Raw genomic sequence first — 57,222 nt, 5'->3', positions numbered from 1 at the left:
ACCGTCGACAATTCTTGTACGCGACCGGCGCGGGCGTGCTGCTTGCGGCCTCCAGACCTGCATGGGCACTCACCCCGGCGATGACGGTGGACGATGTACTGCGGGCACAGTGGGCAGAGATCGAACGCCGCACTGGCGGCCGCCTGGGCATCAGCCTGCTCGACAGCGCCACCGGCAGGCGCCTCGGTCAGCGCGAGGACGAGCGCTTTCCAATGTGCAGCACCTTCAAATTTGTATTGGCTGCGGCAGTATTGCAGCGGGTGGACCAGGGCAAGCTGACGCTGGCGCAACAGGTCAAGATCCGCGCCTCCGATATGCTCGAGCATGCCCCGGTCACCGAGCGCCATGTCGGCGGGTCGCTGAGCGTGGCCGAGCTCTGCCGGGCCACGATGATCTACAGCGACAACCCGGCCGCCAACCTGCTGTTTCCGCTGGTCGGCGATCCGCCGGGCCTGACCGCCTTCCTGCGCGGCATCGGCGATGCGCACACTCGCAGCGACCGCCGCGAGCCGGAGATGAACCGCTATGCCGAAGGCGACCCGCGCGACACCACCACGCCAGCGGCAATGGCCGCCACCTTGCGCACCCTGCTGCTCGGCAATGCGCTGCAACCGGCCTCGCGCAAGCAGCTGACCGACTGGATGATCGACAACCGCACCGGCGAGACCTGCCTGCGCGCCGGCCTGCCGCGCGGCTGGAAGATCGGCGACAAGACCGGCAGCAACGGCAGCGACACCCGCAACGACATCGCCATCATCTGGCCACCGGCAGGCGAGGCGCCATTGCTGCTCACCGCGTACCTGAATGGCGCCAGCGTCGACAGCGATGCGCGCGACGCGGCGCTGAAGGCAGTGGCGGCCGCGGTGCGCGACAGCATCGTGGGGTGAGCGCAACGACCCGCTGCCTTCCGCGATCCATTTCGCGTGTGAGTCCGCAAGCTGCTTGCTGTTTCCTTCCAGCTGTTCGAGGTACGACAGTGCGCATCAGGGTGTGTCATTGCCATCGCCGTCTATCCGGGCCATCTGTGGGCACGAGGACGAAGACAGCGCCACACGCGATCCAACCCATCTGTCGCTGCGGCCAGGTATCACCGTCACTGCACGGATGCCGCCGACCTTTTTGCTGCAGACCGAGGACGATGCGGTGCATGGCGTGAGTCAATCGCTGGCCTACTACGTGGAACTCAAGCAGGCCGGCGTACCCGTGGAAATGCATCTCTATGCCGAGGGCGGGCATGCGTTCGGTCTGCGCGGCGGCGCATTGCCGATCGCGCAATGGCCGCATCTGGGGGAAACCTGGTTGGGGACGATCGGCATGCTGGATGCGGCCGACCCGCATTGAGCGCGATCGTGCGCAAGCATGCTGATCACGCAGCCGCCTGCGTTCTCACCGCATGCCCGGCTGCAAGGCTCAGCCGGGTGCGCCGATCGGCAAAGGCAGGTCTTGCTGTAGCCGCGCCGGCCCGCCCATGGCTGGATCGCTGACGCTGTCTGCGCCAGTTTCGATACGTCCGGCCAGACGCTGGGCTGCGCCGTCGTGGTGTACCCACAGGTCGTACCAGCCGCCAGTTGCCGCCGCTGTCCAATGGCGCTGCTCGGTGGTGCCGGGTGCAACGCTCAGGCGTTCATGCGGCTGCGCGGCTGAATATGCGGCCGGTTGCAGCTCTACCTGCACGGTAGTGCTGCCGGCGTTGCGCAGCGATAACAACACAGCCGCGGGATCGTTCGCGTCCTGGGTGATTTCGGTCACCAGCAACGGTGCGCTCAGGTCGCCACAGTAGTGGCGATGGAATCCGTTGGGGCCGAGCAACCACAGATCGTAACGGCCATCGGCGGTGGTCCACGTGGCATCCACTGCTGCGCCGCTCCCTACGGTGTAACGGCGCGGAATCGCCGCAAGATCGAAGCGGTCGTAGACATGCAGGACCACCGCAGCACCCGCGTTGGACATGCGCAGCCTCACCTGGCCATGCTCGGGCAACAGGGCCAGTTCCACGCCTGGGCGATACGGCAGCGCCCGCGAACGGCGTGTACCGAAGGGCTGCTGCGGCGGTTGCAACGCGGCAGGCAATGGCGGCAGTGCGTGTTCGCGCAGGGCTGCTGCACGCGCTGCGGTCGCGCTGACATCGGGCAGCGCCGCGACGAACGGGCGCGCATCGGCCTTGCGGAAGTCGAACGCATTGACCAGGTCGCCACAGACCGCGCGCCGCCACGGCGTGATCTCCGGTGCGGGCACGCCGAAGCGGCGCTCCAGCAGCCGCAATACCGACGTGTGGTCGTACACCTGCGAATCCACCCAGCCGCCGCGGCTCCACGGCGAGATCACGTACAGCGGCACGCGCGGGCCCAGGCCATAGGGGCGGCCGCGCAGCTCGGGCAGATCCACTTTCTGTTCGCCCGGTGCCGGGTGGCGATGGTAGTCATCGTCGGTGGCGATGCTGGATGCGCCCGCAAAGCCGCCGGCCGCGTGCGGGTCCGGCGACGGGGGCGCCGGCGGTGGCATGTGATCGAAAAAGCCGTCGTTCTCGTCGAACATCAACAGCAATGCGGTGCGGCTCCATACCTGTGGGTTGGCGGTGAGCGCATCCAGCACGCGTGCGGTGTAGGCCGCGCCTTGCGCTGGACTGGAGGGATCAGGATGTTCGCTGCCGGCCGCATCGGCAATGATGAAACTCACTGATGGCAGGCGCCCGCCCAGCACATCGGCGCGCAGCTGCTCGACACCGCGCGTGCTGACGCCACGCGCGCGCAGTTGCGCATCGTGCCCGGGCGCAGCAGTGAAGGCCTGGCGGAACGGCGCAAAGCCCGCCAGCGGGTTATCGGTGAAGTTGTCGCGCATGTCCTGATAGATCTGCCAGGACACGCCGGCGTTCTGTAGCTGCTCGACGTAGGTCGTCCAGCGGTAGGGTTCGGCGAAACCGCCCAGCTCCGCAAAGTTGTCGTGCGAGTTGCCGATCACCGGGCCACCGGCGCGCGCCTGCGGGTCGTTGCCGCCGCTCCACAGAAACACGCGATTGGAATTGGTGCCGGTCTGGATCGAGGCGTGGTATGCATCGCAGATGGTGAAGGCGTCGGCGAGCGCGTACTGGAACGGAATATCCGCGCGCCGGTAATAACCCAGCGCATGGTTGTGCTTGACGGCGGCCCAGTGCCCGAGCCGGCCGTGATCCCAGGCGCGTTGCGCATCCACCCAACTATGCGGCGTGCCTTGCACGCGCATGAAGCCGAATTGCGCTGCCGTATCCAGCGCAAACGGCGTCAGCCATTGGCGGCCGTCCTCGCTGGGCTGCAGCCACACCGTACGCGCGGGCGCGCCCGGTAACGGCGGTGCGGGGATCGGAAAACGATCGCCGAACCCGCGCACGCCGGGCAGGCTGCCGAAGTAATGATCGAAGGCGCGGTTTTCCTGCATCAGGATCACCACATGCTGCAGATCCTCCAGCGTGCCGGTGTGGCGGTCCGGCGCGATGGCGGCGGCCCGCGCGATGCTGGGAGGAAGCAGCGCGGCGGCGGCACCGGCAAGCCCGGTCTGCAGAACGCGGCGGCGGGGAAGGTCGATCATCGTGTCACCTGGTTGGCGCTCCCATCCTGTCTGCGCTGGAGCGGGTCGAGCGTACCCGACGCGTCAGCGCGTATGTTCTCTGCGTGCTTGCAACATCGCCGACCCTTTTCGTTTGCACCTGCGTGGCAGCCGATGCAGGGAGCGGATCGGGTGGCGTGTCTTCAGCCCGATCCGCTCGCGCACGTTGCAGGCCCATCCTGCGCAGATCGGCCATGCGCCGCCGACGTTAGAGATCCAGCGTCAACGTCAGCCCGACCGTGCGTGGCGCGGCGATAAAGGCGCTGTCGCTGCCGTCCACGCCGTCCAGGTAGCGTTTGTCGGTGAGGTTGCTGACGTTGAGCGCCAGCTGCAGGCCCTTGAGCTGCGACGACAGCTGCGACAGTTCCACCCCGAGGTTGGCATCGAAGGTGGTCACGCCATCCAGTGCGGCGCGGTTGGAGGCATCCAGGTAGCGCTTGCCCAGATAACGTCCGGACACACCGAAGCGCCACGCCTGGCCGCGCCAGTCCGCCGACATCACCAGGGTGTTGCGCGGTTGGCCGATCACCTGCGCACCGGGGGTGATCTCCAGCGCGGTGTCGCGTGCGGCGTCGCCGCTGCCCAGGTAATCGGCCTTGTTGTAGGTGTAGGCACCGTTGATGCGCCAGCCGTTGTCCCAGCCATAGCCCAGTGCCGCTTCCACGCCGCGCGCATGCACGCCGCCGAAATTCTCGTACACGCCGTCGGTTTCGCCCAGGTAGTCGATGCCGGTGACGAAGTTGGCCGGCACATAGACGATGCGGTTGTCGAAGCGGATGTCGTACAGGGTCACGCTGCCGGTCAACGGCCAGCGACTGAGGCGCAGGCCGAGTTCGACGTTGTCGGCGGTCTCCGGTTGCACGCGGCTCAGTGCGACCGGGTCGGTCTCGCCGAGCACGCCGGAGGGAATCGCAGCGAAGTTCTGCGAGTAACCGGCAAAGGCTTCCAGGCCCTGCACCGGGGTGGTCCAGGTCAGGCCGGCCGACAGCAACGGGTCCGAATGCGAATCCGATTCCACATGCTGCGCATCGCCGATGCGGCGGCCGCGGGTCTGGTCGACGAAGAACTGCTTGACGCCCACGCGCCAGGCGAAGGCGCCGTAGCGCATCACGTCCTCGACGTAATACATCTGCTCGTCGGTCTGGTAGTTGTCCTTGAACTGCACCCAGTACGGCTGATGATCGAAGCTGATGTTGGTGCCGACGTTGAGCAGGCGATGCCAGTCGCGGGTGACACTGCGGTCGTAGCGCTCCAGCCAGGCGCCGGCGCGCACGGTGTTGTCGATGGCGCCGAGTTCGGCGCGCCATTCCACATCGGCCATCGCGCCGGCGCGGTGGTTGTCGTAGTGGCTGTGCCGATACGACTGCACCGGCACCGAGCCGGCCGGATAGCAGGCCGGGTTGGATTCGGCCGGCACCGCATCGCTGCCGGCGCAACCGGCCAGCATGGTCGCGGCCGCGCCGTTGGGCGTGAGGTAGTACAGCTTGCCCAGGTCGCTGCCGGCGTACACGGTGTTGCCGCCACGCGCTTCGGATTCCGGCGCGCCGGCGCCATCGTTGGTGACATCCACCAGATACGGCGGAATCCAGTCGCCGCGGCCCTGCATGCGATGCGCATAGCCGGTCAGCGTGGTCTTGAAACCATTGCCGCCATCGAAGGCGCCGCGCAGGTAGCCAAAGGTGTTCTTGCGCAGCGCACGCGAGCCGGAGCGGTAGTTCTGGTCCAGGTACGGAATGCCGGTGAGCGTGCCGGTCAACAGGTCGTGCTCGGGGTCGCGCGCGAACTGCTCGGGCGTCGCGCTGGTGTATTCGGATTCGTCGGCATCGTCGTAGGACGCATAGCCGCTGAGCGTCCACTTGTCCAGGATGCTGACGAACTTGCCGGCCAGGTGATCGCGGCTGGTGTGGCCGCTGCCGTCGATCCAGTCGTCATTGCGTGCCGACGAGCCGCTGACCCAGGCGCGCGTGTTGCCGCCGAGCAAGCCGGTGTCGTAGCGCGCGTAATACTTGCGCGCCTGGTTGTCGCCGATGCCGCCGATCACGCGCACGCGCTGCTCTTCCAGCGGCTCGCCGGTGAGATAGTTCAAGGTGCCGCCCAGCGCTTCGTTGGAGCGCGAGGCGATATCGGCGGTGCCCTGGCTCACTTCCACCGTTTCCAGGTCCGGCATGTCGATGAAACGGTTGGCCTTGGAGCCGCCGCCATACGCCGAGCCGCCATTGGGCACGCCATCGATGGTGGTGCCGATCTGCTGGGTATCGCGGTTGCTGACAAAGCCGCGCATGCTGATCTGGGTGCCCCAATCCGACGAGCCGAAGGCATCGGCCTCGGTGACCACCACGCCGGGCAGTTCGTTGAGCGCATCGTTGACGCTGCCGAGCACGAACTGGCGGTCCAGCATTTCCTTGCTGACATTGGTCTTGGAATACGTCATCGCCTGGCCGACCACCTGCACCTGGTCCAGCGTGGACACCTGTTCGCCAGCGCTGCCCGGTTCGGCCGCGGCCGGGCCAGACGCTGCGCCATCCGGGACTTGTTGTGCGTAAGCGGGCAGGGTGAGCGGAACCAGCAACAAGGCGAGCGTGGCCGGATGGCGCACGCGCGAGGAGGACGTCGAATCCATTGCAATCCAACAAGCGGGGAGGGTCTGCAAAGACTGCCGCGCTTGCATTGCGTGATGATGACCGCGCTAAAGGTGTGGCCGGGATCACCAGATGGACTTGGGAAGTCCTAATGTCGGGACGATGGCGATTTAGCGCTGTCTGGATGTTTTCCGGGCCGCGCTGTTGCAAGACACCTGGAGTTTCGTGTTGCAGCGTTGTCTCTACTTCAAGACAAGCGATTTCGAGTCGTCGCGTTGTTGTAGATGCACTCAAGTGCTCAGGTCAAAAGTCTGGTGAGTCGAGTGCGCGGTGCCCTCACCACTTGCGGGGCACGCCGTGAATCCGTCCATGGAGGCTCCTTGGCGGCATCCATGCCGCCAAGGTTCCCGCAACCGGTAAGGGCACCGCACCAGCAAGTTGGTCGATGCCCGCGCGAAAAGCCGCTTGTCGAAACGTGTGTCGGACATCGAGCCGGCGCATCAGGATCAAACGACGCGCACCACGCACCGCTCTGACTGCTCTTAACCATGCACACCGATCACCTCGACTTGATCCTTGCCCCCTCACCGTCGCGGGACCTTACGCGGCATGGATGCCGCGTAAGAGCCTACAAGGATGTACTTGCGGCGTGTCCTGCGATGGTGGGCGGGCAAGGGCCCTCCCATAAGGCCGCAGATCACCCGCTCTACAACTGATTCATCACAAAGAGTCGTTCACCGCCTGCTCCGCCTTACGGCGCCCCCCGCAATGGTGAGCGGGCAAGGGCCCCATTGCAGCAACGCCGCAGATCGCCTGATCAGCAGCGCAGCGACTGACGACGGCGAAACAGGTGTGTCAGCCGCCCTTGGCGTGCGGCGGTGCTTCGGTCTGCTGTGTTTCCGGCATCAACTCCAGCGCCGACGGCGTGGTGCGCAGCATCGGGCGGAACGAGATCGGATGGGTGCGGCGGCGCGTGAAGCGCAGCAAGCGTGTCAGGGTAAATCCGGACAGCGCCAACAGCATCACCGCGAAATACACCGGCAGTGCCGCTGGTCCGAATTTCTGCATTGCGCCACCGGCCAGGGCCGGGCCGATCGCTGCGCCCACGCCATGCACCAGCAGCAGGCTGCTGCAGCCGGAGAGCAGATCTTCGCGCGGCAGGTAATCGAGCATGTGCGCCACCGCAAACGGGTACAGCGAGAACGCCAACCCGCCGTAGACGAAGAACAGCACGAACAACAGGTTGGTTTGTGCCTGCACCATCGGCACCGCGGCGGCGATCGCAATGCCGGCTGCCAGCACGCTGATCGTGACCAGGCCGATGCGCCGGTCATGGCCATCGCTGATGCGCCCGATCGGCCACTGCAACACCGCGCCGCCGATGATGGCGGTGAGCATGAACATCGCCACGCCATCGGCATCCAGCCCGATACGGTTGGCATACACCGGCAGCAATCCCCAGAACGCCCCCATCGCCAGGCCCGACAGTCCCGCGCCGATGGTCGCCACCGGCGCCAATGCGTACAGCGTTTTCAGTCGCAGGCGCGAGACGTGCGGCACTTCGGGCGGAATCAGGCGCGTGGTCATCACCGGCATCACTGCCGCACAGATCAGGATTGCCGTCAGCGTGAACATCGCCGGTGCGCCCGCATCGCCTGCGGTAAGCAGGATCTGGCCCAGCGCCAACGCCGACAGGTTGATCGCCATGTACACCGAGAACACCCGGCTGCGCCGACGCGCGTCCGGCTCGGCGTTGAGCCAGCTTTCGATCACCGTGTACAGGCCGACCAGTGCCGCACCGGTGACCAGGCGCAGCAGGCCCCAGCCCCAGGTGTTCAACCAGATCGGATGCAGCAACACGGCAATCGCCGCCAGCGCCGCGTAAAAGGCGAATGCGCGGATATGCCCGATGCGCCGAATCAGCGGCGGTGCGAAAAAGGTGCCGAGGAAGAAGCCGGCGAAATACCCGGACATGATCAGGCCCAGCGCACGCGCATCGAAACCGGCCTGGCCGCCGCGCACGGCAAGCAAGGTGCCGAGCAGCCCGCTGCCGGTCAGCAGCAGGGCAACGCCAAGCAATAAGGCAGTCAGCCGCAACATGGATGCGGTCCTCGTGGGGGGAGAGGCGCGTCAATCACGTGTTCGAGTGTAGCAGCCCAGGTCGTGCGGCTTGATCGGAGCGACCTGGCTCTGTAGCTCTCGATACCCGCTGATGCGATGTCAGGCCGATGCGAAGCGTGGGCTTTTGGCGTGCGGGATGACTGCCTCATCTACCGGCGCAGTTCGGGCAGTCGCGCCGATCTGATGACCATCCATTACGTAGGTTCGCGTTCTTCGGCATACGCGCGAACACTCCGACCGTCCTGCTATCTGCCAATGAGGGCTGCGGTGGTCAGCGAGGGCGCGTAGCGCAAGCGCGACGTAACCACCATCGATCGATGTCTCTCCCCCGCAACACGCCGCGCGTGGCCAACATCGCAGACGGCCCACTGCACCTGCCCGCCCGCATCCGTCTAGAATCTGCGCCCCGCATCGTCTTCAGCTGATCCTGCCATGCCCATCTACGGTTTCCAGTGCACCACCTGCGGTCACGCCTTCGACCGCCTGCAGAAGATGGCCGACCCCGATCCGCAGACCTGTCCGGCCTGCGCGGCGGCCACGATCAAGCGCCAGATCACCGCGCCCTCGTTCCGTCTGTCCGGTAGCGGCTGGTATGAGACCGACTTCAAGTCGGCGGGCGAGAAGAAGAAGAACCTCACCGAAAGCAGCAGCGCCGGTGGCGATGCCAAGCCGGCAGCCGCCGCCGAGAGCAAGCCCGCTGCCAAGCCCGCGGCCGACCCCGCCTGAGCCGGACCAGCGCGCCGCAGCCGCTGGCAGGGCGGAAGGCCTAACCCCTGGACCCAGCCGCGCGCGGCGCGCCCATCCGCGGCCTCAACGCGCCTCGAAGCGTGCCCGGCAACCATCGTTGACCCACACCGTCGCGCGGCGCTCGTCGTACCCCCAACTGCGGCCTTCCTCGCAACGGGTGTCGGACAGCTGGCGGGTCAGCACTGGGCGGCCATAGCGGCCATCCCAGCCGCAGGTACGCAGGCGGCGGTCGTCACTGGCGCAGGTGATGGCGTAATCGTTGCGCGGGCGGTCGTCGCGGCCACCGTAGCCGCCGTCACCCCGGTCCCAGCCGCCGCGTGCCTGCGCAAACTCGCCGCGGCAGCCGTCGTCCACCCAGATCCGGCCCCCATCCTGGCGCCAGTTGCGGCCTTCCACGCAGGGCGTGTTGGACAGCTGGCGCACCAGCGTGGCGCGGCGCCAGCCGGTGTCGCAGATCTTCTGGCGCTGGTCGTTGCTCTCGCAGCGCACCGTGCCGGCCACCCCGCCGCCGCCGGGACCACCGTTGCCGCCCCAGCCGCCGCCGTTGCGGCCATCGACAAAGCGCGCGCGGCAACCGTTGTCGACCCAGACGCGGCCGCGCTCGCTGCCCCAGTTGCGGCCTTCGATGCAGCGCGTGCCGGAGATGTTCTCGACCAGCACCGCGCGGCCGCGGAACGGCGTATCGCACTCGCGGCGACGGTTGTCGTTGCTGGAGCAGGTGATGCTGGGGCCGTTCCAGCCGCGGTCCTGCGCGGCGGCAGGCGCACTGGTCAGCAGGCCGGTCAGGGTGATCAGGCCGAAGCCGGAGAGCAGCAGGGCGGTGCGCAGCATCGTGGCGTCCTTGGTGCGGAAGGGTCTGGCGCCTATTCAGCCGGGCACTGACTTAAGCGGCCATGAGCGCCCGCAGATTTGCTCCTGCCGCCCGCCGGCCCCAGAATATCCGGCTCTCCGGCGCTGTCCTGTGCCGGGTTTTTCAGCGGAGCTTTCGATGCGTACCCACTTCTGCGGCCTGGTCGACGAGACCTTGATCGGCCAAACCGTCACTCTCGCCGGCTGGACCGACGTGGCCCGCAACCTGGGCGGGGTGTGCTTCATCGACCTGCGCGACCACGAAGGCATCGTGCAGGTGACGGTCGAACCGGTGGCCGGCGACGACGCCAGCGCCGAGCTGTTCAAGGTGGCCGCCAGCCTCGGCTACGAGGACGTGCTGCAGGTCGAAGGCGTGGTGCGTGCGCGGCACGCGGTCAACGACAAGCTGCGCACCGGCAAGGTGGAAGTGATCGCCACCCGCATCAGCATCCTCAACAAGGCCGCGCCGCTGCCGTTCCATGCGCACGAGAACCCGGGCGAGGAGACGCGCCTGAAGTACCGCTATCTGGACCTGCGCCGTCCGGAAATGCAGCGCATGCAGCGCACCCGCATCAAGCTGGTACAGGCGCTGCGCCGACACCTGGACGCACGCGATTTCCAGGACATCGAAACCCCGATCCTGACCAAGGCCACCCCGGAAGGCGCGCGCGACTTCCTGGTGCCGGCGCGCATGCATCCGGGCGAGTTCTACGCCTTGCCGCAGAGCCCGCAGCTGTTCAAGCAGATCCTGATGGTGGCCGGCTTCGACCGTTACTACCAGATCGCACGCTGCTTCCGCGACGAAGCGCTGCGCGCCGACCGCCAGCTGGAATTCACCCAGCTCGACATGGAATTCGCCTTTGTTCGCGAGCGCGACGTGCAGGATTTCGTCGAAGACATGATCCGCGCCATCTTCAAGGAAGTGGTGGACGTCGAACTGGCCGCGCAGTTCCCGCGCATGACCTGGGCCGAGGCGATGCGTCGCTATGGCTCGGACAAGCCGGACCTGCGCATCGCGCTGGAACTGGTCGACGTGGCCGAACTGGTCAAGACCAGCGAATTTCCGGTGTTCACCGCCGCCGCCAACGATGCCGATGGCCGCGTGGCCGCGCTACGCATTCCCGGTGGCGCCACGCTGAGCCGTAAGCAGATCGACGAGTACGCCGCCCACGCCGCCAAGTACGGCGCCAAGGGCCTGGCCTACGTCAAGCTGTCGGAGAGCGGCGAAGTCAGCTCGCCGATCGCCAAGTTCTTCGGCGAAGACGCCTTCGCTGCGCTGCTCAAGCACGTCGGGGCCGGCAACGGCGACATCGTGTTCTTCGGTGCCGGCGGCTACAACAAGGTGTCCGACTTCATGGGCGCGCTGCGTTTGAAGGCCGGCAAGGATTTCAGCCTGATCGCCGATGGCTGGGCGCCGCTGTGGGTCACCGATTTCCCGATGTTCGAGTGGGACGAGGAGGCGCAGCGCTACGTGGCCCTGCATCACCCCTTCACCGCGCCGGCGGTGGACGACATCGCCGACCTGCGCGCCAATGCCCGCACCGCGGTGTCGCGCGGCTATGACATGGTGCTCAACGGCAACGAAATCGGCGGCGGCTCGATCCGTATCCACCGCCCGGACATGCAGAGCGCGGTGTTCGAACTGCTGGGCATCGGCGCTGAGGAAGCGCGCGCCAAGTTCGGCTTCTTGCTGGATGCGCTCAACTACGGCGCACCGCCGCACGGCGGCATCGCCTTCGGCATCGACCGCATCGCGGCGCTGATGGCAGGCACCGACTCCATCCGCGACGTCATCCCGTTCCCCAAGACCACCGGCGCACAGGACCTGATGACCGACGCCCCGTCGCCGATCGCCGCCGATCAGCTGGCCGAAGTGCACGTGCAGGTACGCCCCAAGCAGGTCTGACCTGCCACCCCCACGGCCACCCCAGCGTGGCCGTGCAGCCGACACGCTGCACCGCGCAGCGCGTCGCATACATGGATGGCGCGGGCGCATCGCGCCCCCGCCCAACGATCGATGCCCGCATCTGCGGCCGCGCCTGCCGCAGAGCCCCGGCAGAGGGCCGCGCCCCTCGCTCGCCCTTATCAACGCACTGCGCGTAATCCAAACCCGCGCCGGCCCGCAAACGCGGGTCGGATCTCGGATGCTCTTCCGATTCCCGATTCCCGATTCCCGATTCCCGATTCCCGAATCCCGAATCCCGAATCCCGAATCCCGAATCCCCGCTTGCGACCCCACCACCGCATGCGCGAAGCTGCCACGTCCACCCGGCACGAGACGCCCGTATGACCCGCATCCGCCGCGCTACACCGGACGATGCCGAAGCCTTGTCGCTGCTGGCTGCGCAGACCTTTACCGAAACCTTCGGGCATCTGTATCCAGAAGAAGACCTCCGCGGTTTTCTCGAAGAGACCTATGCAGTCGAGCGCGCGCGCATCGTGCTGGCGCATCCGGACTATGCGATCTGGCTGCTAGAGATGGACAACCTGCTGGTCGGCCACGCTGCCGCCGGCCCCTGCGGGCTGCCGCACCAGGACGTGCGTCCCGGCGACGGTGAGCTCAAGCGGCTGTATCTGTTGAAGGACTACCAGAACAGCGGCTGGGGCAGCCGCCTGTTCGAGACCACGCTGGAATGGCTGGAGCGCGACGGCCCGCGCACGTTGTGGATTGGCGTGTGGTCGGAGAATTTCGGCGCGCAGCGCTTCTACGCCCGCTACGGGTTCGAGAAGGTCGGCGAATACGATTTCCCGGTCGGCAAGATCCTCGACCGCGAATTCATCCTGCGCCGCACCCCGCGCATTGCGGCCGATTGAACGGCGCGCCGATGCCCGGCTTGCGTGGCGTGCGACCACGATTGCCGGCGCCCGGCCACGCTGAGTGCCACCGGCACCATCCCCACCTCGGTCGCCTGCAGGCCGGCACGCGCAATGGTTGTCGGTCTGCCGGCCCGGCGCGGGTGGCGTTGATTCGCGCGCAAGCGACCTGCGGCAGATTCGTCGCACATCCGCGCTCACCTGAGGCTTGCGCCATGGCGCGGTCATGACCTCCGTGTCCGGCGCATCCTCGTTCATCCCGGGTCACTCCCAACGCATCCTGCGTGAGCGGGCGAGCGCCGCGACCGCCGACGTGCTGCTGGTGCACGGCATCTGGAACACCGCGCACTGGCTATTGCCGCTCGCGCGCCGGCTGCGTGCCGAGGGCCTGGCGCCAGCGCTGTTCGGCTACGCCAGTGTGCTCGGCGGACCCGAACGGGCCGTGCCACGGCTGATCGAACGCCTGCCGGCGACCGGCGCGCAATTGCTGGTCTGCCACAGCCTGGGCGGGCTGGTCGCGCTGCAGGCCCTGCGCGCCGCGCCCGAATTGCCGGTGCGCCGCGTGGTCTGTCTGGGCTCGCCGTTGTGCGGCAGCGCCGCCGCGCGCGGCCTGGCCCGCCGCGGCGGGCGCTGGGCGCTGGGGCGCAGCGCGGCCTTGCTGCAGCACGGTGTCGTGCAATGGGAGGGCGAGGCGGAGATCGGCCAGATCGCCGGCACTGTCGCGCGCGGGGTGGGGCAATGGCTGGCGCCGCTGGACGGCGGCTCGGACGGCACCGTGGCGCTGGCCGAAACCCGCCTGCCCGGGCTGCGCGACCATTGCGTGGTGCAGGCCAGCCACAGCGGCCTGTTGCGCTCGCCCGAGGCCGCGCAGCAGGTGCTGCGCTTCCTGCGCCAGGGCCGGTTCCGCCACTGAACGCCGCCGCCCCGGTGCGGGCGAGCAATCAGGTAAAATCCGCGCCCTGTCATCCAAGCCAGTCTGGAACCACCCATGGGTAGAGGCCCCTCCATCGAAGGCCGCAAGAACGCCTCCGACGCCAAGCGCGGCAAGATGTTCACCAAGATCATTCGCGAGATCAGCGTCGCCGCGCGCGGCGGCGGTGGCGATCCGTCCAACAACCCGCGCCTGCGCGTGGCGGTGGACAAGGGTCTGTCGGCGAACATGTCCAAGGACGTGATCGAGCGCGCCATCAAGAAAGCCACCGGCGAGCTGGAAGGCGTGGAGTACGAGGAAGTGCGCTACGAGGGCTACGCCCCCGGCGGCGTGGCGGTGATCGTGGACTGCCTGACCGACAACCGCGTACGCGCGGTGGCCGATGTGCGCCATGCCTTCAGCAAGTGCGGCGGCAACATGGGCACCGACGGCTCGGTGGCCTTCATGTTCAAGCGCCTGGGCGTGCTGAGCTTTGCCGCCGGCACCGACGAAGACACCCTCACCGACGCGGCGATCGAAGCCGGCGCCGACGATGTGGTGGTCTACCCGGAAGACGGCGCCATCGACGTGCTGACCGCCCCGGACGCCTTCACCCAGGTCAAGCAGGCGCTGACCGCCGCCGGCCTGGAGCCGGCGCACGCCGAAATCACCTTCCGCGCCGAAAACGACATCGCCGTCGACGGCGACACCGCCGTGCAGGTCCGCAAGCTGCTCGACATGCTCGAAGACCTGGACGATGTCCAGGACGTCTATTCGAACGTCGATCAAGCGGCGCTTGGCGCGTAAGCGCCGGGAATTGGGAATGGAGAATCGGGAATCGAAACAGCCGCATCCTGCATTGCTCGGCAGCGTCGAGCACGCCAGGAGGCCGCGTTACCCATTCCCGATTCCCGACTCCCAATTCCCGGCCGCTCGATGACCCGCATCCTGGGCATCGATCCCGGCTCCCAGCGCACCGGGCTCGGCATCATCGACGTCGACGAGAGCGGTCGCAGCCGGCATGTCTATCATGCGCCGCTGGTGCTGCTGGGCGAGGGCGACTTCGCGCAGCGGCTCAAGCGCCTGCTGCACGGGCTGGGCGAGGTGATCGAGACCTACCGGCCGCAGGAAGTGGCGATCGAGAAGGTGTTCATGGGCAAGAGCGCCGATTCCGCGCTCAAGCTCGGCCACGCGCGCGGCGCGGCGATCTGCGCGGTGGTGCTGCGCGATCTGCCGGTGCACGAGTACGCTGCCACCGAGATCAAGCTGGCACTGGTCGGCAAGGGCGGGGCGGACAAGGTGCAGGTCCAGCACATGGTCGGCATCATGCTCAACCTGAAAGGCAAGCTGCAGGCCGACGCCGCCGACGCACTGGCGGTCGCCATCACTCACGCCCACGTGCGCGCCACCGCGCAGCGCCTGGGCGTCAATACCCAACAGGCCTGGAGCCGCAAGAAATGAGAATCGGGATTCGGGAATCGGGAATCGGGAATTGCAAACGCAGAGTCCACAGCAGCGCGCGCTGTTGCGATTCCCCATTCCCGATTCCCCAATCCCGGCACCTCCTTGGAGGTGCCCAATGATCGGCCGCCTGCGCGGGCTGCTGGCCTACAAGCAGCCGCCGTGGCTGGTGATCGATGTCGGTGGGGTGGGGTATGAGCTGGAGGCGCCGATGAGCACCTTCTACGACCTGCCCGATGTCGGCCGCGACGTGATCCTGTTCACCCACTACGCGCAGAAAGAAGACAGCGTGTCGCTTTACGGATTCCTGCGCGAAGGCGAGCGCCGGCTGTTCCGCGACGTGCAGAAGGTCACCGGCATCGGCGCCAAGATCGCGCTGGCGGTACTGTCCGGGGTCAGCGTGGACGAGTTCGCCCGCCTGATCACCAGCGGCGACATCACCGCGCTGACCCGTATCCCCGGCATCGGCAAGAAGACCGCCGAGCGTATGGTGGTGGAGCTGCGCGACCGCGCCGCCGACTTCAGCAGTGGCGCGCCGATCACCGGCCAGCTCGGCCCGGATGCGGTGTCCGAAGCCACGGTGGCCTTGCAGCAACTGGGTTACAAGCCGGCCGAGGCCGCACGCATGGCACGCGAGGCCGGGGCAGAAGGCGACGAAGTCGCCACGGTCATTCGCAAGGCCCTCCAGGCCGCGCTGCGTTAAGGGCGCCTGGCAAAACGGCTGCGCGCCCGCCAGGCGGGCGCGGCCAGTGCTCGGAATCGGCAGGGACCACTCGTACACTGCGGCTCCCTGCGCGCCGCCCGCACCCAGCCGACCACCGCTCGCTACGTTTTTAGTCACTCAACGCCGTGCCGTCTTCCCCTCCTTCACGCCACTTGGCGATACCCTGCCCACTTCATGTCCCAGACCCCCACTTCCGCAGCTGGCCACGGCCATGCGCCTGCCAATAGCCATATGGCCTTGGTCATCGGCGCCATCGGCGTCGTCTTCGGCGATATCGGTACCAGTCCGCTGTACACCCTCAAGGAGGCGTTCTCGCCGCACTACGGGCTGACCAGCGACCACGACACCGTGCTGGGCGTGCTGTCGCTGGCGTTCTGGGCGCTGATGGTCACGGTGACGCTCAAGTACGTCACCATCATCATGCGCGCCGACAACGAGGGCGAAGGCGGCATCATGGCCTTGATGGCGTTGACCCAGCGCACCCTGCGCAGCGGGTCGCGCTCGGCATACGTGGTCGGCATCCTCGGCATCTTCGGCGCCTCGCTGTTCTTCGGCGATGGCGTGATCACCCCGGCCATCTCGGTGATGGGCGCGGTGGAAGGCCTGGAAATCGCCGCGCCCAGCCTGCATCCCTTCATCGTGCCGATCACCGTGATCGTGCTGCTGGTGGTGTTCATGGTGCAGCGCTTCGGCACCGAAAAGGTCGGCAAGGTGTTCGGCCCGATCACCTGCCTGTGGTTCCTGTCGCTGGGGGCGATCGGCGCCTGGAACATCGTCGACGCGCCGGAAGTGATGAAGGCCTTCAACCCATGGTGGGCGATCCGCTTCTTCATGGAGCACGGCTGGCACGGGGTGTTCATCCTCGGCGCGGTGGTGCTGGCGGTGACCGGCGGCGAGGCGCTGTACGCGGACATGGGCCACTTCGGCGCCAAGCCGATCCGCCATGGCTGGTATTTCTTCGTGTTGCCGATGCTTCTGCTCAACTACCTGGGGCAGGGCGCGCTGGTGCTCAATCACCCTTCCGCACTGAAGAACCCGTTCTTCGAAGCGGTGCCGGGCTGGGCGCTGTATCCGATGATCATCCTGGCCACGCTGGCGGCCGTAATCGCGTCGCAGGCGGTCATCACCGGCGCCTACTCGGTGGCGCGCCAGGCGATGCAGCTGGGCTACATCCCGCGCATGCTGATCAAGCACACCTCGCGCACCACCATCGGCCAGATCTACGTGCCCGGCATCAACTGGCTGCTGATGGTGATGGTGATCGCGCTGGTGCTGATCTTCCGCAGTTCCACCAATCTGGCGGTGGCCTACGGCATCTCGGTGTCGATGACCATGCTGATCGACACCCTGCTGCTGGCGCTGGTGGCGCGCTCGTTGTGGCCGCGCTGGCGCAACTGGGTGCTGCCGCTGTGCGTGGTGTTCTTCTTCATCGAGCTGGCCTTCGTCATCGCCAACGGCGCCAAGCTGTTGCAGGGCGCCTGGTTCCCGCTGGCGCTGGGCATCGTGGTATTCACCCTGATGCGCACCTGGCGCCGCGGCCGCGCGCTGCTGCGCGAGGAAATCCGCAAGGACGGCATCCGCATCGACAGCTTCCTGCCGGGCCTGATGCTGGCACCGCCGGCGCGCGTGCCGGGCATGGCGGTGTTCCTCACCGCCGACCCGATGGTGGTGCCGCATGCGCTGATGCACAACCTCAAGCACAACAAGGTGCTGCACGAGCGCAACATCTTCCTCAACGTCGACACCTTGCCGATCCCGTACGCGCCGGCGGACAAGCGCCTGCAGATCGAATCGATCGGCGACGAGTTCTACCGTGTCTATGTGCGCTTCGGCTTCATGGAAACGCCCGACGTGCCGCTGGCGCTGATGCGTTCCTGCGACCAGGGCGGCATCCATTTCGACCCGATGGACACCACCTTCTTCGCCAGCCGCGAGACCATCGTGGCCAGCGCCAACCGCGGCATGCCGATCTGGCGCGACAAGCTGTTCGCGCTGATGCATCGCAACGCCGCCCCGGCCACCGGCTTCTTCCGCATCCCCGGCAACCGCCTGGTCGAGCTGGGCGCGCAAGTGGAGATCTGAGGCCGCCGGTGGCGGCCCGGGAGTGGGGATTGGATATTCGGGATTAGCAAGAGCGTAGCGCCGGAGGCGCCACGCGGCCCATACTAGTGCGCTGCCAATCCCGTCTGCCGTATCCCCAATCCCCGCCCTAATGGACCGCATCATCGCCAGCAGTGCCACCCGCGAAGACGATGCCGCCGATGCGAGCATCCGGCCCAAGCGCCTGGCCGATTATCTGGGCCAGCAGCCGGTGCGCGAGCAGATGGAGATCTACATCGAAGCGGCCAAGGCGCGCGGCGAGGCGATGGACCATGTGCTGATCTTCGGGCCGCCGGGTCTGGGCAAGACCACGCTCAGCCACGTCATCGCCAACGAGCTGGGCGTGAACCTGCGCTCGACCTCCGGCCCGGTGATCGAGAAGGCCGGTGATCTGGCTGCGCTGCTGACCAACCTGCAGCCGCACGATGTGCTGTTCATCGACGAGATCCATCGCCTCTCGCCGGTGGTGGAAGAAGTGCTGTATCCGGCGATGGAAGATTTCCAGATCGACATCATGATCGGCGACGGCCCGGCCGCGCGCTCGATCAAGATCGACTTGCCGCCGTTCACCCTGATCGGTGCCACCACCCGTGCCGGCCTGCTGACCGCGCCCTTGCGCGACCGCTTCGGCATCGTGCAGCGGCTGGAGTTCTATTCGCCGCAGGAGCTGACCCGCATCGTGATCCGTTCGGCGGCGATTCTGGGCATCGACTGCACGCCCGAGGGTGCGGCCGAGATCGCCCGCCGCGCGCGCGGCACCCCGCGTATCGCCAACCGGCTGCTGCGGCGGGTGCGCGACTTCGCCCAGGTCAAGGCGGCGGGGCATATCGACCTGCCGGTGGCGCAGGCGGCGATGCAGATGCTCAAGGTCGACCCGGAAGGCTTCGACGAGCTCGACCGCCGCATGCTGCGCACCATCGTCGATCATTTCGACGGCGGCCCGGTCGGGGTGGAGTCGCTGGCCGCCTCGCTGTCGGAAGAGCGCGGCACGCTGGAGGACGTGATCGAGCCCTACCTGATCCAGCAGGGTTTTTTGATCCGCACCGCGCGCGGCCGCATGGTCACCACCAAGGCCTATCTGCACTTGGGCCTGAAGCCGCCGCGCGACCGCTCTCCGGGCATCGGCGAACCGGGAGACCTGTTCTGATGACGCTCCGTTCGTCGCTCGCCCGGGCCGTTTCGATCAATCAGCCGTGCCCATGACCGCCGCTTCCCGACTCCCGATTCCCCAATCCCCGCCTGTATTCAGTTGGCCGACACGCGTGTACTGGGAAGATACCGACGCCGGGGGCGTGGTCTACCATGCGCGCTACGTTGCTTTCATGGAACGGGCGCGCACGGAGTGGATGCGCGCACTCGGCTACGGGCAGGAGCGCATGCGCCAGCAGCACGAGCTGGTGTTCGCGGTCCGCTCGATGCAACTGGATTTCCTCAAGCCGGCCCGGCTCGACGACGCGCTGTCAGTGTCGGCGGTACTGCTGCGATGCAAACGGGCCAGCCTGCTGTTTGCGCAGTCGGTACGTCGCGAGGGCGAAGTGCTGCTGACCGCCGAGGTGCGCATTGCCGCACTCGGCACCAGCGACTTCCGCCCGCGCGGGATGGACGATGCGCTGTATGACGTGTTGAAAGCTCTAGAAACCCCAGAATCCGATTACTGAGGAACAAACGGATGTCGATTGCATTGCTCCTGGCCCTGCAGGACACGGTAGTGGAAGCACTACCGCAGGACGTTGCCGCCGCTGCGGCACAGACCGCCAGCGTGGCGCACAACAGCAGCATCAACTATGTCGATCTGATCCTGCGGGCGAGTATCCCGGTCAAGATCATCGTGTTGCTGCTGCTGATCGGCTCGTTCATCAGCTGGGTGATCATTTTCCGCAAGGCGCGCGCGTTCAAGCAGGCCAACCGCGAGGCGGACGAGTTCGAAAACCGCTTCTGGTCCGGCGCCGATCTGGCCAAGCTCTACGCGTCGGCCACCGACCGTAACCGCACCGTCGGCGGCCTGGAGTCGATGTTCGAGAGCGGCTTCCGCGAGTTCTCGCGGTTGCGCGACCGTCGCCGGCTGGACGGGCGGGTGCAACTGGAAGGCGCGCAGCGCGCCATGCGCACCGCCTTCACCCGCGAAGTCGACCAGCTCGAGCGCAATCTCGAATTGCTGGCCAACATCGGTTCCACCGCGCCGTACGTCGGCCTGGTCGGCACCGTGTTCGGCATCATGGTGACCATGCACGACATGGTCAGCAGCGGCGAGCAGGCCGGTATCGCTGCGGTCGCACCGGGTATTTCCGAAGCGCTGTTCGCCACCGCCATCGGCCTGTTCGTGGCGATTCCCGCCGTGTGGGCCTACAACCGATTCACCACCCGCGTGGAACGGCTGTCGGTGCGCTACGAGACCTTCGCCGACGAGTTCAGCTCGATCCTGCAGCGCCAGGCCGGCGCGGACGAGTAATGCGCGTGCCCTGCGACAGCCGGCAGTCAGGCGAATGCCCCGTCACGGCACGCACATCCCGGTGCGTGGACGTGGCAGGTGCGGCGTTCGCACATGCGCGTCTGGCGTGGCGCAGGGATTGGACAGGCAAGCCACTCGCGACAGCTCGCACACGCATGTGCGGGGGATTGGATGGGCGAGTCCCTCGCAAGAGCCCGCACATCCATGTGCGGGGGATCAATAGGAACGTTCCGCGATGATTTCCGGTATTTCCCGCCGTAAGAAGCGCAAGCTCAAATCCGACATCAACGTCGTGCCGTATATCGACGTGATGCTGGTGCTGCTGATCATCTTCATGGTGACCGCGCCGCTGCTGACCCTGAGCACCGACGTCAACCTGCCCAGCTCGCGCGCCAAGGCGCTGGAGAGCAAGCAGGATCCGGTCGTGGTGGTGGTCGCCGCCGACGGCCAACTCGCATTGCAGCTGCCCAAGGGCAAGCCGCAGGCGATGGACGTGGCGGCGCTGCAGGCGCAACTGGCCGCCATCGTCGCGCAGGACAAGGACGCGCGCGTAGTCGTGGCCGGCGATCGCGCCGCGCCGTATCAAAAGATCATGGACGCCATCGACGTGCTCAAGCAGGCCAAGGTCGAGAAGGTCGGCCTGATCTCCGACTCCGGCGGCACTGCAGGCAGCGATGCACGCTGACGCACTCCCCACTCAGACGGCGCGCGAGGATGGCTGGCTGCGGCCGGTCGTGCTGGCCCTGGTCGTGCACGTGCTGGTCGCGCTGGTGTTCATCGCCGGCTGGCTGTGGTCGCCCGAACGCTCGGTCGAGCCGGCCGCGGGCGACCCCAGCATGGAAGCCTCGCTGGACGTGTCCGCGGCCGAGGCACGCGTTGCGCGCCAGGCGCTGAAGGCCACGCCGGTGGAGGCACCGCCGCCGCCGGCACCGCTGCCCGAACCGGCACCGGAAGATACCGTGCCGCCGCCGCAGCCGATTCCCGAGCCGCGTCCGCAGGATGCGCCCACGCCGCAACAGGCACAGGCGCAGGAACGTGTCGCGCAGCCGGACAAGGTCGACCAGGACCGCGTCGACGCGCTGGCGCTGTCGGCGGAAAAGGCCAAGCAGGAACAGGAGGCCAAGCGCCGTCAGGAGCAGATCGACCTGACCGAGCGCAAACGCCAGGAAGAGGCCGAGCAGAAACTGCGCCTGGCCAAGCAGCAGGAAGAAGCCGACGCCAAGAAGAAGCAGGCCGCAGCGCAGCAGGCTGCCGCCGATGCCGAACGCGAAAAGAAGATCGCAGACATCCGCCGCCAGCGCGAACAGGCCACCAAGGAAGCCGCGCTGGCCGAGCAGAAGCTGCGCCAGGTCGCCGCCGCGCGTGCGCAGCAGGCCTCGTCGGCTGCCGCCGCCACCGCGCAACCGACTGCAGGGCAGGGCGGTACCAACACCGATCTGTCGGCCAAGTACGCCGCGGCGATCCAGCAGAAGGTGCTGGCGCAGTGGGTGCGCCCGCCGTCGGTGCCGCCGGGACAGAAATGCAGCATCAACATCCGCCAGTTGCCGGGTGGCACCGTGATGGAAGCCAAGGTGGCGCCGGGTTGCCCCTACGACGAGGCCGGCCAGCGCTCGATCGAGGCCGCAGTGCTGAGCGCGCAGCCATTGCCGTACCGTGGGTTCGAGTCGGTGTTCCAGCGCAACCTGACGTTTGTGTTCACCCCGCAGGATTAGCAAGCCCCAGATCGGGGGTCGGCCGCATGACCTGCGCTGCGCCTCGGTCCGGATGTAGATTTGCCGGGTGTGGCCGGCTGCCTGGCGCAGTTCTGCCGGGTAGGTGGTGCTGCACCACCGCACGCCTGCTCGCCGGTTTGGCCGATGGAACGCCCGATGGTTGACCACTCGCTCCACTTTCACGCTGTCTCGTTCACGATTGCGAGTATGTTCACTCGCTGATTGGTATCCCTTGCACACTTTTCCTGCCCGATCCGAGCCGTCCATGAAAAAACCGCTGCGTTGGCTAGCTGCCTTGACCGCCCTGTTGTTGCCGCTGAGCGCGCTCGCGCAACAGCAAGGGCTCACCATCGATATCGTCGGCGGTAGCGCTTCGGCGACGCCGATCACCGTCGTGCCCATGCCCTACCAGGGCTCCGGCACTGCGCCGCAGACCGATGTGTCTGCCGTTGTCGGCGCCGACCTGGACCGCTCCGGCCAGTTCCGCACGCTGCCGGTTGCGCAGATCGTCGAGAAGCCGACCCGCGGCACCGAGGTGCAGTTCCAGACCTGGCGTACGCTCAAGCAGAACTACATCGTGGTCGGCCGCGTCATGGATGCCGGCGAAGGTGCCTACCGCGTCGAGTACGAACTGTTTGATGTGGCCAAGGGCGAGCGTCTGCTCGGCCTGGCCATGACCGCACGTGCCAATGCGATGCGCGATGTCTCGCACCAGATGGCCGACGCGATCTACGAAAAGATCACCGGCGTGCGTGGCGCGTTCTGGACCCGGATCGCCTATGTGACCGCCAGCGGCAAGGGCGGCGCCATGCGCTACGCGCTGATGGTGGCCGACTCGGACGGCTACAACCCGCAGACCATCGTGCGCTCGGCCGAGCCACTGCTGTCGCCGAACTGGAGCCCGGACGGCAAGAAGCTGGCCTATGTGAGCTTCGAGCGCGGCAACTCCTCGATCTACCTGCAGGACATCGCCACCGGCGCGCGTGAGCTGGTGTCCAGCTTCCGCGGTATCAACGGTGCGCCGTCGTTCTCGCCGGACGGTCGCCGCCTGGCGCTGGCACTGTCGCGCAGCGGCAACCCGGAGATCTACGTCATGGATCTGGGCAGCAAGCAGTTGACCCAGCTGACCAATCACTTCGGCATCGACACCGAGCCGACCTGGGCGCCGGACGGCGGCAGCATCTACTTCACCTCCGATCGCGGCGGTCGCCCGCAGATCTACCAGGTGGCCGCAAGCGGCGGCAGCGCCAACCGCGTGACCTTCCAGGGCAACTACAACGCCACCGCCAGCGTCTCGTTCGACGGCAAGAAGGTCGCCGTGGCGCAAGGCAGCGGCAATAGCTACCGCATCGCCATGATGGACCGCAGCCTGGGTTCGCCGAGCTGGAGCACGCTCTCGCCGGGTTCGCTGGACGAGTCGCCGAGCTTCGCGCCGAATGCCAGCATGGTGCTGTACGCCGCACGTGAGGGTGGTCGCGGCGTGCTCTACGCAGTCTCCTCCGACGCTCGCGTCCGCCAGCGTCTGGTCCTGGCCGATGGAGATGTGAGAGAACCTGCATGGGGGCCTTACCGAACCGCGCATTAATGTTAATATTTCGCTGCGTTAAACCACTCATTGGCCCAGAGCCTCCATAGGTATCCCATGAACAAGTCCACCCGCGTCTTGCTTGTCTCCCTGTTGTCCGTTGCCGTGCTGGCCGGTTGTTCGAAGAAGGTGAAGGAAACTCCGCCTCCTGCGACTGACACCACCGCTGGTTCCTCCGTTCCCACCGGCCCGTCCACCTCTGGCCTGTACGGCCCGGGCGACCTGGATACCGATGCCTGCCTGCGCCAGCGCGTTGTCTACTTCGATCTGGATCAGGACTCCCTGAAGCCGGAATTCCAGGCCATCATGGCGTGCCACGCCAAGTACCTGCGTGACCGTCCTTCCTCGCGCATCACCCTGCAGGGCAATGCTGACGAGCGCGGTTCGCGTGAGTACAACATGGGTCTGGGCGAGCGTCGTGGCAATGCCGTGTCGTCCTCGTTGCAGGCTGCCGGCGGTTCCGCCAGCCAGCTGACCGTCGTCAGCTACGGCGAAGAGCGTCCGGTCTGCACCGAAACCAGCGAAAGCTGCTGGTCGCAGAACCGCCGCGTCGAAATCGTGTACACGGCTCAGTAAGAAGCGATGCGCTTTCGAGTGACATCCCTGTTCGTCGCGGCGGCCCTTGTGGTCGCCGCGCCGGCGCACGCGCAGCGAGCCAGTCTCGCTGATCGTGTTGCCGTTCTCGAGCAGCAGCAGGCCAACAGCCAGGCCAACAACGATCTCCTCAACCAGCTGCAGCAGGCGCGTTCGGACCTGCAGGGCTTGCGAGCGACCGTGGAGCAGCTGCAGCACGACAACGAACAACTCAAGCAGCAGTCCAAGGATCAGTATCTGGATCTGGACGGACGCCTGAATCGGCTGGAAGGTGCAGGTGGTGCAACCCCGCCATTGCCATCTCCCACCGGCAGCGTCACACCCGCCCCGGCCCCGGCCCCGGCCGCGCGGCCTGCAGCGGCGGCAACTTCCGAGAAGCCGCCCAGCGTGCATGGCGACCCAGGCACCCTGGCCGTCAGCAACGAGGAACGCACTGCCTACAACGTCGCCTTCGATGCCTTGAAGAACGGCAAGTACGACGATGCCTCGCAGTTGTTCCTGAGTTTTCTGGAGCTGTATCCAAACGGCGTCTACACCCCCAATGCCTTGTATTGGCTAGGTGAGAGTTACTACGCCACCCGAAATTTCCAGCTCGCCGAGGCGCAGTTCCGCGATCTCGTCAGCCGCTATCCCACGCATGACAAGGCCTCTGGCGGCCTGTTGAAGCTTGGCCTGTCGCAGTATGGCGAAGGCAAGAACGACCAGGCCCAGCAGACCTTGCAGCAGGTCGCATCGCAGTATCCCGGCTCCGACGCAGCGCGCGTGGCCCAGGAGCGTCTGCAGTCCATCCGTCTCGGCCAGCAACTGCGCTGAGCCCGCGCGTGCGCGCCTTCGGGCGTGACGCATACTTTGCCAATGAACGCCGCCGCCGTCCCCAGCGAGATCGTCCAATCGCCGTTGCCGCGATTGAAGATCACCGAAATCTTTCTGTCCCTGCAGGGCGAAGCCGAGGCCGCCGGCTGGCCGACCGTGTTCGTGCGTCTGACCGGTTGCCCGCTACGCTGCCACTACTGCGACACCGCCTACGCCTTCCACGGCGGTGAATGGCATGACATCGATGCGATTGTCGCCGAGGTTGCCAGCCACGGTGTGCGCCATGTCTGCGTGACCGGCGGCGAGCCGTTGGCGCAGAAGCGCTGCCTGGTGCTGCTGCAGAAGCTGTGCGATGCCGGCTTCGATGTCTCGCTGGAGACGTCCGGCGCATTGGATGTGTCGGCCGTGGATCCGCGCGTCTCGCGCGTGGTCGACATCAAGACGCCGGCCTCCGGCGAGGAACAGCGCAACCGCTGGGAGAATCTGCCGCTGCTGACCGCACGCGACCAGATCAAGTTCGTGATCTGCAGCCGCGCCGATTACGAATGGTCGCGCGAGATTGTCGCCGCGCATGCGCTGGACCGCCGCTGCACGGTGTGGTTTTCGCCCAGCAAGAGCGAAGTGACGCCGCGAGAGCTGGCCGACTGGATCGTGGCCGATCGTCTGCCGGTGCGCTTCCAGATGCAGCTGCACAAGCTGCTGTGGAACGACGAGCCTGGGCGCTAAGCCCGAGCGATAGAGCCACTGCGCTCACCCAAAAAAGGCGGGCGCGGCCGGTTGCCCGCAATCGGCATGCCACGCATCCACTGCGGTTGCCGGCATGCCGTCCGTACCGGCCTGACGATCACCCGCGACGCTCAGTTGCTCGCACTGATCCGAGCGCAAGGCGCTGCCTGCAAGGACGCGGCCGTCTGCGTTTACGCGGCGATCCTGTTCAATTCTTCGACGGCATCGGCCGGCAGTTTCAGTTCCGCCGCGAACAGATTGGCGCGCAGATGCGCCACCGACGAGGTCCCCGGAATCAGCAAGATGTTGGGCGAGCGCTGCAGCAACCACGCCAGTGCCACCTGCATCGGGGTTGCGGCCAGGCGCTGGGCAACAGCGGCAAGCGTGGACGATTGCAATGGCGAAAAGCCGCCGAGTGGGAAGAACGGCACGTAGGCGATACCGTCGCGCGCGAGCGTGTCGATGATTTCGTCGTCGTGTCGATGCGCGATGTTGTACATGTTCTGCACGCAGACGATGTCGGTCATGGCGCGTGCCTCGGCCATTTGCGTCGCAGTAACATTGCTGATGCCGATGTGCCGCACCAGGCCATCGCGCTGCAGCTTGATCAAGGCCGCCAGTTGCTCGGCGATCGAGCCTTCTGCCGGCTCCTGCGCCTTGAACATCACGCGCAGGTTGACCACATCCAGCGTTTCAAGCCCCAGGTTGCGCAGATTGTCGTGCACCGCCTCGACCAGCTGCTGCGGCGAGAAGGCAGGTAGCCAGGAACCATCCGTGCCGCGCGCGGCGCCGATCTTGGTGACGATGGTCAACTCCCGCGGGTAGGGATGCAGTGCCTCGCGGATCAGCTGATTGGTGATGTGCGGCCCGTAGAAATCGCTGGTGTCGATATGGCTGACGCCCAGTGCAACGGCTTCGCGCAGCACTGCCAACGCACCGTCGCGGTCCTTGGGTGGGCCGAACACGCCAGGCCCCGCGAGCTGCATTGCGCCGTAGCCGATGCGGGTGAGCTTGCGGTCTCCAAGCAGAAACGTTCCGGCTTTTTCGATGTTGGTCATGGCGTGGCGCTCGCGTGTCGTTGAGCCAACAACGATAGGAAACGTGGCGCGGCATGTGAATTCGCATTTGCCGCGGCGCCAGTCCACTCCCGCCAGGGCCTGTGGCATATGGGCGCAGCCGCAGCGCCCCGGGCTGATCGTCCGGCGGGATGTGCTGGAGTTTCAGGTTTTGCTGGCTGCGCGGGCAGTGCTTTCGCCGCGTTTCTCACAATCGTCGCCGCCGCGTTGTGCGTTTTTGCGTTGACAGGCGCCAAGCGGCGGCGCGAGTATGCCAACGTCGCCGCACAATCGGCGACCGGGATTGGTCTCCCGATTACTCAGGCGCACCAGCGCCCATCGATCGATGCAAGGCGCTTTTTTGTTGCCCGGCATCGAGCGGGGTGCGTGCTTGCCATCTTTATGGCGGGCGGTACGCGGGGGGCTTCGGCCCCGCCGGTCCCTGAGTCCGGTAGACCAACCCGTGCCGTCCGCCACCCCGCTTGGTCTCGGGTTGGCGGACTCCAATCTACTCAGGAGTTCTGCATGTACTACGACACCCAAGGAGTATCCGCGTCTGCGGCAGGCCGAAGCGGCCGCCATTTCAATTTGACCGCCAGCGCTCTCGAACGTAGCCGTGCCGCTTCGCTCAACATGAGGCCGAGCCTCGCAGGCACGAGCAAAGCCATCCACACCGTTGCGTCTGTCTGTCTTCCTCTCGTTGCAGTGATCGTTTGCCCCTCTTTGGAGCCGCAGCAATGAGCCTGGGCAAACAGTTCCGCGTCTGCACGGGCGTCGTCCTTAGCTTCGAGATGATGCAGGGCTATGTGCTGGCCATGCTGCATTCCGACGCGCAGCCCGATGCCTCCCCGGTCCTGATCGCCTGCGAAGCCACCGGCTTTGACGAGATCCTGCCGGGCGGCGATGCGCAGAGCGTTGTGCTGGGCCGCCTGCATGTCTGCATGCGCGTCGACGCTGCAGTGGACGTCCTCAGCTGGCTGCGCAAGCAGGCACGCGCCGCTGGAGCTGCGCGACGAACGCGGCGCGTGCAATCGCGTATCCAGAAGACGGGAGCCACATGATCAGCGAGAACGCCACGGCCGCCTGCGCCGGGCCCACGACCTGCAAGATGACACGCGCGATCGGCAAAAGAGGAGCCGGCGTTGCCGGCAGCGCGCCAGTCGCGGCAGATGGTGCCATCCGACTTCGCGGCCGTGACGCAGGGTCCCCGGCAACGCACGTCCGGCAACTTTCCGGCGGGCACAAAAAAAGCGCCTTCGGCGCTCTTCAAGTTGCTGATTTGATTGGTGGGCCGTGATGGATTCGAACCATCGACCAAAAGATTAAAAGTCTTCTGCTCTACCGACTGAGCTAACGGCCCACTGTCCCGGCAGTGCGCCGGGGTGCGCATTCTACCCTACAGCGGCGTCAAGGCGAAATGGCGTAGTGGGTGGGGTCCGCGACGCCGGCGTCGGCGAAACCGGCGGCACGCAGGCGGCAGGCGTCGCAGTGGCCGCAGGCGCGTCCATCGGCATCGGCGCGGTAGCAGGACACGGTCAGGCCGAAGTCCACGCCCAGGCGCACGCCTTCACGCACGATGTCGGCCTTGCTGAGGAACTGCAGCGGTGCGTGCACGCGCAGTCCGGCGCCTTCCACGCCGGCCTTGGTGGCCAGGTTGGCCAGCACTTCGAAGGCGCGCACGAATTCGGGCCGGCAGTCGGGGTAACCCGAATAATCGACCGCGTTGACGCCGCAGAACAGGTCGTTGGCGCCAATCACCTCGGCCCAGCCCAGTGCCAGCGACAGCATGATGGTGTTGCGCGCCGGCACGTAGGTGACCGGGATGCCGTCGCCACCGGCATCGGGCACGTCGATGTCGTCGGTGAGCGCCGAGCCGCCGATGCTGCGCAGGTCCACGTCAACCACCTTGTGCGCGATGACGCCCTGCGCCGCGGCCACGCGCGCGGCGGCGTCCAGCTCGGAGGTATGGCGCTGCCCGTAGCGCACGCTCAAGGCATGCACGGCAAAGCCCTGCTCCTGCGCAAGCGCGATGACGGCAGCGGAATCCATGCCCCCGGACAACAGAACAACGGCTTTTTTCATGACGGATCGGCAATCACAACGGAATAGGCGGAAAGGCTAGCAGGCTCGGCGTGGCACGGCGACCCGGCTGTCGCTGTGTCGGCAGCGGGATGCCAGGGCAACGCGGCTGTGCCAAGCGCGCGCGGGCAGGGTAGCGACCGCATCTGCACGTCAATCCGGTGCGATAGCCTGCCGGCAGCTGCGCGCCTGGGTATCGTGTTTTGCCAGCGACGGTGCGGCACGGCCGGTCTCAGCGCAGGCTCGCAGCCGCGGCCTTGCGCAGGGCCTGGCCCAGCTGCTGCAAGGCGCTCGAGCGCACTGCCGCGCATTGCCAGTACAGCGGCACATCGAGCCAGCGTGTCGGGTCGATGATGACCACCTGCCTGTTGCGCACGGCAGGCGCGACCATCGATTCCGGCGCCAGACACCAGCCGAGTCCGCGTGCGGCCGCTTCGACGAAGCCGGTCGAGGTCGGCAGGTAGTGGATCGGCGGCGCCACCTGCGTACGGGTGATGCGGCGGACGAAGCGGGTCTGCAGCGTGTCCTTTCGGTTGAACACCAGCATCGGTGCGTGGGCCAGCGCAGCTGCGCTGAAGCCCTGCTTGAAATGCGTCGCAACGAATGCGGCCGACGCGATGGCGTGGTAACGCATCACTCCCAGCGCCTGCACATTGCAGCCCTGCAGCGGCTTGCGTTCGGCGGTGACGGCACCGAGCACCGCCCCGGAGCGCAACAGCTCCAGGGTGTGGTCCTGGTCGTCCATCTGCACATCGAAAAGAACCCCGTGCTCCCGGTGCAGCGCCGCCAGCGCCGCCAGAAACCAGGTCTGCAGCGAGTCGTCGTTGACGGCGATGGCCAGCGTGCGCGGATGCCCGGCGCTGCCGTCGCCGGGGAGGAAGTCGGCGATCGCTTCGGATTCCAGGACCTGCATCGGCTTCACCCAGCGCAGCAGGCGCTCGCCGGCCGGGGTAGGGCGGCAGGGGGCCTTGCGGATCACCAGCACCTGGCCGAGCCGGTCTTCCAGCGCCTTGATCCGCTGCGAAATCGCCGACGGCGTCACCGACAGCCGCCGCGCAGCGGCGTCGAAGCTGCCTTCCTCGAGAACGGCAGCGAATGCGGCCAGTTGGGGATGCAGAAGATCCATGGCGTTCGGCAGGATTAGAAGTTCTAAGCAGAATACAGAAGATTTAGTTTTCCTAATTGGAGCGGAACGCCCAGCATTGGCGCCTGTGATCCGGGAGGTGCTCGTGTTACTCCAAGCCGCAATCTCTGGCTTTATCGCCAGCGCAGGTCTCATCATTGCAATCGGTGCGCAGAATGCATTCGTGCTGCGGCAGGGACTGCAGCGCCAGCATGTCGGTCTGGTAGTGGCGATCTGCGCGTTCGGCGATATCGCGCTGATCGTGCTGGGCGTGGCCGGGATCGGCGTGCTGGTGACGCAATGGCCGGAGCTGCTGCAGGGACTTCGCTATGCGGGAGCTGCATTTCTCGCGGCATATGGTGCGCTGGCTGCACGCAGGGCCTGGCGTGGCACCAGCGGGTTGGCGCCGTCGCAGGCCGGTGCGCAACGCTGGCAGCGCGCCATGCTGGCGTGCCTGGCATTTACCTTTCTCAACCCGCATGTCTATCTGGACACGATGCTGCTGCTGGGCAGCTTGGCCGCGCGTTATCCGGGCCAGCTGCGCTGGGCATTCGCGTCGGGTGCGTGCCTGGCCAGCATCGCGTGGTTTTCCGCTCTGGGCTATGGCGCGCGCTTGCTGCAGCCGGCCTTCCGCGATCCGCGCGCATGGCGTGTGCTGGATGCGGCGATCGCAGGATTCATGCTGGTGCTGTGCGCACTGTTGCTGCTGCCTGCGCAGGCGCTACCCTGAGGCCTACTGTTGCCGGAGTTGTCGTCATGTCGCCGCTGCGCGTTTCCACCAATCACTCCGAACTCGATGTTGCGCTGGTCCATCGCTACCTGGCCCAGCACAGCAGCTGGGCCAGGGACATCCCGCTGGCGGTGCTACAGCGCTCCATCGCCAACTCGCTGTGCTTCGGCGGGTTTCTGCAGGGCGGGCAGGTCGCGTTTGCGCGGGTGGTTTCCGACTATGCAACCGTCGCCTATCTGGGCGATGTGTTCGTGTTGCCCGAGCATCAGGGCAAGGGCTATGGCAAGGCAATGATGGATGCGGTCATGGCGCACCCCGATCTACAGGGGCTGCGCCGTTTCAGCCTGGCCACCAGCGATGCGCATGGTCTCTATGCGCGCTACGGCTTCACGCCGCCGCTGGCTCCGCAGTCGCTGATGGAACGCTATCGTCCCGGTCTCTACACGCGCTAGCCGCGGTGGGCCGGCTGTTGCGTGGCCGTACCGGCATGGCACTGCGTCGGGGCAGAAAGACGGTTCAACACGCTGCATGATGTTAGGTGAGCACTGCGGAATCGTCACCGCACAGTGCCGGCCAGGCATCGGCAGCGCGCATTGCCGCCAACGATGAATCGCAGTTGCCGCCGCACAGGTGTCGATCCTGCAGCAGGTCGATGGCTTCCCACTCCCAGCGTAGCGAATGCGGCATCTGCCAGGCCGCCAACAGCACCGACATGCCGCCCTGGAGCGTAAGCTGCCGCCGCCAGATCACGCGCGTGTCGAGAGGGGCTTGGTGCCAGTGCGATAAGGCATCGTCGTATGGCTTTGCGTCTGCATCCGCTGCGTATGCGCAAGCATGCACGTTGGCATGCTCGCCGTTGCGTGGGTGATGCAGATCGTGACTGTCGTTACTGGTATTCACGGGTGATCCTTCCTGATTGAGAAGGCGTGCCGAGCGGTGACGAGAGCACGCACGGACACACCTGCAGTGCCGGCATCGCCGGCTGCGGATGTCGTGGGTACCGATGGCTAAGATGCCGCCTGCGCTGCAGACGGTGGCCGGGCTACCATCCGGCCTGCTCTCTTTCGACTGGCGCAGCGTAGCCAGGCATGGCGCTGGAAACAAGCGCTTTTGAGTGGTTTGCGTGCTTGTTTTCCAGTTTTTTTGTGTGCACTGCGCGCGCGTTGCGGGTGCCTGAGCTGTCTGCGCCGAATGCCGGTGAGCGTGCGGGATAAACGAAGAAAGCGCCCTAGCGGGCGCTTTCTTCGTGTGCGATGGCATCAATGGCTGCGGGCACATCCGCGGTGTTGCATCAGCATGGCTGCACCGACGACCCGGTCGACGGCGCAGTGCCAGCCGCTGCCTCAGGCGTTGCGGACCTTGCTCAGCAGCTGTGCGACCGGTGCCGCTACGCGCGAGGCGGGCTGCCGTGTCTGGCGTGCGTCGATCTTGAAGATCGCCACCGCATCGGTGAGCTGCACCGCCTGCTCTTCCATCGCGCGCGCGGCGGCAGTGGCTTCTTCCACCAGCGCGGCGTTCTGCTGGGTGGTTTCGTCCATATGCGTGATGGTCTGGTTGACCTGCTCGATGCCGGCCGACTGTTCCTGCGAGGCTGCAGAAATCTCGCCCATGATGTCGGTGACGCGTTGCACGCTGGCCACCACGTCACCCATGGTCTTGCCTGCGCTGTGCACCAGTGCCGAACCCTCGGCCACGCGTTGCACCGAGTCGTCGATGAGGTCCTTGATCTCCCTGGCGGCGCCGGAGGACCGCTGCGCGAGCGTGCGCACCTCCGAGGCCACCACGGCGAAGCCGCGGCCTTGCTCGCCGGCACGGGCGGCTTCCACTGCCGCGTTCAAGGCCAGGATATTGGTCTGGAAGGCGATGCCGTCGATGACGCTGATGATGTCGGCAATCTTCCTGGAGGAGGCTTCGATACCGGTCATGGTGTCCACCACCTTGCCGACCACCTCGCCACCTTGCGAGGCGACGCGTGCGGCGCCGATCGCAAGCTGGTTGGCCTCGCGTGCGCTTTCGGCATTCTGCTTGACGGTGGAGGTCAGCTCTTCCATCGATGCTGCGGTTTCTTCGAGGTTGGCCGCCTGCTGTTCGGTACGTTGTGACAGGTCCTGGTTGCCGGCGGCGATTTCGCTGGCCGCGGAGTTGATCGACACGGCCGACTCCTGGATGTTGCCGACGATCTGCGCCAGCTGGCTGGCCGTGGTGTTGGCGTCATCGCGCATCTGTGCGAACACGCCGCGGAATTCGCCGCTCATGCGTGCGGTCAAGTCGCCAGCGGCGATGGACTGCAGCAACGACGACAGCGACTGCAGATTGCCGTCGGCCGTGGACATCAGGTGGTTGAGGCTTTCGACCATGATGCGGAAGTCGAACTGGAAGCGCTCGGCATCGCCGCGCGCGCTGAAGTCGCCATTGGCGGCGGCCTGGGCGAGATGCTTGATCTCGTGGTTCATCGCCGACAGGTTGAGCTTGACCTGCGACATGGTGTCGCTGAAAACGGCCTTTTCGCCGGGCAGCGGCTGCATGTCTTCGGAGAGTTCGCCAACCGCATACCGGCCCATGATGCGTGCCAGGTCGGTCTGCACTGCCACGTGCGAGGCAACCAGCAGGTTGGTGTCGTTGGCCATGCGCCCATAGTCGCCCGGGAATGCCGCCGCATCGATACGGAAGCTGATCTGGCCGTTGTCGTGATGCCTGGCCATGTCGGTTTGCGCGGTGATCAGGTTGCGTAGCTGCAGCTGCATCTTGTCCATGGCCTTGAGCAGACGGCCGGTTTCATCATTGGCATTGGTGTGCACATCGTTGTGCAGGTTGCCGGCCGCGATCGCTTCTGCAGTGCGTGTGGCCTGGCTGAGCGGCTGGGTCAGGCTGCGAGTGATCAGCCATGCGAGCAGGCCGCTGATGACCAGTGCGGCAATGCCGCCGGTGGCCAGGGTGATTTTGCCTCGATGCATCGATGCAACCGCGGCCGCATAGGCATCCTTGCTGAGGCGGCGCTCCAATGCAGCGTTCTCGCGGATCGCCGTCTGCTGCGCATCCATGGCCGCTGCGGCGTCGCCTTGCAGCAAGGCCTGCGCTTCCTGGTTCTGATCGCGGAGGCCGTATTCGAGAATCTGGTTATTGAGCTTGACCGAGATGTCGCGCTTTTCCTGCACCAGGTCGAGCGCCTGTTTTTCAGCCGCGCTGCTGGGCAGTGCGGCCAAGGCGTCGTGTGCCTGCTTGTAGCGTGCGCGGTTCTTTTCGATCATGTCCATCGAACGGCGATTGGCCGCGTCGCCAGAGACCATGACGATGTCGCGCAGGCCGATTGCCACGTTGGTGTTGGCGTCGAGCATTTCCGAGGACAGCTGTATCCTCTCCATGTTGCTGTTGACGATGGTGTCCAGCTCGAAACGGGCGTTGGACATGGTGACTAGGCCGGTGGCCACAAGCAGGCCCGACAATAGGATCAAGATGCCAAAGGCCATGCCCAAGCGGCGGCCGACATTGAGGCGTTGCAGATATGTATTCATGACCGCATCCAGGTAGTGCAACTGAGGGGCTTGATGAATGGGTCATCCACCAGAGCGTCTTGCCCCAGCTAGCGGCCGGATTGCGACGAGCTAAAGGCTCGTATTTGAAAGTACTTATATTGAATTCATCGTGTGGAAGAAATTTCCCGACAGCCGTCCGCAGCGGCCTGACATGCGCGCAGAAATTGCTTGTTTCTCGCGTTATTGCTGGATCGAAGCGTGCCAACGGCGGAACGATTTTCCGACGTTCTGCTGACAGGTGGCGACGCACCCAGGGCAAAGATGGTGCTGAGACAGGATCCAATTCGTCCTGTGTCGCGATGCCGGCAATGCGCGTGTCTTCAAGCAGCGCCAGCGCCGGTGCAGCGGAGGGGCACGCGATTCGATCGGCTCTGATGCGGTGCGACTGGGCCGCCTTGCCACGTGCACCTGGCAAGCCGGCATGGCCGGCTGCTGTTGTTGGCGCCGTGCATCGCGCGTGAGGCATCACGCGCGTGGCGGCACTGTGGGTCTTGCGCTCAACCTTCCAGTGCAGCGAGCACCTCTGCATGCAGCTGCTCGGCGCCGCTTTCGGTATTGAAGCGTGCAAAGATTTCCTCGCCGGAGAGCAGGCCGACCCGGACCGAGTGGCAATACGAGCCGAAGTTTTCGCCTGCGTTGAAGGGATCGCTGATGACGGAGATATGGTTGAGGCGGACCCGGGTGGTGCCGAACTTGATGAACATCTGCAATCTCCTGTGTGAGCGCCCAGTTTCCCATGTTGTCGGGCGGTGCAGAAGCCGGCCTCACGCATCCATCGACCCAGCACGTACACTGCCGTGCCCTGAAACCGAGCTCGCCCGATGTCCGATCCGATCCGTCTCGACAAATGCGTGGCCGCGCTGTTCGGCTGCTCGCGTGGCGAGGCGCAGCAATACATCGAAGGCGGCTGGGTCAGTGTGGACGGGGCCGTGGTCGAAGAGCCGCAAGCCTTGGCCACTGCAGCGCAGGTGACGCTGGCGGAAGACGCAGTGCTCGCAGCTGCCGAGCCTGCCACGCTGCTGCTGCACAAACCGGCAGGCATGAGTGCCGAGGCGGCGCTGGCACTGGCCACGCCGGCAACGCGCAGCGCACTGGACCAGCTCGAGATGCGTGTGCTGAAGCGGCACTTCCTGCGCTTGAACGCGCCGCTGCCGCTGGAGGAAGAGGCGAGCGGCTTGCTGGTGCTGAGCCAGGACGGCCGCGTGCTGCGCAGGCTCAGTGCCGATGCGACCTCGATCGAACAGGAATTTCTGGTGGAGGTGGGTGGTGAGCTGCGCCCGTATGGCATGGCGCGGCTTGCGCATGGCCTGGTGTATCAGCAGCGCAGCCTGTCGCCGTGCAAGGTGAGCTGGCAGAACGAAGAGCGCTTGCGGTTTGCGATCAAGCACGTGCAACCCGGCCAGCTGCGTTACATGTGCGGTGAGGTGGGGCTGGAGGTGGTCAGCATCCGGCGCCTGCGCGTGGGCCGTGTGTCGCTGGGCAAGCTGGCCATCGGTGAATGGCGCTATCTGCCGACGGGCGAGCGGTTCTGATTGGCGTCGGTTTCCTGCGCGCCTGGTCGCAACGCGGTCGTCTGCCGATGCTGGTGACGCGGTATGTGCATCAAATGCCGTGCGGCCTCAACGCAGCGATATCGCTGCGGGGGGCCTTGCGGTCCAGACAGCTTCCGCACTGGTGCGCTGTTACGCGGGAAGTAGTGCTTGTTAGCCATGCCATGCCAGGCAGAGGCCGGCCTGGACCGGCGCTTGGCATCAGCAACTCAGTGCGCATCAAGCGCAGGCTATGTGGCATCCCGATGTCTGGCGCACCTCCTGTGTTGCTTACTTCTTGTTGCGCTTCTTCTTGGCGCGCGTCACCAGCCAGAACACCACAGCGATCACGCCAATAACCAAAATGACGAAGGCCGGTGACAGAAACGAATTGTCGCCCATGAGAATTTCCTGAAAGTCTTCGCAGCCAAGTGCTGCACTGACATCAGCCTAGCGAGCGGCCTGCTTGATGGCGTGAAATACGCTGCATTCGTCCCTCTCAGCAGCGGTGCATCGGCATTCGCGCAAGAGCACGCTACAGCTGCGAGCGCGCTTGCTGGGCATCTGCCTGCCGGCGCTGCCGTGGTAATACCGGCGCACTGCCGCTGTGCTGGCGGCAACGGCAAGCCGATAAGTCTCAAGCCACAAGCGCATAAGCAGCAGCGTTTGGAGATCGCTATGTCCTTGATCAATTCAATGCGCAGACAAGGCCAGCGCGTGACTCAGCCACAACCAGCATCAGCACGGATCGAGCTGCAGGTTGGAGAGTTTCGTAGCGTTGGAGTTTGGACACACGAGCCGGAGTGTCATCAAGCGGTTCGGCTGCAAACTCAGTTGAGCCGTCTGCGCTTGCGCACGAATGCCTTCTTCTTCCGAGAAAGCGCGTGTAGCCAAGCTAGCGGACGACCAATCAACCACGACGTGGTGCGTCTCACCCGTGCCGGCAATGTTCCGGCAGGGGCGTGCTCAGCGCCTCGCGAGTTGAGCGGCCCAACAGGCCTCGCGTCCGGTGGCTGCAGTCTAAATGAGGTGCGCATCACGTAAATCGGGGCCGCGCCGACAGTCTGTCGGGACGTTTCCGACAATTGTCGTCCCATCGGGATGCGTCCATCCGTACCCGAGCCTGGTCACATCACCGAAGGTCGAGTTGCAGCGGAAGCCTGCATATCGATCTGCGCGGCGCCGCTGCCCTTATGCGACCGGGGTAGGGAGCACCCGGTGCTTGGCCATCACGCTGCGGATCGCGCTCAGCAGCTGCTCGGGGGTATAGGGCTTTTCGAGGAAGGCCACACCGTCCGGCAGGATTTCTTCCACATACTCGACCGCCAGGCCGGAGGTCAGCAGCACCGGCAGGTTGTAGGGCGCGTGCGCCGTCTTGAGCGCCAGGTCCACGCCGGTCAGGCCGCCCGGAAAATGGATGTCGGAAAACAGCACATCCACGCGCGGGTCGCTTTCGATCAGGGTCAGCGCTTCTTCGACCGAGCCTGCGCTACGGCAGGTAAAACCATAGCTTTCCAGCACAAGGCAGCTGAGTTGTCGGGTGCCATCGCCGTCTTCGACGACGAATACAACTGGCCGTTCCTTGTTCTGTGACATGAGCACGTCTCGTAAGGCAGGCCACATTCTCAGCGATGCGGCAGTGAACCCTCTGTCAACGCAGACGGAGCCGTACGGTTACCAACCGAACGGGCCAGGGCCGTAGCCGCCGGGGCCGTAGCGAGGCCCGAACAGCGCGCCTTCGCCGCGTCCGACGCTGATGCTGACGCCGATCTGGTGCGCCTTGCCGTCGTCGTCGTAATAGGTCTTGCAGGAATTCAGGTTGACGGCCTGCCAGTTGCTGTTGCCGCCGCGGTTGGAATAGCCCATGCCGGTTTCGACCGCGCCATGCAGCTTGCCCTGGCATTGTTCGGCGCGTTCGGCAGCGAGCGAGGCCGCGCTGGGGCGGCTCAACGCAGGCTTGGGGCCGCTCTTGTCGCCGTAGAAGGTGCCCGGCGGGTCGGTGCTGTATTCGGGATCGGAGCGGTACTGCACCGGGGCTTGCGGAATGCTCAGGTCCAGCGACCGCGCCGACCCCGGCTCGGCACTGCTCTCGCCGGCCTGGGCGAGTGCACTGCCGGCGGCAAACAGAGTGGCCAGAAGAAGCAGGCTGCGTTTCATGGGTGGACTCTACTCAAGAGGGACTGACAGCGCGTGCCAGATCGCCTTGTGAAACTAGCAACGGCTGATTGAATGCCCGCTGTCGATTCTGCGGATTTTTGTGCCAGCGCCGCCACTGCGATGACACATGCTGTTGCATCAGCCCTGCTCGCGCACGATCTCGATCAGTTGCGCTCCATAGCGGGCCAGTTTGCCGCCACCGATACCGCCAACACGCGACAGTGCATCGATGCTGGTCGGCCGCTGTTCGGCGATATTGCGCAGCGTGCTGTCGTGGAAGATCACGAAGGCCGGCACGTTCTGCTCCTTGGCCAGCTCCGCGCGCAGGCCGCGCAAGGCATTGAACAGCACCAGATCCTGCGGCTGCACCGGCAGGCCGGTCCGCTGCGCGCTGCGCTCGCGTCCGGCAGCCGGGTTCTCGCGCCGCATCATCACCTGGCGCTCGCCCTTGAGCACCTGGCGGCTGGCATCGGTCAGGCGCAGCCCGCCGTGGCCCTCGCTGTCGACCTCCAGCAGGCTGGCCGCCACCAGCTGGCGGAACACCCCGCGCCAGGTGCGCTCGTCCAGGTCGCGGCCGATGCCGTAGGTGCTCAGTTGGTCGTGGCCGAGCTGCTTGATGCGCTCGTTCTCGCTGCCGCGCAGGATGTCGATCAGGTGGCCCACACCGAAGCGCTGCCCGCTGCGGTATACGCAACTGAGCGCCTTCTGCGAGGCCACCGTGGCGTCCCAGGCGGCGGCGGGCGTCAGGCAGTTATCGCAGTTGCCGCAGGGCTTGGGATAGGTCTCGCCGAAGCCGGCCAGCAGCACCTGGCGGCGGCATTGCATCGATTCGCAGTAGCCGAGCAGGTGATCGAGCTTGGCGCGCTCCAGCCGCTTGCGCTCCTCGGCCGCTTCGCCCTGTTCGATCATCTGCTTGAGCAGCACCACATCGCCCAGGCCATAGCAGAGCCAGGCCTCGGCGGGGTCGCCATCGCGGCCGGCGCGGCCGGTTTCCTGGTAGTAGCCTTCCAGCGATTTGGGCAGGTCCACATGCGCCACGAAGCGCACGTCCGGCTTGTCGATACCCATGCCGAAGGCGATCGTGGCGGCCATGATGATGCCGTCCTCGCGCAGGAAGCGGCGCTGGTTTTCCGCGCGCACCTCGGCCGGCAGGCCGGCGTGGTAGGGCAGGGCGTTGAAGCCCTGCGAGCACAGATATTGCGCGGTCTCCTCGACCTTGCGCCGCGACATTGCATAGACGATGCCGGCCGAGCCGCGGTGGCGGCCCAGGAACTCCTGCAGCTGCTTGCGCGCGTTGTCCTTCTGCACCACGGTGTAACGGATGTTGGGGCGGTCGAAGGAGCTGACGAAGTGGCGCGCGTCGACCAGGTCCAGGCGTTCGGCGATCTCGCGCTGGGTCGGCGGATCGGCGGTGGCGGTCAGCGCCATGCGCGGGATATGCGGCCAGCGTTCGTGCAGCACCGTGAGCTGGCGGTATTCAGGGCGGAAGTCGTGGCCCCATTGCGAGACGCAATGCGCCTCGTCGATGGCGAACAGCGCGATGCGGCTGCGTTCCAGCAAGGACAGGAAGCGCGGGTTCAGCAGGCGCTCCGGAGCGACGTAGAGCAGGTCCAGATCGCCCGACAGCAGGGCACGTTCGACCCGCTGGGCGTTCTCCGCGTCTAGCGTGGAATTGAGGAATTCGGCGCGCACGCCGAGCTGGCGCAAGGCCTCGACCTGGTCCTGCATCAGCGCGATCAGCGGCGAGACCACGATACCGATACCGTCGCGCAACAGCGCCGGCACTTGGTAGCACAGCGACTTGCCGCCACCGGTGGGCATCAGCACCAGGGCATCGTTACCCGCAGCGACGTGTTCGACAATGGCTTGCTGTGGGCCGCGGAAGTCGTCGTAACCGAAGACGCGGCTGAGCAGTTCGTGGGCGGGGGAAGACATCCGCTTAGGATACCGCGCAGGTCAAGCTCTGGTCGGTGTCAGGCTGACGCTGTGGCGCAATGGTGCGTCGGGGATTGCCGCGATGTGGTGGGTGTGCCTACGAGTGCTGACGCGGACGTTGCTGGATATGCGGCGTGCGGCATGGAAAATGGCCGGTGGCCGAGCGTTGCCTAAGGCGACTGGAGCTTCGCTCCGTGAGCTCACCCCAACCCCCGCTCCGCGCCCCGGCCCGCGCTTGCGGTGCGGGCGCTCCAAGGCACGTGAGCCCAGGGCGCGCCAGCTGCGCCTCCTCGTCCCGAGGGGAGAGGGGCTCTGTGTCTAACTTATGGAGCAGGGCCCAAGGTTTCGGCGCAGCGAAACCTTGGGCAAACCCGCAGGGGTGAAGCCCAGGGGGTTACTGCAGCAGCGAACGCAGCATCCAGGCGTACTTCTCGTGGGTCTGCAGGCGCTGGGTCAGCAGGTCCACGGTCGGGTCATCACCGGCGTCGTCGGCGGTGCCCAGCACCTTGCGTGCGGTGCGGCAGACCGCTTCGTTGCCGCTGACCAGCTGGCGCACCATTTCACGCCAGTCGGCGCTGTCGCTCAGCCCCTGTTCTTCCGGGATCGAGGTCAGGGCGACGAACTCGCTGTAGGAGCCCGGCGCGTTGTAGCCCAGGGCGCGGATGCGCTCGGCCACTTCGTCCAGCGCGGCCCACTGCTCGGTGTACTGGGTCTCGAACATGGTGTGCAGCGAGTTGAACATCGACCCGGTGACATTCCAGTGGAAGTTGTGGGTCTTCAGATACAAGGTGAAGGCGTCAGCCATGTAGCGGGCCAGACCGTCGGAGATCTGCTTGCGATCGCTGTCCTTGATCCCGATATCGATGTGTGGTGCCGATGCTGCGGCGACCGGCAGTGCGTCCAATGCTTCATTGATGACGACGGGCTTGTTGGCGTTCTTTTTCTTGGACATGTGGATGGTCCTCCTGAGGAAACTGATATCGGGTCACAATAGACAGGCTAAAGGATCTCTTGTCATTCAATCTTTCACATTTTTCCATCAATGAGCGCTATCGACACCGACCTTGCCAACACCTTGCGTGAGCGCCGCCGCGCCGTCGATGGCGCGATGAGCCGCGACCGTGGCCGGCTGCTCGGTCTATGGTCGCGCTGGCAAGGCAAGCCCGGCAACCCGCAGGTGCGCGAGGCGTTCGAGCAAGCGCTGGCGGCATCGCAGGCGCAACGCCAGGCACGCGCCGAGCAGCAGCCGGCCATCACACTCGATCAGCAACTGCCGATCGCGCGCGAGGCCGAGCGCATCATCGCGCTGATCCGTGACCATCAAGTGGTTGTCATCGCCGGCGAAACCGGCTCGGGCAAGACCACCCAGCTGCCCAAGCTGTGTCTGGCGGCCGGGCGCGGTGCGGCCGGCATGATCGGCTGCACCCAGCCGCGCCGGATCGCCGCGCGCGCGGTGGCGGCACGCGTGGCCGAGGAGCTGAAGACGCCGTTGGGCACCACGGTGGGCTTCCAGGTGCGCTTCACCGACCGGGTCGGCGAGCAGTCGCGGATCAAGTTCATGACCGACGGCATCCTGCTGGCCGAGATCGCCAGCGACCGCTGGTTGTCGGCCTACGACACCATCATCGTGGACGAAGCGCACGAACGCAGCCTCAACATCGATTTTTTGCTGGGCTATCTCAAGCAGTTGCTGCAAAAGCGCTCCGATCTCAAGTTGATTGTCACCTCGGCCACCATCGATACCGAGCGCTTTGCGCAGCATTTCGACAATGCGCCGGTGATCGATGTGGAAGGCCGCACCTTCCCGGTCGAAGTGCGCTACCGGCCGCTCGAAGGCGAGGCCGGCGACACTGACGACGGCGAGCGTGGCAATGGCCGCGATGGCGAACGCACCGTCAACGATGCGATCGTGGCGGCGATCGACGAGATCACCCGCATCGATCCGCGTGGCGACGTGCTGATGTTCCTGCCCGGCGAGCGCGAGATCCGCGATGCGCACCAGTCGCTGGAACGGCGCAAGTACCGCGAAACCGAAGTGGTGCCGCTGTACGCGCGGCTGTCGGCGGCCGACCAGGACCGCGTGTTCAACCCGGGGCCGCGTCGGCGCCTGGTGCTGGCCACCAATGTGGCCGAAACCTCGCTGACGGTGCCGCGCATCCGTTACGTGGTGGACCCGGGTTTTGCGCGGATCAAACGCTACAGCCCGCGCCAGAAGCTGGACCGGCTGCATATCGAGCCGATCTCGCAGGCCAGCGCCAACCAGCGCATGGGCCGCTGCGGGCGCATTGCCGAGGGCATCTGTTACCGCCTGTATGCCGAAGCGGACTTTGCCGCGCGGCCGGCATTCACCGATCCGGAAATCCGTCGCTCGTCGCTGTCGGGCGTGATCCTGCGCATGCTGCAACTGGGGCTGGGGCGGATCGAGGATTTCCCGTTCCTGGAAGCGCCGGACGAGCGTGCGGTCGCCGATGGCTGGCAGCAGTTGCTGGAGCTGGGCGCGATCGACGGCAACCGCCGCCTGACCGCGACCGGCCGCCAGATGGCGCGCCTGCCGGTGGACGTCAAGCTGGCGCGCATGCTGGTGGCCGCGCAACAGCACGGCTGCCTGCGCGAGATGATCATCATCGCCGCCTTCCTGGGCATCCAGGATCCGCGCGAGCGCCCGCCCGAGGCACGCGAAGCGGCCGACAACGCGCATGCGTTGTTTGCCGATGCACGCTCGGAATTCGTCGGCATCCTGCGCTTGTGGGAGGCCTACCGACAGGTGCACGAAGATCTCACCCAGTCCAAGCTTCGCGACTGGTGTAACCGGCATTTTCTCGGCTTCCTGCGCATGCGCGAATGGCGTGAGCTGCATCGGCAGCTGCGCCTGTTGTGCGAAGAGCTGGGTTGGAGCGAAGAGCCGGCCACCGCGATGCTGGCGCCACTGCTGGCCGGTGCCAGCGCGCCTGCGCGCGAGGATGGGCACAACGCCAACCGGCCCACGCGCGGGCAGCTGCATCGCGCTGCGCGGCTGGCACGAGAAGGCAAGCCGGATCCGAACGCGCCACCTGCACAACCCACCTCTGCCGCTGCCGCCAAACAGGCCGAAGCGGCCGAAGCCACGGCACGCACCAGCGAGCGCGAACGTGCAGCGGCGTATCAGGCCCTGCACCGCGCGCTGCTGGCCGGCCTGCCCACGCAGATCGGCCATCGCACCGAAAAAGGCGACTTTCTCGCGGCGCGGCAACGCCGGTTCGTGCCGTTCCCCGGCTCGGCATTGGCACGCAAGCCGCCGCCGTGGATTCTGGCGGCTACGCTGCTGGACACGCAAAAAGTCTGGGGCATGACCAATGCCGCGATCGAGCCGGACTGGGCGATCGCCGAGCTGGGACACCTGCTGGCACGCAAGCATTTCGACCCGCATTGGTCGCGTGCGCAGGGGCAGGTGGTGGCGTCCGAACAGATCAGCCTGTTCGGCCTGGTGCTGGCGCCGAAGAAGCCGGTCCATTTTGGCAAGATCGACCCGGCCGGCGCGCATGACCTGTTCGTGCGCCAGGGCCTGGTCACGGGCGAGATCAATACGCGTGCGGCGTTCATCGCCGACAACCTCAAGGTGCTGGAACAGGCGCGCGAAGAAGAAGCCAAGCTGCGCCGCGCCGGCATCGTTGCCGACGAAGACTGGCAGGCGCGCTGGTATCTGGACCGTATCCCGGCCGAACTGCATTCGGCCAGCGGGCTGGATGCGTGGTGGAAAACCCTGCCGCCGGACAAGCGCCGCAGCCTGCACTGGAGCTTGAATGACCTGTTGCCGGGCGAAGGCAGCGAGGCCGATCGTTTTCCGAAGTATTTCCCGCTGGGCGATGCGCGGTTGCCGCTGCATTACCGCTTCGAGCCGGGCGCCATCGATGACGGGGTGACGCTGGAGGTGCCGCTGCACCTGCTCAACGCGCTGGATCCGGCGCGGCTGTCGTGGCTGGCGCCGGGCTTCGTCGCCGACAAGGCATCTGCCTTGATTCGCAGCCTGCCCAAGGCGCAGCGGCGCAACTATGTGCCGGCCCCGGATTTCGGGCGCGCGTTCTACGAGGCCTACAGCATCGCCTCGGCCGACGACATCCGCGGCGAGCTGGCGCGCTTTCTGACCAAGACCACCGGCACCCAGGTGGCGGCGCTGGATTTTGACGAAGAGTCGCTGGACACGCATCTGCTGATGAACCTGCGCCTGCGCGATGACGACGGCAAGGTGCTGGCCGAGTCGCGCGATCTGGACGGATTGCGCGCCCACTTTGGCGAGCGTGCTGGCCAGGCCTTCGCCGCGCGTGCAGGGCGTGCGCTGGCTGCGGAGGGCTTGCGCGATTTTCCGTCCACGCCGATTCCCGAACAGGTTGCCGGCGAAGCCGGCGTGCCGGCCTATCCGGCGCTGGTGGATCAGGGCGACGACGCGGCGTTGCGCATCTTTGCCGACCGCAACGAGGCGGCGCAGGCGCATCCGCGCGGCGTGCGCCGGCTGCTGGAAATCGCGCTGGCCGACAAGATCAAGCAGGCGCGCAAGCAGTTGCCGGTGTCGCCCAAGACCGGCCTGCTGTACGCGGCGATCGAGTCGCAGGAGCGCCTGCGCGGCGATCTGGTTGATGCCGCGCTCAACGCGGTGCTGGCCGATGGTCTGGGCGCGATCCGAGACCCCGGTGCCTTTGCGCAGCGCCGCGACGAGGCGATCAAGCGCCTGTTCGGCGAGGCGATGGAACGGCTGAAGCTGGCCGAAAGCATTCTCGCTGCGGTGGCCGAGCTCAAGCCCCTGCTGGAAGCGCCGTTGATGGGCTGGGCGCGCGGCAACCTGGACGATATGGAGCAGCAGCTGCGTGCGCTGGTGCACGCCGGTTTCCTGCGCGAAACACCGGCCGAGGCGCTGGCCAATTACCCGCGCTATCTCAAGGCGATGATCCTGCGAACCGAGCGCGCCAAACGCGATCCGGCCCGCGACCAGGCGCGCATGCTCGAACTCAAGCCGTTCGTGGATGCATTGGACCAGGCGGCTGCGCGCGGTCTGCAGCAACGTGATGAATGGCAGTCGCTACGCTGGGATCTGGAGGAGTTGCGCGTGTCGGTGTTTGCGCAGGAGCTGGGTGCCAAATCGGGCGTGTCGGCGAAGAAGCTGTCGCAGCGGGTGGCCGCGTTGCGCAACTGACTGGTGACAGAGGCGCTGGTGACGATGGCTTGCCGCCATCGCCAGCGCTGGGTCGGAGCAGGTCCTGCCACCGACTGGTCACTCAGGCCGAGCACTGCGCTTTGAGCGGTGAACGCAACCCAGCGCGCAGTGGTCAGCGGGCCGTGGACGATGCCCGGAACCGGCGTGTACGCCCGGTACATGCCGGTTCCGGATATTGGCCGCACCGCCTGGCGGTGCGCGCCATTCGGTTGCCAGCCGCTGTCAGAACTTCATGTGCAGGCTCGCCATGTAGCGGCGCCCGCTCCTGTAGCGACCGGCCAGATGGTCGGTGTCGCCGAGATACTGCAGGTATTGCTCATCCAGCAGGTTCTGCGCGTCGATCTGCAGCGACCAGTTCGGGCTGAATGCATAGCCGATGCTCGCGCCGAGTTCGGCGTAGTCATCCACGCTTGCCGGCGCGGCGCCGGCCACGTAACCGCCTGCCAGATAGCTGTCGCGCCAGTTGTAGGTCAGCCGTGCGTTGAGCGGGCCTTTTTCGTAGTACGGGCTGACTGCCACGCTGTTGCGCGACTGGTAGGGCAGGGCATCGCCGGTGTTGTTTTCGCCATTGGCGTAGGTGTAGTTGGCGGTCAAACCAAAGCCGCTGTCGCCGAACGGCTGCTGGAACGCGATGTTGAAGCCCTTGACCTTGCCATCGCCGGCATTGCGTGGCCGCTGGATGCTGTAATCGCAATAGCCATCGGCGCTGCAGCCGTTGCTGCCGAGCAACTGCGCCCAGCTCTGCGGCGCGGTATCGCGCAGCGCGTTGTACTGGCGCTCCACGCTGGCGCTGGTGTCGATGTAGTTGTCGATCTTCTTGTAGAACAGCGACCACGCCACCACCGACTGCTGCGCGAAGTAATACTCGGCCGACAGGTTGAAGTTCCAGGATTCGTACGGCGACAGCTCGGCATTGCCGCCGCTGCCGGTCAGCGTGGTGTCGTTGAGGAAGGTGTTGTTGACCATCTGGTTGTAAGGTGCCCAGGCGATCACCTTGGCCGCGGCAAAGCGGAACACCCAATCGTCGGCGGCCTCGTAGGAGAGTGTGAGCGAGGGCAGCAGGAAATCCTCCTTGCGCGTGCGGGTCTGCCACAGGCTGTCGGCGTTCTGCAGTGTGGGCGTGCCGCTGTAGACGAAGCCGCTGCCCTCGGTTTTCGAATCGACATAACGCAGCCCGAGATTGCCGCGCAGGCCGCCGCCGGAGAAGTTCAATTGCGCATAGGCGGCGTTATTGGTCTGCTGCAGCGCCCAGGTGTTGTTGAGGTAGCTGGCCGGATCCGGCGCGCCGTAGTCGACCGGGCTGTTGCGGATCCAGTTCAGCACGTTGTTGCGGCCTGCCTGCACATGCCGGCCGTGGTCTGGATAGAAATCCTGCAGATCGGTCAGCCCGATCGTGCCCACGTCGGCCAGCGTGCCCGGCGTCACGCCGCCATAGACGTTGAGCTCGAAGCGCTCCTCATGCTTGCCATGGCGCACGCCCAGCAGCAGTTGGTTGAACACGCTGTCGAACTGCAGATTCAGATCGAGTTGGCCGTAGGTGTCCTTGCTTTCGGTGGAAAAGATGCCGTTATTGCCGAACCAGCCGCCGGCCGAGCCCCAGTTGGCCGGATCGCGCGCACGCGCCGGATCGTCGAAACGGATGCCGCGCCGCGTGTCCCAGCTGAAGCCGCCGTTGTAGAACGGCTCGATGAAATACTGCGACAGGTCCTTGTTCTCGGATCTGCTTTGGCCCACCTGCCCATTCAATCCCCAGCCATCGCCGCGGAATGCGCCGCGCAGGTCCAGTCCCTTGGTGGTGACTTCCGATTCGCGCACGTTGTTGTCGTAGATCACGGTGCCGCCGAGCGGGTCGGCATTGGCGCCGGAATGCCCGCTGGTCACCACGCCATTGCGCAGGCCGCCGAGTTGGTCCACCGCCGCCACCGTGCCGGCATTCCAGGTCAGAAAGCTGTACATCGACTGGTTGTAGTTGTCGAAGTTCTCGTTGATGTACAGGCCGCTGAGGTTGAATTCCAGCGCCTGGCTGGGCTTGAGCTGCAGGTTGACCACGGCGCTGTCGCGCTCGCGATCCTGCTGGAACCAGGCCGCGTTGATCGAGTTGGGCACGTCCGCATCGGCGGGCACGCCGCCCGCGGCATTGGCGAAAGTGCTGGCCGGCGCGTAGCCGAACACTTCCATGCCGCGGCGATCGACACGTTCTTCGTAATGCTGCGCCGACACCGCAATGCCGAAGGTGTCGGCCGCGTTCTTCCAGCTATACAGCAGCGCCGCGTTCGGCTTGCCTTCGCTGGCCTGCGCGCTGTAGCTGTAGCCGATGGAGGCGGCCACCTCGTTGACGTCCAGGTCCAGCGGTTGCCGGGTGTGCATCAACACGGTGCCGCCCAGGCTGCCTTCGGTCAGGCGCGCTTCGGAGGATTTGAGGATTTCCGCGCGGCCCAGGATCTGCGGCGCCAGCAAGGTGTAGTCGAATCCGCGGCTGGGTTGCTCGCCGTAGAGCCAGATCGCCTGCGCCACCGGGTGGCCGTCCAGGAAGGACAGATTGAGGCTGGGGTCGGTGCCGTCGATGCTGACGCGCTCGCCCTGGCCAAAGCGCCGGTCCAGGGTGACGCCGGGAATCTGCGACAGCGCCTCGGCCACGTTGGTGCTTGGAAACTTGCCGATGTCTTCGGCGGTGATGGCTTCGGAAATGCCGGCGTTGTTGCGTTTGGTGTCGAGCGATTTTTCCAGGCTGGCACGGATGCCGACTACCTGCACGGCATCCAGATCGGTGGCCTGGTCGACCGCGTCCTGGGCTTGCGCAGCGAATGCCAGCGACAACGCGATCGCGCTGGACAGCAGGGTGGTGCTGTATTTCATGATGTCTCTCCTCATCACGCACAGGGATGGACGGCGGGCTGCTGCTCGCCGGATGCGGGGTCTTGCAGACGCGCGCCCGGGACCGAGCGCGTGGTGGATCGCTTACGACAGGTCAGCGTGGTGCTGTAGATACCAGTTGGCCGCGCCGAGCACGCCCAGTTGCCCGTGCTCGACCAGCTTGACCGGAATGCGTTCGAGTACCGCGCGCATGCGTCCCTTGGCCAGAAAACGCTCGCGAAAACGGCTGTTCTGCAGGAACGGCCCGATCGTCGGCAAAAAGCCGCCGGCCAGATAGATGCCGCCGGCGGCGCCGTAGGCCAGCGCCATGTCGCCGACCGCGCTGCCCAGGATGGCGCAGAAGACCTGCAGACAATCGCGTGCCAATGCATCGTCTTCGTGCAGCGCGGCATGCGTGATCGCGGCCGGCAGCCGATGGCGGGGCGTGGCGCCCTGCAGTTCGCACAGGGCGTTGTACAGATGCAGCAGGCCTGGTCCGGACAGCACATGTTCGAGCGGCAGATAGCGCTCGCCACGCAGCAGGATCCGCAGCACTTGCAGTTCCATCTCGTCGTTGCTGGCCAGGGCAACCTGGCCGGCCTCGGTGGCGAGCACGATCGCGCGTGGCCTGGCATCGATCCAGACCGCCGCACCCAGCCCGGTGCCGGGGCCGACCACCAGGATCGGGCCGCTGGCGCGCGCATGCCGCGGCGTCGGCCCGCTCAGTTGCAGCGCGGCGCGTTGTTCCATCAGCGGTGCGGCGTAGGCCACCGCTTCGAAATCGTTGACCAGGTGCACGCCGGGCACGGCGAGCGCGGCGCGAATGCGGCCAGGCGAAATCGTCCATGGCAGGTTGTTGCTGATGAAGCTGCCATCGTCCAGCGCAACCCCGGCACTGGCGATCACCACCGCCTCGACGTCGCGCCGTTGCTGCAGGAAGTCGGCAAGGATGGCGTCCAGACTGGCGTGTTCGGCGCAGCGGTAGGTGCGGTAATGCGACAGCTCGGTCGCAGCAGTACCAGCCCGCGCGATGTGGCCGACCCGCACATGCGTGCCACCCACGTCGGCCGCGATGAAGCCGGTGGCAATCGGTGCGGTGGGCAAGCCAGAAGCGAGAGCAGAACGCGAAGTCGCAGCCACGTGCAGTCCTTTGGATTCGTTCGAGCGGCCAATGCGATCGGCGAGTAGCGGCCTGTGTAGAAGTTGGTGACAACGATGTCAATGGTTCAGTCGGGTTGGATCGATCTTGCTGGCAGACTCAAGTGCAAAATCGCCCGTTTCAGGGCTGTCTGCATGGGCGTGATTGCGCAGTGCGGGAGAGCGCGCGCACCGCTGCGCCGTTGCAACGGTCGCGTCTGTTGTCGCGATCTGGACGCTGATTGGCGCCGATATCGCTCCGTGGCATCGACATTCGCTTCGGCGGTCGCTACCGCCAGCCTGGCTGCGTCAGCGCTCGCGCAGTCGCCAGCTCAGCGCGCAGCCGCCGCAGAGGCCACGCCCGGCAAGGTGCTGCAGGCCGCGCCGTCGCTGGGTGGCGCCTGCGTCGGGTAGTGCTGCTTGCCGAGTACGTAGGTCTGGCTGGTGGCGACGAAGCCGTCCGCATAGGTGGCCTCGACGAAGTACGCGCTCCAGCCGGCATCGGGAATCTGCACTGGTACCGACACCGTGTTGCCGCGTGCAGGTGTGATCGGCGTGGCGCTGTAACGAATGCCGCAGGCATGGCGGAAATCGCGCGCCGCCGGGTTGTTTGCTTGCCACAGACGTAACTGCGCAGGGCGCTCGGACGACTGGAAGCGGATCTGCGGGTGTTCGCCTGCTTGCAGGGAATCGCGCACCTTTGGCAATGCACGCTGCTGCTGCAGCCGGGTCACTAAGGGCACCAGGCTGTCGACGATGGAGGCGCGGATGCCGTTATGCGCGCTGTTGGGCACCATGCGCAGCGCCTTGCTGCCGGGCAGCGCGTCGTAGAAGAACTGCGTGTTGTCCGGCAGGAAGAAATCGTCGCCGCTGGCATTGACGATGTACTTGGGCACGGCCAGGCGTTTGCGCTGCGGCGTGTGCAGATAACTCAGCGGGTCCTGCAGTTGCACCAGCTGCGCAAATGCCGGCGTGTGCAGCTGCGCGGTGATTCCCTGCCTGGCGTAGGCGCCGAATGCGATCGGCCAGTTGCCGCCATAGGCCCGGGACATGTGCTCGAGCACGGCCGGCAGATTGAGAATGTCGATCACGAACGGCACCACGGCCTCCACGCGCGCATCGGCGATGGTGGCGTGCCAGCTGGCCCAACCACGCTTGGAGGCACCGGCGAGGATGAAGCGATGAATCTGCAACGGCGCCAATTCGCGTTCGGCCAGGCTCATGGTGCGCGCGATTGCGGCGGCCATCGGCACATGCAGCGGCATGGTCTTGCGTCGTTGCGGCGCTGCCAGGAACAGCGACCAGCTGTAGGCGACGCTGTCGTCCTCGCGGCGCGGCGTGCCATCGTTGCGATAGGTCAGTGCCTGGCTGGGCAGATCGCCGAGCGCGATCACCACGGTGCGGCTGCGCCGCGCCAATACGGCCAGGGCCTCGGGTGGCAATTCGCTGGGCGGTTGTGGCGCGCCGCCATCGGCCGGTTGGCGGGTGCCATTGGTGGAGATCAGCAGCGCACGCGTCGGCAACGCATCCGCCGGCACGTAGATCGCCACATCGTGCTGCCAGCTGGCCGGCTGCACCAAATCCTCCGGCGACCACTGCTGCGAGGTCAGCAGGTAATCGCGCCTTTCGACACCGTCCACCGTGCGGGTGGCCACGCGCCGGTAGACCAGCGGTTGGCGCTCGATGGCATCGTGATAGCACACCAGCGCCTGGTCGATGCCGACCTCGGGCGCATCGGCACATTGCTGCGCTGACAGGGTGGGCGTGGCCGCATCGGCAGGCGCAATGCCTGCGAACCAGGCCAGCGACGCCAGCAATGCCAGGCTGCAACATGGCATCCAACGCATGCGTGTTCTCCGATTGGCCTGCTCAGTCTGCGGTAGCGGGCCGGCAATGCCCGGACGCGCTTACTTGACCCGGCGCACCTTGGCCGGCGTGTTGTAGCCCTCGATCTGCAGATACCACACGCCGACCAGGCCCGGCTTGATCTTGACCTTGGGGGCCTCCTTGCGCACGCCAGACAACGTCGCAGCGTCGGTCTGCTCCCAGTCCTGGCCATTGGCCAGCGTGTACACGCGACCCTTCGAGAAACCCTTGAACTCACCGACGATGTTGCTCTCGATCGGCTCGTTGCTGCCGAAATCGAAGAAGCCGCGATTCTTGACGATCACTTCCTGGCGGCCGGCTTCCTTGGCCTGTTCGACCACGACCGCAGCTTCCTTGGCGACCTTGCCCTGCAGCCAATCGTTGAGCGCGGCCAGTTCGCCGGCGTCGAGCTTGTCCAGCCCAGCGGCCTTGAACTGTTCGGCGCTCATCTGCGACTGCAGGTCGCCCTGCACCGCGCGCTGCGCGAGGGCCGGAGCGGCGTTCAGGGCGAGGGTCAGGCAGACCAGCAAGGGAATGCGGCGCGCGAGCGACATGGATGCCATCCGATCAGAAGAGGCGGCTAGTGTAGACGCTAGCCCGCGCCTGCCGCAGCCGGCTATGGTGCGTCGGCAGTTCGTGCGTCTGCGCTGGCCGAGGCCACGCGTTCGGGACGGCCGGGGCGGCGGTAGACGAACTCCGGCGGCAGTGCGGCCGCCTCGCGTTCGGCGGTGGCGCGCACCTCGGTATGCCGCGGCGAGCGTTCGCAGACCGGGTCCAGCGTGGCGGCATCGCCACTGAGCGCCAGCGCCTGGCAGCGGCAGCCGCCCCAGTCGATCTCGCGCTTGGGGCAGCCCTGGCAGACCTCCGGCATCCATGCGGTGCCGCGGAAGCGCACGAAGGCCTCGCCGTTGTTCCAGATATCGGCCAGCGACCGCTCGCGCAGGTTGTCAAAACGCATGCCGTCGATGGTTTCGGCCGCATGGCAGGGCAGCACATCGCCGCGCGGGGAGATATTGACGAAGCGCTGGCCCCAGCCGCCCATGCACGGCTTGGGCTGGCGGGCGTAGTAATCGGGGGTGACGAAGTCGATCGCCAGGCGGTCGCCGAGCTCGCGACGGGCGGTTTCCACCGCGTCAATCGTGGCCATCAGCTGCTCGCGGCTGGGCATCAGCGCGGCGCGATTGCGCAGGCCCCAGCCGTAGTACTGGGTGTGCGCCACTTCGATGCGTTCGGCCTGCCATTCCAGCGCCAGCGCGATCATGCCGGGCACGCGCTCGGCGTTATGGCGATGCAGTACCGCATTGAGCGTCAGCGGCAGGCCGCGCGCGCGCACGGCGGCGGCGAACTCGCGCTTCTTCGCCAGGCTGTTGCGATAGCCGGCGATACGGTCGGCACCGGCCGGGTCGACGTCCTGCACGCTCAGCTGCACATGCTCCAGTCCGGCGGCCTGCAACTGGTCCAGCATCGGCTCGCCGCCGGCCACGCCGGAGGTGATCAGGTTGCTGTACAGCCCGAGCGCGCGCGCATGCGCCACCAGCTCGGGCAGGTCCTTGCGCAGCATCGGCTCGCCGCCGGAAAAGTGTGCCTGCAACACGCCCATGTCGGCGGCCTGCTGCAGCAGCGAGCGCCAGCCGGCGGTGTCCATTTCCTCGCGCAGCGCCGCCAACGCGATCGGGTTGGAGCAATACGGGCAGGCCAGCGGGCAGCGATGGGTCAGCTCCAGCAGCACCGACAGTGGCGGCGGGGCGACGGTCATAGCCGCAGCAGACGCTTCTGATGCAGCGTGGCGGTGAGTTCGATCACATCGACCTCGATATCTGCCGCGTCAGCATCGAATTCGCCTGCCAGTTCCTGCGCGATCTGCGCCAGCGAGCGCGTGCCGTCGTAGCGCTGCGCCACCACCAGTGCGATCTCGTCCAGCTCGACCACGCGTTCCGGCGCCAGCAGCACCCACTGGTCACGCGCGCGGTCGTGCTGCAGGCGCACGCCTGCGCGCAGGGCCGGCTGGCTGTCGCGGGTGATGCTGCTCACGCCGCGGCCCGGCTGGCGTCGCGGTCGGGCACGAACGCATCCGGCCACACGATGCCCGGGGCGACGTAGGCCACGTGCAATGCATCCAGCTGCGCCCACAGCACCGAGCACTTGAAGTGCAGCGCGGCCTTGACCAGGGCTTGTTTTTCGACGGTATCGGCATGCTGCTTGACGTAGTCCAGCGCAAAATCCGAATCGCGTGGCGCTTCGGTCAGGCGATGCTCGAAATAGGCCAGCGCTTCGGGCGAGACGAAGTCGTAATGCTTGAGCATGCCGGCCACGCGCCGGCCGATGATGTTGGGGGCGAACAGCTCGGTCAGCGAGGAGGCGATCGCCTCGAGCAGGCTTTTTTCGCGCACGAACTGCAGGTAGGCCTGCACCGCGAAACGGGTGCCCGGCAGCAGCGCACGGCCGGATTCCACCAGCGTGCGCTCCAGGCCGAGCGCGTCGGTCAGGTGCAGCCAACGCGCGATGCCGCCATCGCTGGGGCTGTTGCCGTCGTGATCGAGAATGCGTTGCCGCCAGATCCGCCGCAACGCCGGGTCTTCCATGCGCGCCAGGATCGCGGCGTCCTTCAATGGAATGCAGCGCTGGTATTCGAAGCGATTCAGCGCCCAGGCCTGGACCTGGCCGCGATCGAGCTTGCCCTCGTGCAGGAGCGCGTGGAAGGGATGCTGGTCATGGTACAGGCGGGCGCCGATGGCACGCAGGTCCGCCTCCAGCTGGTCCGGGGTGAGCAGGGTGGTCACAGGGTGATCTCCAGGCCGTCGTGCGCGACTTCCCAGCCGCTGGCACGCGCGCTGGCGTACTCCGGCGAACGGGTATCGAGCACGGGATTGGTGGTGTTGAGGTGGATGAAGATCTTGCGCGCCACACCCAGCGGGGCGAACGCAGCAATCGTGCCGTCCGGGCCGTCGATGCTCATGTGGCCCATGCGTTGGCCGGTCTTCTGGCTGATGCCCAGTTGCACCATTTCGTCGTCACGCCACAGTGTGCCGTCGAAGAACACCAGTTCGGCGCCTTGCAGGCGCGCGCGCAAGGCATGGGTCATCGCCGCGCAGCCGGGGATGTAATGCACGCGGCGCTGGCCATCGTCGATGGTCAGCCCAAGGGTTTCTTCGTTGGAGCCGGCCAGGTCGCCGCCACTGCGCGATTCCATGAACAGCGGCACCTTGCCGGGCACCGAGAATGGCGTGAGTTGCAGGCCCAGCAGCGATACCGGCGTGTCCAGCGCAAACGGCTGGCGCTCCACGTAGGCGGGATTGACCGCGTCGAAGATGGGGTTTTGCGACAGCAGATCCAGCACGCGGCTGCTGGCATGCAGCGAGAACGCCTGGCTTTCGCGCATCGACAGCAATCCGGCGATATGGTCGATCTCGCCGCTGGTCAGCAGCACCGCTTCGATCGGCGAATGCCGCAAATCGCGCTGCGGCCAGAGTGCGGGCGTTGCAAGAATTTGTTGGCGGAAATCGGGTGAGGCGTTGATCAGGACCCAGCGCTGGCCATCGGCACTGACGGCGATGCTGGCCTGGGTACGACGTTGGGCACCGTCGGCTTGTTGCCATGCCCGCCTGCTGGCGGGTGTGTGGCAATTCCACTGCGGGTGCCCACCGCCGGCCGCCGATCCCAGAACGATGATGCGCATGGAGAACTGTTACCTATCTGCCGGCGATTGCCGGTCATGCATCGGGAGGAGGGGCGGCAGGTGAGCTCAGAATTCGCCGGAGACGTAGCAGTTGATCTCGGCGCCACAGTTGACTTCACGAACGACAGGCTTCTTCCAGGTCTTCATCGGCTACCTCGCAGTTGGTTGGAATGACGTCGCCGCGGCAGGACGCAGCGACAACGCCACTGGAGGATAGGCAGGCGGTTTGGGCGAGTTGTAAAAAGCACGTAAAAAGCCGATTGAGCGTGCCGATTGGCCTGCAGCGTTGCCGCACTTGCGGCGCACAGCGGTTGCGAATCAAGACGTTGGCGGGTGAACCGACCATAAGCGCAAGCATGCGGGATTGCGCCGACGATGCAGCGATTGCGCGTTGTGGAGAAGGTGACGCGCACGTTACCGTAGCTGTCAGCCCCCCGTTGTTGCCCATCGCCGTGTCCACCGCTGTGACCAGTTCCTCACTCGAGCGCCTGCATGCCTTGCTGCAGCGTCCCGCCATCGCGTCGATCGCGCCAGATCTGCGTGATGCCCTGGCGCAGGCCTGGCAGCAGTTGCCGGCGCCGAGCGAGGACGTGGCCTGGACGCTGATGGCCGACACCCTGGACGCGCTGGCGCTGCTGGCCGCCGACGAGGCCACCTTGATTGCGGCATTGCTGTTCGACCTGCCGGCGTTGCGCGGCGCGATCGCCGGCCTGCCATGGCAGCCGGCCGAGCGCCGGGTGGCGGTCGAAGGCCTGCTGGACGGGCTGGATGCGGCCGACCAGGTCTGGGCCCTGCACGCCGGTCGCGAGGCCGGGCGCAACAGCGAAGGTCTGCGGCGGCTGTTGCTGTCCATCATCCACGACCTGCGGGTGGTGCCGATCCTGCTGGCGCGGCAGTTGGCGCGCATGCGCGTGGCCGACCGCCTGAGCGAAGAACAGCGCCGTGCACTGGCCCAGCTCACCCGCGACATCCATGCGCCGCTGGCCAACCGGCTGGGCATCTGGCAGGTGAAGTGGGAGCTGGAGGACCTGGCGTTCCGGCATCTGGAGCCGGACACCTACCGCCGCATCGCCCGCGAGGTGGACGAAACCCGCGTGGCGCGCGAGCGTTATCTGGACGCGGTCAAGCGCACTCTGTCGACGACGCTGGCCCAGCAGGGCCTGCGCGCAGAGGTGAGCGGGCGGCCGAAGCACATCTACAGCATCTGGCGAAAGATGCAGAAGAAGCGCCTGTCCTTCGACCAGCTGTACGACATCCGCGCGGTGCGGGTGATGGTTGATGACGTGGCCGCCTGCTATGCGGCGCTGGGGGCTGTGCACTCGCTGTGGGCACCGGTGCCGAGCGAGTTCGACGATTACATCGCCCGGCCCAAGGCCAACGACTATCGCTCGCTGCATACCGCGGTGGTCGGCCCGGAAGGGCGCACGATCGAAATCCAGATCCGCACCCACGAGATGCATGCGCAGGCCGAGCTTGGCGTAGCCGCGCACTGGAAATACAAGGAAGGCGGCAAGGGTGGCGAAAAAGCCTTCGACCGCAAGATCCTGTGGATGCGCCAGTTGCTGGAGCAGGTGCAGGAAGGCGACCACGGCGAACTGGCCGGCGCGCTGGACGCCGAGCTGATCGAAGACCGCGTGTATGCACTGACCCCCAAGGGCGAGGTCATCGACCTGCCGCAAGGCGCCACACCGCTGGATTTCGCCTATCACGTGCACACCATGGTCGGGCATCGCTGCCGCGGCGCGCGCGTCAACGACCGCATCGTGCCGCTGACCTACCGGCTGCGCAGCGGCGACCGGGTGGAGATCATGACCGCCAAGGAGGCCGACCCACGCCGCGACTGGTTGCTTGCGTCCAATGGTTTTCTGGCCAGCGGGCGCTCGCGCGACAAGGTGCGCGCGTGGTTCCACAAGCTCGACCGTGCGCGCAACGTACAGGCCGGCAAGGACCTGCTCGATCGCGAGCTCAAGCGGCTGGGCCTGCAGCACGCCGACCTGAGCGTGGCCACGCGCAAGTTCCACGCCGAGAATGTTGACGACCTGTACATCCAGGTGGCGCTGGGCGATACCGGGCCCAACCAGGTCAGCCGTGCCCTGCTGGAAGCCGAACGGGCCGCTTCGCAGCCGGCGGTGCCGGCGCCGCCACGGCCCACCGCGCGCCGCGAGGGCTTGGGTAAATCCAAGTTCACCGTGCAGGGCGTGGGCAATCTGCTGGTGCAGCTGGCGCGCTGCTGCCAGCCGGTGGCGGGCGAGCCGATCGCCGGCTATCTGACCCGTGGCCGCGGCATCACCGTGCACCGCACCGATTGCGCGGCACTGTCGCGTCTGGCCGCGGCGCATCCGCAGCGCGTGTTGCCGGTGGAGTGGGGCCAGGCCGGCAGCGGCTACGAGGTGGATGTGCAGGTGCGCGCGGTCGACCGCCGCTGGCTGCTCAAGGACATCACCAACCTGATCGCGCAGGAGGACGCGCACGTGCTGGAAATCAACAGCGACAACGTGCGTGACACCGGCAGGGCACAACTGCGCCTGCGCCTGAAGGTCAGCGACTACGACCAGCTGTCCAGCCTGCTTGGCAAGCTGGACGCCTTGCCTGGGGTGAGCG

At 66.2% G+C, this 57,222-nt stretch carries 47 protein-coding genes, 1 tRNA gene, 1 other RNA gene and 1 pseudogene (2 of these 50 cut by a window edge); 26 read left to right on the top strand and 24 right to left on the bottom strand.

Annotated elements, in window-relative coordinates:
* Positions 1-887 carry the 3' portion of a class A beta-lactamase gene (bla, locus tag KHN93_RS15675; protein ID WP_211920674.1) on the top strand. 7 nt of this gene lie to the left of the window's left edge, so 887 of the gene's 894 nt are visible here — the last part of the coding sequence; its start codon lies beyond the left edge, outside the window; the stop codon is at positions 885-887.
* 111 nt (positions 888-998) lie between these two features.
* Positions 999-1,341, top strand: a pseudogene (locus KHN93_RS15670) (alpha/beta hydrolase); the annotation flags it as partial.
* 69 nt (positions 1,342-1,410) lie between these two features.
* Here KHN93_RS15670 and KHN93_RS15665 read toward each other — a convergent pair.
* The 3 genes from KHN93_RS15665 to KHN93_RS15655 form a co-directional block, all read right to left on the bottom strand.
* Positions 1,411-3,561: a phosphocholine-specific phospholipase C gene (locus KHN93_RS15665; RefSeq protein ID WP_211920672.1), complete on the bottom strand. Its 2,151-nt coding sequence runs from the start codon at positions 3,559-3,561 to the stop codon at positions 1,411-1,413.
* A gap of 226 nt (positions 3,562-3,787) precedes the next feature.
* Complete coding sequence (locus KHN93_RS15660) at positions 3,788-6,199, bottom strand: TonB-dependent receptor domain-containing protein (RefSeq protein ID WP_104559868.1); 2,412 nt, start codon at positions 6,197-6,199, stop codon at positions 3,788-3,790.
* 814 nt (positions 6,200-7,013) lie between these two features.
* A complete protein-coding gene (locus tag KHN93_RS15655) occupies positions 7,014-8,258 on the bottom strand; it encodes an MFS transporter (RefSeq protein WP_104559867.1) in 1,245 nt (414 codons plus the stop codon).
* A gap of 453 nt (positions 8,259-8,711) precedes the next feature.
* On the opposite strand from KHN93_RS15655, the gene KHN93_RS15650 reads away from it, so the two are divergent.
* Complete coding sequence (locus KHN93_RS15650; RefSeq protein WP_016904137.1) at positions 8,712-9,005, top strand: FmdB family zinc ribbon protein; 294 nt, start codon at positions 8,712-8,714, stop codon at positions 9,003-9,005.
* Positions 9,006-9,089: 84 nt separating this feature from the next.
* On the opposite strand, the gene KHN93_RS15645 is transcribed toward KHN93_RS15650, so the two are convergent.
* Complete coding sequence (locus KHN93_RS15645) at positions 9,090-9,857, bottom strand: DUF3011 domain-containing protein (protein WP_104559866.1); 768 nt, start codon at positions 9,855-9,857, stop codon at positions 9,090-9,092.
* A gap of 157 nt (positions 9,858-10,014) precedes the next feature.
* Between KHN93_RS15645 and aspS the strand changes: the two genes are divergently transcribed.
* The 17 genes from aspS (at position 10,015) to queE (ending at position 25,763) form a co-directional block, all read left to right on the top strand.
* On the top strand, positions 10,015-11,781 hold the full coding sequence (aspS, locus tag KHN93_RS15640) for an aspartate--tRNA ligase (protein ID WP_104559865.1): 1,767 nt from the start codon (positions 10,015-10,017) through the stop codon (positions 11,779-11,781).
* A 380-nt stretch (positions 11,782-12,161) separates the two neighbouring features.
* Complete coding sequence (locus KHN93_RS15635; protein ID WP_065049412.1) at positions 12,162-12,689, top strand: GNAT family N-acetyltransferase; 528 nt, start codon at positions 12,162-12,164, stop codon at positions 12,687-12,689.
* A 235-nt stretch (positions 12,690-12,924) separates the two neighbouring features.
* Positions 12,925-13,602: an alpha/beta fold hydrolase gene (locus KHN93_RS15630; RefSeq protein ID WP_425600182.1), complete on the top strand. Its 678-nt coding sequence runs from the start codon at positions 12,925-12,927 to the stop codon at positions 13,600-13,602.
* Positions 13,603-13,677: 75 nt separating this feature from the next.
* Positions 13,678-14,406, top strand: coding sequence for a YebC/PmpR family DNA-binding transcriptional regulator (locus KHN93_RS15625; protein ID WP_115511449.1), 729 nt, complete (start codon positions 13,678-13,680; stop codon positions 14,404-14,406).
* A 129-nt stretch (positions 14,407-14,535) separates the two neighbouring features.
* The gene (ruvC, locus tag KHN93_RS15620) at positions 14,536-15,060 is read left to right on the top strand and encodes a crossover junction endodeoxyribonuclease RuvC (protein WP_016904120.1); all 525 of its coding nucleotides are present in this window, start codon (positions 14,536-14,538) and stop codon (positions 15,058-15,060) included.
* Positions 15,061-15,178: 118 nt separating this feature from the next.
* Positions 15,179-15,763: a Holliday junction branch migration protein RuvA gene (gene ruvA, locus KHN93_RS15615; protein ID WP_016904121.1), complete on the top strand. Its 585-nt coding sequence runs from the start codon at positions 15,179-15,181 to the stop codon at positions 15,761-15,763.
* 61 nt (positions 15,764-15,824) lie between these two features.
* A non-coding RNA gene (locus tag KHN93_RS15610) (sX9 sRNA) lies at positions 15,825-15,899 on the top strand.
* A gap of 59 nt (positions 15,900-15,958) precedes the next feature.
* Entirely contained in the window at positions 15,959-17,866 is a 1,908-nt protein-coding gene (locus KHN93_RS15605) for a potassium transporter Kup (protein ID WP_026064726.1), read from the top strand.
* Between the two features lie 130 nt (positions 17,867-17,996).
* Positions 17,997-19,031 (top strand): Holliday junction branch migration DNA helicase RuvB, encoded by a 1,035-nt coding sequence (gene ruvB / locus KHN93_RS15600; RefSeq protein WP_047129158.1) that lies wholly within the window; start codon positions 17,997-17,999, stop codon positions 19,029-19,031.
* Positions 19,032-19,083: 52 nt separating this feature from the next.
* Positions 19,084-19,542 (top strand): tol-pal system-associated acyl-CoA thioesterase, encoded by a 459-nt coding sequence (ybgC, locus tag KHN93_RS15595; RefSeq protein ID WP_211920668.1) that lies wholly within the window; start codon positions 19,084-19,086, stop codon positions 19,540-19,542.
* A gap of 11 nt (positions 19,543-19,553) precedes the next feature.
* Positions 19,554-20,333: a protein TolQ gene (gene tolQ / locus KHN93_RS15590; protein WP_016904125.1), complete on the top strand. Its 780-nt coding sequence runs from the start codon at positions 19,554-19,556 to the stop codon at positions 20,331-20,333.
* Between the two features lie 235 nt (positions 20,334-20,568).
* The gene (tolR, locus tag KHN93_RS15585) at positions 20,569-21,018 is read left to right on the top strand and encodes a protein TolR (RefSeq protein ID WP_016904126.1); all 450 of its coding nucleotides are present in this window, start codon (positions 20,569-20,571) and stop codon (positions 21,016-21,018) included.
* Positions 21,008-22,045 (top strand): cell envelope integrity protein TolA, encoded by a 1,038-nt coding sequence (gene tolA, locus KHN93_RS15580; protein WP_024939949.1) that lies wholly within the window; start codon positions 21,008-21,010, stop codon positions 22,043-22,045. Before tolR ends, tolA begins: the two co-directional genes overlap by 11 nt.
* A gap of 265 nt (positions 22,046-22,310) precedes the next feature.
* Positions 22,311-23,630 carry a Tol-Pal system beta propeller repeat protein TolB gene (tolB, locus tag KHN93_RS15575; RefSeq protein WP_026064729.1) on the top strand — a complete coding sequence of 440 codons (1,320 nt, stop codon included), beginning with the start codon at positions 22,311-22,313 and terminating at the stop codon, positions 23,628-23,630.
* Positions 23,631-23,687: 57 nt separating this feature from the next.
* Positions 23,688-24,206, top strand: a complete 519-nt coding sequence (gene pal / locus KHN93_RS15570; RefSeq protein ID WP_016904129.1) for a peptidoglycan-associated lipoprotein Pal — start codon at positions 23,688-23,690, stop codon at positions 24,204-24,206.
* Between the two features lie 6 nt (positions 24,207-24,212).
* Positions 24,213-25,037, top strand: coding sequence for a tol-pal system protein YbgF (gene ybgF / locus KHN93_RS15565; RefSeq protein WP_211920666.1), 825 nt, complete (start codon positions 24,213-24,215; stop codon positions 25,035-25,037).
* 42 nt (positions 25,038-25,079) lie between these two features.
* Positions 25,080-25,763, top strand: a complete 684-nt coding sequence (gene queE, locus KHN93_RS15560; protein ID WP_024939946.1) for a 7-carboxy-7-deazaguanine synthase QueE — start codon at positions 25,080-25,082, stop codon at positions 25,761-25,763.
* Between the two features lie 191 nt (positions 25,764-25,954).
* On the opposite strand, the gene KHN93_RS15555 is transcribed toward queE, so the two are convergent.
* Positions 25,955-26,821 (bottom strand): aldo/keto reductase family oxidoreductase, encoded by an 867-nt coding sequence (locus KHN93_RS15555; RefSeq protein WP_211920663.1) that lies wholly within the window; start codon positions 26,819-26,821, stop codon positions 25,955-25,957.
* A 734-nt stretch (positions 26,822-27,555) separates the two neighbouring features.
* Between KHN93_RS15555 and KHN93_RS15550 the strand changes: the two genes are divergently transcribed.
* A complete protein-coding gene (locus tag KHN93_RS15550; RefSeq protein ID WP_172454185.1) occupies positions 27,556-27,879 on the top strand; it encodes a hypothetical protein in 324 nt (107 codons plus the stop codon).
* A 223-nt stretch (positions 27,880-28,102) separates the two neighbouring features.
* Here KHN93_RS15550 and KHN93_RS15545 read toward each other — a convergent pair.
* The 3 genes from KHN93_RS15545 to KHN93_RS15535 form a co-directional block, all read right to left on the bottom strand.
* Positions 28,103-28,178: transfer RNA gene (locus KHN93_RS15545), tRNA-Lys, on the bottom strand.
* A gap of 47 nt (positions 28,179-28,225) precedes the next feature.
* Positions 28,226-28,900 (bottom strand): 7-cyano-7-deazaguanine synthase QueC, encoded by a 675-nt coding sequence (gene queC, locus KHN93_RS15540; protein WP_039519526.1) that lies wholly within the window; start codon positions 28,898-28,900, stop codon positions 28,226-28,228.
* A 229-nt stretch (positions 28,901-29,129) separates the two neighbouring features.
* Positions 29,130-30,023 carry a LysR family transcriptional regulator ArgP gene (locus KHN93_RS15535; RefSeq protein WP_211920661.1) on the bottom strand — a complete coding sequence of 298 codons (894 nt, stop codon included), beginning with the start codon at positions 30,021-30,023 and terminating at the stop codon, positions 29,130-29,132.
* Between the two features lie 76 nt (positions 30,024-30,099).
* Between KHN93_RS15535 and KHN93_RS15530 the strand changes: the two genes are divergently transcribed.
* Both KHN93_RS15530 and KHN93_RS15525 read left to right on the top strand, forming a co-directional pair.
* The gene (locus KHN93_RS15530; RefSeq protein WP_221198981.1) at positions 30,100-30,750 is read left to right on the top strand and encodes a LysE/ArgO family amino acid transporter; all 651 of its coding nucleotides are present in this window, start codon (positions 30,100-30,102) and stop codon (positions 30,748-30,750) included.
* Positions 30,751-30,776: 26 nt separating this feature from the next.
* On the top strand, positions 30,777-31,202 hold the full coding sequence (locus tag KHN93_RS15525) for a GNAT family N-acetyltransferase (RefSeq protein WP_104589595.1): 426 nt from the start codon (positions 30,777-30,779) through the stop codon (positions 31,200-31,202).
* 82 nt (positions 31,203-31,284) lie between these two features.
* Here the strand turns inward: KHN93_RS15525 and KHN93_RS15520 are convergent, their stop codons facing one another.
* The 3 genes from KHN93_RS15520 to KHN93_RS15510 form a co-directional block, all read right to left on the bottom strand.
* Entirely contained in the window at positions 31,285-31,464 is a 180-nt protein-coding gene (locus KHN93_RS15520; protein WP_146092539.1) for a hypothetical protein, read from the bottom strand.
* 629 nt (positions 31,465-32,093) lie between these two features.
* Entirely contained in the window at positions 32,094-34,262 is a 2,169-nt protein-coding gene (locus KHN93_RS15515; protein WP_104559975.1) for a methyl-accepting chemotaxis protein, read from the bottom strand.
* 518 nt (positions 34,263-34,780) lie between these two features.
* Positions 34,781-34,987, bottom strand: a complete 207-nt coding sequence (locus tag KHN93_RS15510; protein WP_016904346.1) for a hypothetical protein — start codon at positions 34,985-34,987, stop codon at positions 34,781-34,783.
* Positions 34,988-35,104: 117 nt separating this feature from the next.
* On the opposite strand from KHN93_RS15510, the gene KHN93_RS15505 reads away from it, so the two are divergent.
* The gene (locus KHN93_RS15505; RefSeq protein WP_104559862.1) at positions 35,105-35,815 is read left to right on the top strand and encodes an rRNA pseudouridine synthase; all 711 of its coding nucleotides are present in this window, start codon (positions 35,105-35,107) and stop codon (positions 35,813-35,815) included.
* Between the two features lie 1,188 nt (positions 35,816-37,003).
* Here KHN93_RS15505 and KHN93_RS15500 read toward each other — a convergent pair.
* From KHN93_RS15500 to KHN93_RS15485, 4 genes are all read right to left on the bottom strand, one after another.
* Positions 37,004-37,408: a response regulator gene (locus KHN93_RS15500; protein WP_016903708.1), complete on the bottom strand. Its 405-nt coding sequence runs from the start codon at positions 37,406-37,408 to the stop codon at positions 37,004-37,006.
* 78 nt (positions 37,409-37,486) lie between these two features.
* Positions 37,487-37,969, bottom strand: a complete 483-nt coding sequence (locus KHN93_RS15495; RefSeq protein WP_211920659.1) for a hypothetical protein — start codon at positions 37,967-37,969, stop codon at positions 37,487-37,489.
* A gap of 138 nt (positions 37,970-38,107) precedes the next feature.
* Entirely contained in the window at positions 38,108-39,904 is a 1,797-nt protein-coding gene (recQ, locus tag KHN93_RS15490; RefSeq protein ID WP_039519542.1) for a DNA helicase RecQ, read from the bottom strand.
* Positions 39,905-40,298: 394 nt separating this feature from the next.
* Positions 40,299-40,856: a Dps family protein gene (locus KHN93_RS15485; RefSeq protein ID WP_016903711.1), complete on the bottom strand. Its 558-nt coding sequence runs from the start codon at positions 40,854-40,856 to the stop codon at positions 40,299-40,301.
* 90 nt (positions 40,857-40,946) lie between these two features.
* Between KHN93_RS15485 and hrpA the strand changes: the two genes are divergently transcribed.
* Positions 40,947-45,068, top strand: coding sequence for an ATP-dependent RNA helicase HrpA (gene hrpA, locus KHN93_RS15480; protein ID WP_211920657.1), 4,122 nt, complete (start codon positions 40,947-40,949; stop codon positions 45,066-45,068).
* 243 nt (positions 45,069-45,311) lie between these two features.
* On the opposite strand, the gene KHN93_RS15475 is transcribed toward hrpA, so the two are convergent.
* The 9 genes from KHN93_RS15475 to pqqA form a co-directional block, all read right to left on the bottom strand.
* On the bottom strand, positions 45,312-47,945 hold the full coding sequence (locus KHN93_RS15475) for a TonB-dependent receptor (protein WP_039525980.1): 2,634 nt from the start codon (positions 47,943-47,945) through the stop codon (positions 45,312-45,314).
* Positions 47,946-48,047: 102 nt separating this feature from the next.
* A complete protein-coding gene (locus KHN93_RS15470) occupies positions 48,048-49,082 on the bottom strand; it encodes a glucokinase family protein (RefSeq protein WP_211920655.1) in 1,035 nt (344 codons plus the stop codon).
* A 329-nt stretch (positions 49,083-49,411) separates the two neighbouring features.
* The gene (locus tag KHN93_RS15465) at positions 49,412-50,926 is read right to left on the bottom strand and encodes a PhoPQ-activated pathogenicity-related family protein (protein WP_211920653.1); all 1,515 of its coding nucleotides are present in this window, start codon (positions 50,924-50,926) and stop codon (positions 49,412-49,414) included.
* Positions 50,927-50,986: 60 nt separating this feature from the next.
* A complete protein-coding gene (locus tag KHN93_RS15460; RefSeq protein ID WP_039515263.1) occupies positions 50,987-51,499 on the bottom strand; it encodes a hypothetical protein in 513 nt (170 codons plus the stop codon).
* Between the two features lie 62 nt (positions 51,500-51,561).
* Positions 51,562-52,701 carry a pyrroloquinoline quinone biosynthesis protein PqqE gene (gene pqqE, locus KHN93_RS15455; protein ID WP_104559853.1) on the bottom strand — a complete coding sequence of 380 codons (1,140 nt, stop codon included), beginning with the start codon at positions 52,699-52,701 and terminating at the stop codon, positions 51,562-51,564.
* On the bottom strand, positions 52,698-52,976 hold the full coding sequence (pqqD, locus tag KHN93_RS15450) for a pyrroloquinoline quinone biosynthesis peptide chaperone PqqD (RefSeq protein WP_047129146.1): 279 nt from the start codon (positions 52,974-52,976) through the stop codon (positions 52,698-52,700). The genes pqqE and pqqD overlap by 4 nt, the downstream gene beginning before the upstream one ends.
* Positions 52,973-53,725 carry a pyrroloquinoline-quinone synthase PqqC gene (pqqC, locus tag KHN93_RS15445; protein ID WP_039525992.1) on the bottom strand — a complete coding sequence of 251 codons (753 nt, stop codon included), beginning with the start codon at positions 53,723-53,725 and terminating at the stop codon, positions 52,973-52,975. The genes pqqD and pqqC overlap by 4 nt, the downstream gene beginning before the upstream one ends.
* Positions 53,722-54,621 (bottom strand): pyrroloquinoline quinone biosynthesis protein PqqB, encoded by a 900-nt coding sequence (pqqB, locus tag KHN93_RS15440; protein ID WP_211920651.1) that lies wholly within the window; start codon positions 54,619-54,621, stop codon positions 53,722-53,724. The genes pqqC and pqqB overlap by 4 nt, the downstream gene beginning before the upstream one ends.
* A gap of 66 nt (positions 54,622-54,687) precedes the next feature.
* On the bottom strand, positions 54,688-54,768 hold the full coding sequence (gene pqqA, locus KHN93_RS15435; protein ID WP_002812057.1) for a pyrroloquinoline quinone precursor peptide PqqA: 81 nt from the start codon (positions 54,766-54,768) through the stop codon (positions 54,688-54,690).
* Positions 54,769-55,058: 290 nt separating this feature from the next.
* Here pqqA and KHN93_RS15430 point away from each other — a divergent pair, with 290 nt between their 5' ends.
* A protein-coding gene (locus KHN93_RS15430; RefSeq protein WP_211920649.1) for a RelA/SpoT family protein crosses the window boundary here: on the top strand, positions 55,059-57,222 show its 5' portion. Its footprint extends 20 nt past the window's final position; 2,164 of the gene's 2,184 nt are visible here — the first part of the coding sequence; its start codon is at positions 55,059-55,061; the stop codon falls past the right edge of the window.

Origin of the sequence: Xanthomonas arboricola pv. juglandis (genome assembly GCF_905367715.1) — a bacterium.
Classification (GTDB): domain Bacteria; phylum Pseudomonadota; class Gammaproteobacteria; order Xanthomonadales; family Xanthomonadaceae; genus Xanthomonas; species Xanthomonas arboricola.
Note: the sequence above shows the minus strand (reverse complement) of the source record. Positions and strands in the feature narration are given on the sequence as shown.

Excerpts from the sequence above, each read along its gene's own strand:
- KHN93_RS15650 (WP_016904137.1), top strand. The coding sequence starts at position 8,712 with ATGCCCATCTACGGTTTCCAGTGCACCACCTGCGGTCACGCCTTCGAC.
- ruvA (WP_016904121.1), top strand. The coding sequence starts at position 15,179 with ATGATCGGCCGCCTGCGCGGGCTGCTGGCCTACAAGCAGCCGCCGTGG.
- KHN93_RS15485 (WP_016903711.1), bottom strand. The coding sequence starts at position 40,856 with ATGTCCAAGAAAAAGAACGCCAACAAGCCCGTCGTCATCAATGAAGCA.
- KHN93_RS15660 (WP_104559868.1), bottom strand. The coding sequence starts at position 6,199 with ATGGATTCGACGTCCTCCTCGCGCGTGCGCCATCCGGCCACGCTCGCC.
- aspS (WP_104559865.1), top strand. The coding sequence starts at position 10,015 with ATGCGTACCCACTTCTGCGGCCTGGTCGACGAGACCTTGATCGGCCAA.
- ruvC (WP_016904120.1), top strand. The coding sequence starts at position 14,536 with ATGACCCGCATCCTGGGCATCGATCCCGGCTCCCAGCGCACCGGGCTC.
- KHN93_RS15535 (WP_211920661.1), bottom strand. The coding sequence starts at position 30,023 with ATGGATCTTCTGCATCCCCAACTGGCCGCATTCGCTGCCGTTCTCGAG.
- queC (WP_039519526.1), bottom strand. The coding sequence starts at position 28,900 with ATGAAAAAAGCCGTTGTTCTGTTGTCCGGGGGCATGGATTCCGCTGCC.
- queE (WP_024939946.1), top strand. The coding sequence starts at position 25,080 with ATGAACGCCGCCGCCGTCCCCAGCGAGATCGTCCAATCGCCGTTGCCG.
- tolQ (WP_016904125.1), top strand. The coding sequence starts at position 19,554 with ATGTCGATTGCATTGCTCCTGGCCCTGCAGGACACGGTAGTGGAAGCA.
- tolR (WP_016904126.1), top strand. The coding sequence starts at position 20,569 with ATGATTTCCGGTATTTCCCGCCGTAAGAAGCGCAAGCTCAAATCCGAC.
- KHN93_RS15550 (WP_172454185.1), top strand. The coding sequence starts at position 27,556 with ATGAGCCTGGGCAAACAGTTCCGCGTCTGCACGGGCGTCGTCCTTAGC.
- KHN93_RS15495 (WP_211920659.1), bottom strand. The coding sequence starts at position 37,969 with ATGAAACGCAGCCTGCTTCTTCTGGCCACTCTGTTTGCCGCCGGCAGT.
- pqqA (WP_002812057.1), bottom strand. The coding sequence starts at position 54,768 with ATGAAGACCTGGAAGAAGCCTGTCGTTCGTGAAGTCAACTGTGGCGCC.
- hrpA (WP_211920657.1), top strand. The coding sequence starts at position 40,947 with ATGAGCGCTATCGACACCGACCTTGCCAACACCTTGCGTGAGCGCCGC.
- KHN93_RS15505 (WP_104559862.1), top strand. The coding sequence starts at position 35,105 with ATGTCCGATCCGATCCGTCTCGACAAATGCGTGGCCGCGCTGTTCGGC.
- pqqB (WP_211920651.1), bottom strand. The coding sequence starts at position 54,621 with ATGCGCATCATCGTTCTGGGATCGGCGGCCGGCGGTGGGCACCCGCAG.
- KHN93_RS15460 (WP_039515263.1), bottom strand. The coding sequence starts at position 51,499 with ATGTCGCTCGCGCGCCGCATTCCCTTGCTGGTCTGCCTGACCCTCGCC.
- ruvB (WP_047129158.1), top strand. The coding sequence starts at position 17,997 with ATGGACCGCATCATCGCCAGCAGTGCCACCCGCGAAGACGATGCCGCC.
- KHN93_RS15520 (WP_146092539.1), bottom strand. The coding sequence starts at position 31,464 with ATGTCGGTGCTGTTGGCGGCCTGGCAGATGCCGCATTCGCTACGCTGG.
- ybgF (WP_211920666.1), top strand. The coding sequence starts at position 24,213 with ATGCGCTTTCGAGTGACATCCCTGTTCGTCGCGGCGGCCCTTGTGGTC.
- KHN93_RS15475 (WP_039525980.1), bottom strand. The coding sequence starts at position 47,945 with ATGAAATACAGCACCACCCTGCTGTCCAGCGCGATCGCGTTGTCGCTG.
- KHN93_RS15645 (WP_104559866.1), bottom strand. The coding sequence starts at position 9,857 with ATGCTGCGCACCGCCCTGCTGCTCTCCGGCTTCGGCCTGATCACCCTG.
- KHN93_RS15525 (WP_104589595.1), top strand. The coding sequence starts at position 30,777 with ATGTCGCCGCTGCGCGTTTCCACCAATCACTCCGAACTCGATGTTGCG.
- pqqE (WP_104559853.1), bottom strand. The coding sequence starts at position 52,701 with ATGACCGTCGCCCCGCCGCCACTGTCGGTGCTGCTGGAGCTGACCCAT.
- KHN93_RS15510 (WP_016904346.1), bottom strand. The coding sequence starts at position 34,987 with ATGTTCATCAAGTTCGGCACCACCCGGGTCCGCCTCAACCATATCTCC.
- tolB (WP_026064729.1), top strand. The coding sequence starts at position 22,311 with ATGAAAAAACCGCTGCGTTGGCTAGCTGCCTTGACCGCCCTGTTGTTG.
- KHN93_RS15635 (WP_065049412.1), top strand. The coding sequence starts at position 12,162 with ATGACCCGCATCCGCCGCGCTACACCGGACGATGCCGAAGCCTTGTCG.
- KHN93_RS15665 (WP_211920672.1), bottom strand. The coding sequence starts at position 3,561 with ATGATCGACCTTCCCCGCCGCCGCGTTCTGCAGACCGGGCTTGCCGGT.
- KHN93_RS15625 (WP_115511449.1), top strand. The coding sequence starts at position 13,678 with ATGGGTAGAGGCCCCTCCATCGAAGGCCGCAAGAACGCCTCCGACGCC.
- ybgC (WP_211920668.1), top strand. The coding sequence starts at position 19,084 with ATGACCGCCGCTTCCCGACTCCCGATTCCCCAATCCCCGCCTGTATTC.
- KHN93_RS15500 (WP_016903708.1), bottom strand. The coding sequence starts at position 37,408 with ATGTCACAGAACAAGGAACGGCCAGTTGTATTCGTCGTCGAAGACGGC.
- tolA (WP_024939949.1), top strand. The coding sequence starts at position 21,008 with ATGCACGCTGACGCACTCCCCACTCAGACGGCGCGCGAGGATGGCTGG.
- KHN93_RS15555 (WP_211920663.1), bottom strand. The coding sequence starts at position 26,821 with ATGACCAACATCGAAAAAGCCGGAACGTTTCTGCTTGGAGACCGCAAG.
- KHN93_RS15515 (WP_104559975.1), bottom strand. The coding sequence starts at position 34,262 with ATGAATACATATCTGCAACGCCTCAATGTCGGCCGCCGCTTGGGCATG.
- KHN93_RS15465 (WP_211920653.1), bottom strand. The coding sequence starts at position 50,926 with ATGCGTTGGATGCCATGTTGCAGCCTGGCATTGCTGGCGTCGCTGGCC.
- KHN93_RS15605 (WP_026064726.1), top strand. The coding sequence starts at position 15,959 with ATGTCCCAGACCCCCACTTCCGCAGCTGGCCACGGCCATGCGCCTGCC.
- recQ (WP_039519542.1), bottom strand. The coding sequence starts at position 39,904 with ATGTCTTCCCCCGCCCACGAACTGCTCAGCCGCGTCTTCGGTTACGAC.
- KHN93_RS15655 (WP_104559867.1), bottom strand. The coding sequence starts at position 8,258 with ATGTTGCGGCTGACTGCCTTATTGCTTGGCGTTGCCCTGCTGCTGACC.
- pal (WP_016904129.1), top strand. The coding sequence starts at position 23,688 with ATGAACAAGTCCACCCGCGTCTTGCTTGTCTCCCTGTTGTCCGTTGCC.